Source organism: Nocardioides sp., assembly GCF_041393715.1.
Lineage (GTDB): Bacteria > Actinomycetota > Actinomycetes > Propionibacteriales > Nocardioidaceae > Nocardioides.
In genome coordinates this window covers 1-55583 of sequence record NZ_JAWKJQ010000009.1, presented here as the reverse complement: position 1 = coordinate 55583, position 55583 = coordinate 1, and the positions used below count along the sequence as shown (strand labels likewise).

The window sequence follows — 55583 nt, the reverse complement described above, 5'->3', positions numbered from 1 at the left end:
CCGACTCCGCCACCCGCCCATTCTCGTCCACGCTCGATTCGGGCTTTCGTCGGACACCGCCTTCGGTGTCGTGATCCCCTGTCCCGGTGGTGAGAGTGACGTCGGTCCGACTGGTCCTCGCGGCCCTGTGCGCGGGGCTGGTGACGGCCGGCTGCGCGGCGCCGCCCAAGGACGACGGCTCGCGGTGGGACCCCGTGCCCACCGGGGCCGCGGCGTCGACGAAGGAAGCCGGACCGCAGGCCACGGCGTCCTCCGGGCCGAGGGCTCCCCGGACCCGCGCCGCGGCGAACCGGCGCCGGCGGGGCGACGGCTCGTCGTCCATCGAGGTCACCGAGGGACGGCTGCCTCCCGGGTTCCCGGAGGGTATCCCCATCGTCGACGGCACGATCGTGCAGGGCATCCGGTGACGGGCCGGCTCTTCAGCGTCACGGTCGGCTTCGCCGGCTCGGCGGCCTCGGCCGAGGAGTCGGTCCGGCGCCTGCTCCTGGAGGCCGGGTTCGTCGAGGGAGCTCGATGGTGACGCCCTACGGCCAGCGCCTGGTCACCTTCACCGGTGCCGGGCTCCAGGTCTCCGCCACGATCTCCGGCGGCGACTCCTCCGCCACGGTCATCTACGGCGTCGAGGGCGGGGGCGACGGCGGCGTCCGGTGACCTGACCGGCCGCGCCGCCAGGCGTCGAGGGCGCGAGCCTGGCGCGCGGTGCGGCGTCGGCCTAGGTTGGCGACATGTACAACCTGTCGATCCTGCTCGAGGACTCCGCCCGCAAGTACCCCACCCGCGACGCCCTGGTGCTGGGCGAGACCAGGCTCAGCTATGCCCAGGTCGACGGCGCGGCCAACCAGGTGGCCAACTATCTGGTGTCCCTCGGGATCCAGCCCGGTGACAAGGTCGCGCTGACCTGTCCCAACCTGCCCTACTTCCCGATCGTCTACTACGGCATCCTCAAGGCCGGCGCGGTCGTGGTCCCGCTCAACGTGCTCAACAAGGGCCGCGAGGTCACCTACTACCTCGACGACTCGGGCGCCAAGGCCTACTTCTGCTTCCAGGGCACCCCCGAGCTGCCGATGGGCGAGGACGGGTACGCCGGCTTCCAGGCCGCCGCCGGCTGCGAGACCTTCGTCTACATCCCCGCCGACCCGACGGCCGCCTCGCCCTTCGACGACACGGTGACGCTGGGCGCCGCCACCGGTCAGCTGCCCCCGGTCTTCGAGGCGCGGGTGCGTCAGGAGACCGACACCGCGGTCATCCTCTACACCAGCGGCACCACCGGCCAGGCCAAGGGTGCGGAGCTGTCCCACAGCAACCTGATGATGAACGCGATGACCTGCAACCGGCTGTTCAACGCACAGCCCGCCAGCGACACCCACCTGCTGACGCTGCCGCTGTTCCACTCCTTCGGCTCGACCGTGCAGATGAACGCCGGGTTCTCGATGGCGGCGACGCTGGTGCTGCTGCCGCGCTTCGACGCGCAGGCGGCGGTCGACCTGATGCAGCGGGAGGACGTCACCTTCTTCGCCGGCGTGCCGACCATGTGGTGGGGGCTGCTGGGTGCCCTCGAGGGCGCCGACGTCGACAAGATCGCCGGCAACATGCGGGTCGCGGTCTCGGGCGGGGCCAGCCTCCCCGTCGAGATCATCAAGGAGGTGCAGGCCCGGCTGGGTGTGCAGATCCTGGAGGGCTACGGGCTGTCGGAGACCTCGCCGGTCGCGACCTTCTCCGACCCCGACCGTGAACCGCGGCCCGGGTCGATCGGCGTGCCCATCTGGGGTGTGGAGCTGAAGCTCATCGACAACGAGTGGAACACCGTCGAGGGCGCGGACGAGATCGGCGAGATCGCGATCCGCGGGCACAACATCATGACCGGCTACCTCAACCGGCCGGAGGCGACCGCCGAGGCCGTCCGCGACGGCTGGTTCCGCAGCGGCGACCTGGCCCGGCGCGACGAGGACGGGTTCTACTACATCGTCGACCGGTCCAAGGACATGATCATCCGCGGGGGCTTCAACGTCTATCCGCGGGAGATCGAGGAGGTCCTGATCAGCCATCCCGACGTGTCGTTGGCCGCCGTGGTCGGCGTACCCCACGACAGCCACGGCGAGGAGATCAAGGCGTTCGTGATCCGCAACCAGGGCGCCACGATCACCGAGGACGAGCTGGTCGCGTGGGCCAAGGAGCAGATGGCGGCCTACAAGTACCCCCGGATCGTCGCCTTCGTCGACTCGCTGCCGATGACGGCCACCGGCAAGATCCTCAAGCGCGAGCTGGTCTAGCCGGTCGGCTGAGGTCGGACCTCGGCCCGGGCTCTTCAGGCCTGGACCGGGACGGCGCTGAAGGCCGCGCGGATCGCCTCCACCTGCTTGCGCTCGAGGGAGCCGAGCAGCCGCAGCGAGAGGCCGTGGGGACCCTCGAGCAGCTCGGCGCTACCTCGGACCAGGAGCATCAGGACCCACCGACCAGCCCCAACAGCAGGAACACCATCGTCGGGATCACCTTGCGCACCAGTCGGTACGACGTCGGTGAGACTGCCGGGCAGTGCCTGGAGCACCTGGGCGACGAAGAGTGTCGCCCGGTCAGCGGAGACAGGGACGGGCAGGTCCTCGGCGACCTCCACCTCGTGGGAGCGCGCGATGCGCACCACGAGGAGGCCGACCAGCCCGGTGACGAGGATGAGCAGGCCGATGCCGACGGCGGTCTCCTGGTCGAAGGTCATGCCGCCACGCTAGGTGCGCTGGCCCGCCGGCGCAGGCGTTCGCGAGAAGTTCAGGCGAACGGGTTGGGCAACGCACCAGGCAGCCCGGCGAGGAGCTCACGGGCCCGGGTGGCGTGCTTGTGCTCCACCAGCACCTCGTACCTCGTGGCGACCACGGTGCTGACGGAGGAGAAGTCGCGCTGGCCTCGCGTGGCGGCGTACCCGGCGATCGCCCAGATCACACCGAACGCCGCGCCGAACGCTGCCGTGGCGGCGATGGTGGCGAACAGGGACCCCTCGGCGCTGAACATGGAGAGCACCAGGCCGACGAACAGGCCGAGCCACAGGCCCGAGACCAGGCCGCCGAGCGCGACCTTGCCGTAGGTGAGCCGGCCGGTGATCCGCTCGAGCTGCTTGAGGTCGGTGCCGACGATCAGGCAGTTCTCGACGGGGAACTCCTGATCGGACAGGAAGTCGACCGTGCGCTGCGCCTCCTGGTAGCTGTCATAGATCGCCAGCGACTGCGGGAACTCCAGCTGCAGTGCGCGCCGCGGTCCAGCACCGGGAGCCATGTTCGGGTTGGCCATGCCTCAACCCTAGACTCATCCCCATGGCACGCTTCGTGGTCGACGTCATGCCCAAGCGCGAGATCCTCGATCCCCAGGGCAAGGCCGTGCTCGGCGCGCTGCCGAGACTCGGGTTCGAGGGGGTGCACGACGTCCGTCAGGGCAAGCGGTTCGAGATCGAGGTGGACGGCGAGGTCACCGACGACCTGCTCGCGCAGGTCCGCAAGATGGCCGAGGTGCTGCTGTCCAACCCGGTGATCGAGGACTTCGAGGTCCACGTCGAGGAGCACACCGTCGCCGAGATCGCGCACGAGGAAGGTCGCTGAGGTGAAGATCGGAGTCGTGACCTTCCCCGGGTCGCTCGACGACGCCGACGCGGGGCGGGCGGTCACGACCGGCGGCCACGAGGCCGTCGCCCTCTGGCACGCCGACGCCGACCTGCGCGGGGTGGACGCCGTGGTGCTGCCCGGTGGCTTCTCCTACGGCGACTACCTGCGGTGCGGCGCGATCTCGCGCTTCGCGCCGGTGATGGGTGAGGTGATCGAGGCGGCCGGCCGGGGGCTTCCGGTGCTGGGCATCTGCAACGGCTTCCAGATCCTGTGCGAGTCGCACCTGCTGCCGGGCGCGCTGATCCGCAACGACCACCGCAAGTTCGTCTGCCGCGACCAGCGGCTGCGCATCGACAACAACCGCACCCCGTGGACCTCCGCCTACGCCGAGGGCCAGGAGATCGTCATCCCGCTGAAGAACGGCGAGGGCGGCTACGTCGCCGACCAGGCCACCCTCGACCGGCTCGAGGGCGAGGGCCGCGTGGTGGCGCGCTACCTCGAGGTCAACCCCAACGGGTCGCTGCGCGACATCGCGGGCGTCACCAACGAGCGGGGCAACGTGGTCGGCCTGATGCCGCATCCCGAGCATGCCGTCGATGCGCTCTGCGGCCCCGGCACCGACGGCCTGGGCTTCTTCACCAGCCTGGTCGAGCAGGCACTCGCCTGACGCTGCCCCCGCCTGGGTCAGCGTTTGCCGGCCTGGAGGGCCTGCCACTGCGTGGCGGTCACCACGCCGGAGGCCGTGAAGCCGCGCCGCTTCTGCCATGCGCGGACGGCCGCGTCGGTGTTCTTGTTGAAGACTCCGCGCACGTTGAGCTGTGCGTGGCCGGTGGCGTTGAGCGCCCGCTGCAGCCGGCGGACGGCGGCGCCCGCCGAGCCGAACTTCACCAGGTTGCGCGGGCCGGCGGCGACCAGCGACATCCAGTTGCGACGCGACCAGCCGTCCTTGACGAGCATCCCGTGGTCGGCCTGCCAGGCGCGTACGGCGGCGATCAGCTTGTCGTCGTACAGGCCGCTGATCTTGCCGGCGTAGACCTGCTTCTCCTTGAGCAGGCACTGCAGCGCCTTGACCTTCGGGGCCGGCGCGTTGTCGACCGAGAGCGGCTCGTAGATCCAGTAGTTGACCGGGATCCCGCCACAGTGGGTCTCAGCCGGGGCCATGGAGCCGGCGCCCAGGTCGAGCCAGTTGCGGTCGATGTTGATGGTGACGCCGCCCCAGGTCTCGTTGTGGCCGCCCTGGTACTGCTTCATCCGGTTGCCCGGCAGCCAGCCGTCGTCGCGGATGTACGACGTGGTGACGTTGGCCTTGCCGTCCCACCGGGCGATCCAGATGCGGTCCGGCAGGTTGAACTGGCCGGGCCGGTTGACCCGCGCGTCGTCGAGCATCTTGATGCCCGAGCCGGCGCTGGAGTAGAAGCCGGGGACGTAGTCGTGCGTGCGCAGCTGGTAGACCCACGCGCTGGTGAAGGCGAGCGCCGACTCGCGGCAGCGGGTGTTGGTCAGGTCGAAGCCCTCGAGGTCGTACCACAGCGTGCTGCCCGGGGCGAGGCCGAGTGCGGCCGCGTCGGCGGCGGTCTTGTCGGCCTCGGCCCAGCCCATCTTGCGGGCCTGGTAGTACTTCCCGTTCGCGCCGGGCTTGGGGTTGATCGTCGGGTCGTCGTCGTACCGCGGGAACCGCGGCTGGCACGACGCCTGGGGTCCGAGGGTGATGGGGAGCAGCCGCCAGCCCTTCTTGAGCTGGGTGGCGATCCACTCCTGGCTCAGGTTGGGCTGGTTGCGGCAGGCGCGTGAGTTGCCCGAGATGTAGATCCCGACCGCCCAGAACGGCGAGCTGGTGCGCCAGGTGTCCATGCTCTTCTGGGTCGGCGCCAGACACTGGTCGAAGCCGTATCCGGTGAAGTTGCCGGGCGTCACCCGGTTGTCGGCCGCCGCGGGCTGCGGCGTCGCCCACACCCCGCCGGCGACCACGGCGGCCAGGGTGCCCAGGGCCGCGAGCCGGGTCGAGCGCGCCCGCGCAGGGGGACGGGCGAACAGACGGGGAAGGCGGATCATCGGTGCTCCAGACGGCGCGGTCGGGGGAAGGGCGATCGGCACGAAGGCACCACGATAACCCCAAGGGTCACTTCCGTCACAGGCTTCGGGGGGTGGGGTTGGCGCCTCCGAGGAGCGAGATGGATGAAATCGGGGCATAAATCGACGAAGTCGCTCCTCGGAGGCGTGGTGCGCGCCCTGTCCACAGGACGCCGGATGCCGGGTTGCGAGGCGGCGTCGGCGGGAAAGACCTCGGTCATGGACGACAGCCTGAGCCCGCGACGCCCCTTCCCGACAGACGTGGTGCACCCGACTGCGGTCGATGCCGCCCAGCGATCCGGCCCTTCGGCCGGGAGGGCTCGGGGTCGCCGATGGCGCCGTTCGTCGTTCGGGCTGTACGTCCCCCGGAGCGTCCGCCTCAGTCCCGAGCAGCGGATCGTCGAGGTGGCTGCGGCCATGCCGCCCGGGGCGATGCTCACCGGATGGGCAGCGTTGCGCGTCTTCGGTGGCGGCTTCTTCGATGGGTCCGACGCCTGGTCGAAACCCGCTCCGGTGCCGGTCCTGGTCGAGGCCGACAAGCGGCTGAGCTCGTCGCGGGCGCGCCGGGTGCTCCGCGACCGCGCTCTGCCTCAGCCGGTTCTCTTCGAGGGGCTCTGGTGCGCTCCGCCGGAGCGCGCCGTCATCGACGCGATGCGGCTCGCGGACAGCGGGCGCGATGCCGTCGTAGCGCTCGACATGGCGCTGGCAGCGGGTCTCGTCTCGGTGGCCGCGGTACGGCGAGCCTGGTCCGGTGAGATCCGTCGGGTCGGGTCGGCGCTGGTCCGGTTCGGTCTCAGGTATGCGCACGACAGGAGCCGATCGCCGGCGGAGACGCGGTTGCGGCTGGTGTGGCTGCTCGACGCGCGTCTCCCATCCCCGCTGGTCAACCCTGAGGTGAGGGACCGCCGGGGACGGGTGATCGGAGCGCCCGACCTGCTCGATCCCCGATCCGGTCTCGTCGCGGAGTACGACGGGGCGTCACATCGCGGTCGGGATCGTCATCGCGTCGACAACACGCGGCGCGAGCGGTTCCTCCAGGCTGGGTTGGAACCCGTGACCGTGGTGGCCGGCGAGCCTGTAGCCGAGGTCGTGCGCCGACTGCATGCCGCTCGCCGGCGCGCCCTGCGTCGGTCGCCGACCGAGCATCAGTGGATGTATGCCTCCGAGGAGCGAGAACGCGAAATTTCGGCGTGAAATTTGCAATCTCGCTCCTCGGAGGCGCAAAGACCCGCCAGCCTCAGGCGGCCAGGTCGAGCTCGGGTCCGGGCTCGGGGGCGTCGACCCGGGCCGGCGCGTGGTCGCCACGGGGTGCGCGCAGCGCGAAGGCCGCGACCAGGAAAGCCGCCGCCGAGAACGCCGCCGAGGTGAGGAAGGCCGCTTGAGCGCCGGGGACGAACTCACCGGGCACCGCGCCGGCGGCGTACACCGACACGATCGCGGCCACCCCGACGGCGCTGCCCAGCTGCTGCGTGGTCTGCAGCAGGCCGGAGGCGGCGCCGGCGTACTCCGGCTCCACTCCGCCGAGCACGGTCGCGGTGATCGGCATGAACGCCAGCCCGGTGGCCAGCCCCGCAATCAGCACCGGTCCGAAGACGGAGGCGAGGTAGCTGCCGGTGGTGTCGACGAAGCTGAGCCAGGAGTACGCCGCGACCAGCGCCAGCGTCGCCGTCATGATCATCACGCGCGGGCCGACCCGAGCGATCAGCCACGGGGTGACGCGTGACATCGCGAAGACTCCGAGGCTGAAGGGCAGGAAGGCCACCCCGGCCTGCAGTGGCCCCAGGCCGAGGACCCGCTGGTCGTACTGCACGACCAGGAAGAACATCGACAGGTTGGCGCCGATGACGAGTGCCATGGCTGCGAGCGCGGCCACCCGACGTCGGTTGCGGACCAGGTGTGGCCGCACCAACGGGTGCGGGTGGCGCACCTCGGTGCGGGCGAGTACGGCGATCAGCAGGGCGCCGACCGCGAGCCCGCTGATCGTGCGCACCGACAGCCAGCCGTGCTCGGGCGTCCCGATCAGCGACCACACGATGGCGACCGCGCCGAGGGTGGCGGTGAGCGCGCCGACCAGGTCGAAGCTGCCGGGACGCTTCGGGGTCTCGGCGACGAAGCGGCGGGCGCTGGCCAGCACGGCGAGGCCGATCGGCACGTTGATGAACAGCGTCCAGCGCCATGATCCGACGTCGGTCAGGGCGCCGCCGAGGAGGAGGCCGATGGACGCGCCTCCGGACGAGACGGCGCCGAACAGCGCCAGCGCCCGGTTGCGGGCGGCCTCGTCGGGCGCACTCGTCGTGAGCAGCGCCAGGACGCTCGGCGCGGCCAGGGCGGCCCCGACGCCCTGGAGGGCCCGGGCGGTGACGAGCTGGCCGGGTGTCTGGGCGAGCCCGCCCAGCAGGGAGAAGACGGTGAAGATCGCGAGTCCGATCTCGAACAGCCGGAGCCGGCCGCGGATGTCGCCGAGGCGGCCGCCGAGCAGCAGCAGCCCACCGAAGGCGAGCGTGTAGGCGTTGAGCACCCACGACAGGCTCGCCGGGCCGAAGCCGAGGTCGCTGTCGATGCGGGGGAGGGCGACGTTCACGACGGTGGCGTCCAGCACCAGCATCAGCTGGGCCATCAGCACGATGAGGATGCCGGTGGCGGCGCGGCCCGCGTTGGCGGGCAGCTCGTCCGGCAGGTCGCCGTGGTGGCGGTCGGGACCCGTGGAGGTCCCGGGGATCTGGGAGGTCACAGGTGGTTCCTTGTCTGGCCTTCACGCGAAGGCCGAGGTACGGTTGGAGCGGAGGATCTCTCCGGTTCTCCACCACAATACGGAGACTGTCTCCGTTTGGCAAGGGGTGACGTGATGCGTGCCGATGCGCGACGCAACCGCGAGGCGCTGATAGAGGCCGCTCGCGAGGTGTTCCGCGAGCAGGGCTACGACGCCTCCCTCGACCTCGTCGCCAAGCGCGCGGGCGTCGGACCGGGCACGCTCTACCGGCACTTCCCCACCCGCGAGTCGCTGATGGACGCGATGCTGCAGAGTTGGGTCGACCGCGTCAACGACACCACCGACAAGGTGCTGCTCCACGAGGGCCCGCCGCGCGACCTGCTGCTCTCCTGGCTCCAGGAGTACGTCGGCCTGATCAGCGTCCACAAGGGCGGGCCGGCCAAGATCACCGGCTCCTTCGGTGTCGAGGGGTCGGCCATCTCCACCAAGTGTCAGGCCCTGGTCGACGCCACCGACCGGGTCATCGACCGGCTCGAGGACCAGGGTGCGCTCCGCGCCGACGTGGAGGCCGTGCAGATGTGCCGCCTGGTCGGAGGGGTCGCGGTCGTGGCGGACAACGGCGGCCTCGAGCCCGACGACGTACGCCCCATGCTCGAGGTCGTCGCCGACGGCTTCCTGGCCTGATCGGGCGGGTGCCCGCTGGGCGCGAGCCCGGTCGGACTGCCCCGAGGGCGCCTAGTCCGACTGCCCCGAGGGCGGCGGGTCGTACCTCGGCCCGGGAGCTGCGGGTGGCGGTGGTGCCGGCGGGGGCGGAGGCCCTGCCGGAGGCTGGGCCGGCGCCGGCGGTGGTGGCGGGCCAGCGGCCGGCGGCCGTGGCGCGGCGGGCTGGGACCAACCGCCTCCGCCGGCGGCGGGGTAGCTGGTCGTGCTGGGGGTGACGATGGGCCCCAGCGAGGTGCGCACCGGGGTCGGCATCGTCACGGCGTAGGTGGCCAGCACGGGCAGCGAGAACCACAGCGCCGCCTCCCAGCCGCTCAGCTGGGAGCCCCGGTTGTGCTCGACGGCGACCGTGATGATGCCGGCCAGCAGGATGCCGCCCAGCAGGACCAGCAGCATCGGCCGCTGCCGCGGCAGGGAGTTGAGGGTGGCGCGGGCCACCAGGGCGGCCACGGCCGAGCCGACCACCAGCACCAGGGAGACCACGCCGGTGGCGGTGAAGTCGCCGAGGGCCGCCATGCGGAGGATGTCCGCGGCCGCCCGGATGGCCTGTCCGATGGCGACGACGAGCAACGCGAGGTCGGCGGTGCGGATCCAGCTCGAGAACGGGTCCATCTGCTGGGCGACGAGCCGGCGCACCGGCCGGGTGACAGCAAGGGCGCCGGCCGGCGCGGCGAGCACGAGCGCGGCGACCGGGCTGTTCCAGCGCTCCCAGATCTGCTCGCCGAAGAGGCCGGTGCCGGAGTTGTTGAGGGCGAAGAGCGAGACGACCAGCCAGGTGCCGGCCACCACGACGAAGGTCCGCTGGCTGTCGGGCTTCATGTTCAGCAGCCCCACCGCCGGGATGCCGACAACGGCCAGGAACAGCAGCGGCCGGACCATCAGGATCACCAGGAGCATCGGCAGGTCGTCGAGGAGGCCGCCGTAGCCGGTGACCCCGTCGACGAAGTAGGCCACGAACGTCGCGAGTCCCAGGGCGACCGTGGCCACCACCGTGACCCGGGTGGCGGAGACCCAGATCCCGCCCGACCCCGGCTCCTCGTCGGCCTCTCGGGGTGAGACGGCGAGCACCGCCCCGGCCACCGCCATGGCGATGCCGGAGCCGAGGCCCCCACCGAAGTACGACGTCACGTTGACGAGCTCGTTGACCAGCGCCGCCGCCACGCTCGCGAGCAGGGGGACGGCCAGCGCCGCCTTCGTCACGCGGACATGACGGCGGCTCCAGCCGGGCAGCACACCCGCCTTGGCGACGTAGGGGACGACGAGCGCCGCCAGCGCGGCCAGCACCGAGATCACCACCCACCACCGGTCGTTGCTGTCGCTGGACAGGTCCCAGGGCATCGCGAGCGAGGTGAACAGCATCACGGCGGCCACGCCGTCGAGGACGTAGTCGGAGACCGGCCAGCCGAGGAACGGGTTGGCCCTCGGGGCCGACTGCCGGGGAGGGGCACGGCATAGCCCGGGGGTGGGTAGCCGGGCGCCGGGCCGGGTGCGGGTGCGCCGGGCTGCATCTGCGGCGGGGGTGGCGGCAGCACGCGAGGCGCCTCCTGCCCGCGGATCCGGGTCCGGTCGGCCTCGTCCGGGTCGGCACCCGACGGCGGTTCGGACCCGGCAGGGGCGGGGGCTGCCGGCGGTGGCGTTCCCTGGGGCGAGCCGGCGCCGGCGCCCGAGTCGCCCACCAGCGTGGCGCCGCACATGGCGCAGAAGGTCCCACCCTGAGCGGGCGCCCCACAGTTCCCGCAGAAGTTCGGCATCGCAGCTCCCGATCGACGAGGTCGCAGGCAACCTAGCACCGACCAGTCACCCCGGCGGGACATGTCCGTGCCGGCCGCGAGCCGGCGTTGACGTCGTCGCGCCCGCGCGTGATGTCGGTCCCCGCCGAGTCGCTCCGCCGTGCGGTGCGAGCGGTCTAGCATGTCTGCACCCCCGGGTCCGGTGGGCGTCGACGCGAGAGGGCATGGCCGGTGAGCTACTGCGGATCCTGTGGGAGTCCCCGCCCGGCCGAAGGCCGGTTCTGCACCCAGTGTGGGAGCCCGTTCGGCGGCCCGGCGCCGGCCCAGCCCGGACAGGTCCCACCGGCCGAGACCCGTCCGCTCGCCGCGGCCACGGCCCCCGTCGACCGCCTCGGCGAGGCACCGCCGTACGCCGTGGGGCCCATGCCCGCCGTCGAGGCCTCCGGCGGCCGACCCCGCTGGGTGCTGCCGGTGCTCGCCGGCGTGGTGGCGATGCTGCTCGTCGGGGGCGCCCTGGCCTGGACCCTGCGGGGCGGCTCGGGGTCCGGGTACACCAGCTCGGGCTATGACCGGACCCCGCTGGTCCGCGCGGTGACCTCGGAGCCCGAGGAGGCGTGGAGCTGGACCGGTGCCGGTGACGGCATCGGCGTGCGGGTCCATGGCGGTGACAGCTACGTGTCCGACTTCAACGGCGACAGCGCCGAGCTGGTGGCGTTGGACAAGAACGGCGAGGAGCGCTGGAGGGTCAGCGACTCGGTCGGCGGCTACGTGTCCGGCCTGTCCGACGACGGCGACATCCTGCTCCTCTCGGCCATCGACGAGAGCGGCGGGATCACCGCGATCGACACCAGCGACGGGTCCACGCTGTGGTCGGACGAGGTCGGCTACGTCGGCCAGGTGCGGGGCAAGATCTTCTGGTTCTTCGACGGCAGCACCCTCGGCATCGCCGACGTGGAGACCGGCGAGCAGCAGTGGTCGGAGCCCTCCGACAACTTCGCCCTCGACGGCGACACCATGTTCGTCCAGGACGGCCGGCGGCTGTCCGCGATGGACCTCGACAGCGGCGATGAGCTGTGGACCGCCGATCTGCCGGGAGTCGACGAGGACACCTACCCCACCGTGGTCGCGACCGACGGGCTCGTCGCCGTGTCCGTGCACGGCGACGTGACGGCCTACGACGCCCGCAAGGGCACCGAGCTCTGGCACCAGTCGATCGACGAGGACCGCGGTGACTCGCTGTCCTACGGCGGTCCCGGGCTGGTGATGCTCGAGGAGTACGCCGACAGCGACAGCTACACCGACGGCCGGGCCCGGTTCTTCGACCGGGACGGCAGTCGGGGCACGGTGAGCATCGATGTCGACGACTACTCGTTCAACGCCGTCGGCATCTCCTCCGGTGCGGGTGACTACATCGTCGACACCTCGTCCGGAACCGTCTACGACGACCAGCTGGAGCCGGTGTCCCGGGTGCCCGGCACGGTCTACCCCGTCGATGGTGGCCTCTACTCGGCCGACGGGGACGACGTCGGCTTCTACCGGTTCGACGAGTCCCGTCGCAGCTGGCACCTCTCCGTCGGCTCGGCGAGCGGCGACGAGGGCGACACCTACCTGATCCCGGTGGACGGTGCTTTGCTGACGGTCTCGGGCGGCACGCTGACCCGCTACGAGTGAAGCCGGCCCGCGCCGACCAGCGGCGGCGGGTCGCCGTCACCGGCCGTGCCGGTCCAGCGCCGGGGCACGCGTCGGGCGCCGGTCGGCTCGCCGGTAGATTGAGCCCCGTGGCCGAGACCCCCGCCGACACACCCACCGACGCCCCCGCCGAGACCTCCGTTGGGCACTCCGCGGAGCCGGACACCGCGACTCCTGCGACGACGACCGCCGAGCGACCGGCCGTGACCGTGGAGGGGGAGACTCCGGCGCCGCCGGCCCCACGCGGGCTCGACACGGTGTCCGTGGCGTCGAGCGACCCGGGTCGGGAGCAGCCGTGGGAGGCGCTGGGTCTCAAGGAGGACGAGTACGCCCGGATCCGCGAGATCCTCGGCCGCCGGCCCACCGCCAGCGAGCTGGCGATGTACTCCGTGATGTGGAGCGAGCACTGCTCCTACAAGTCGAGCAAGGTGCACCTCAAGCAGTTCTCGGAGATCCCGCAGGAGACCCCGGTCGGCAAGATGCTCGCCGGCATCGGTGAGAACGCCGGCGTGATCGACATCGGCCAGGGCTATGCCGTGACGTTCAAGGTCGAGAGCCACAACCACCCGTCGTACGTCGAGCCCTACCAGGGCGCCGCGACCGGCGTCGGCGGCATCGTCCGCGACATCCTGGCCATGGGAGCACGGCCGGTGGCGGTGATGGACCCGCTGCGGTTCGGCCCGCTCGAGGAGGCCGACACCCAGCGGGTGCTGCCCGGGATCGTGGCCGGCGTGGGCGGCTACGGCAACTGCCTGGGGCTGCCGAACATCGGCGGCGAGGCGGTGTTCGACCCGACCTACCTCGGCAACCCCTTGGTCAACGCGCTCTGCGTGGGCGTGCTGCGGCACGAGGACCTGCACCTCGCCAAGGCCTCGGGGGCCGGCAACAAGGTGATCCTGTACGGCGCCCGCACCGGTGGCGACGGCATCGGCGGCGTGAGCGTGCTGGCCAGCGAGACCTTCGACGAGGGCGGGCCGGCCAAGCGTCCGAGTGTGCAGGTCGGCGACCCGTTCATGGAGAAGCTGCTCATCGAGTGCACCCTCGAGCTGTTCGCGGCCGGGGTCGTTGCCGGCATCCAGGACCTCGGCGGCGCCGGGCTCTCGTGCGCGACCTCGGAGCTGGCGAGCGCCGGTGACGGCGGCATGCGTGTCGACCTCAGCCTGGTGCCGTTGCGCGACCCCACGCTGTCGCCCGAGGAGATCCTGATGAGCGAGAGCCAGGAGCGGATGATGGCGATCGTCGAGCCCGACGACGTCGACGCCTTCATGGCGATCTGCGCGAAGTGGGACGTCGAGGCGATCGTGCTCGGCGAGGTCACCGACACCGAGCGGCTGGAGATCGACTGGCAGGGCGAGCGGGTCGTCGACGTCCCGCCCCGGTCGGTGGCCCACGAGGGGCCGACGTACCACCGTCCGTTCGCGCGACCCGACTGGCAGGACCCGCTCCAGGCCGACGGCGCCGACGCGCTCCCGCGCCCGCAGAGCGGCGACGAGCTGCGCGAGACGGTGCTGCGCCTGGCCGCCTCGCCCAACCTCTGCGACAAGACCTGGATCACCGACCAGTACGACCGCTACGTCCGCGGCAACACCGTGCTCGCCCAGCCGTCGGACGCCGGCATGGTGCGGGTCGACGACGAGACCAACCTCGGTGTGGCGATCTCGACCGACTGCAACGGCCGCTTCGCCAAGCTCGACCCCTACGCCGGCGCGCAGCTGGCGCTGGCCGAGTCCTACCGCAACGTGGCCGCCGGCGGTGCGACGCCGCTCGCGATCTCCGACTGCCTCAACTTCGGCTCGCCCGAGGACCCCGACGTGATGTGGCAGTTCGCCGAGGCCTGCCGCGGCCTCAAGGACGCCTGCCAGACGCTGGGCATCCCGGTGACCGGGGGCAACGTCAGCCTCTACAACCAGACCGGTGACACGGCGATCCTGCCGACGCCGGTGGTCGCCGTGCTCGGCGTGATCGACGACGTGACCCGCCGGGTGCCGACCGGGTTCGCGAAGCGTGGCGAGGTGGTGCTGCTGCTCGGCGAGACCCGCGACGAGCTGTCCGGCTCCGAATGGGCCCATGTCGTGCACGGGCACCTCGGCGGCCTGCCGCCGGTGGTCGACCTGATGGCCGAGAAGAACCTCGCCCTGCTGCTCGCCGACGCCGGCCGCTCCCAGCTGGTCACGTCCGCCCACGACCTCTCCGACGGCGGCCTCTCTCAGGCGCTCGTCGAGTCCTGCCTGCGGCACGGGGTCGGCGTGACGGTCGCGGTCGGCGACGACCCGTTCGTGGCGCTCTTCAGCGAGTCGGCGGCCCGGGCCCTGGTCACGGTGCCGCTGGCGCAGCGGGCGTCGTTCGTCGCGATGGCCGAGGCGCTGGGGGTGCCGGTGGCCGAGCTCGGCCGCACCGGGGGCGACCGGCTGGTGGTCGAGGGTCAGCTCGAGATCGCCCTCGACGAGCTTCGTGACGCCTGGACCGCCACGCTGCCCGCGGCGCTGGGCTGACCCGCTGCGTCGCTACGCGGCGAGCTCCACCTCGGTCACCGTGGCCCACTCGGTGGGGCGGGGGACCGACCGGATCGACCTGCTCAGCGTGACCATCAGGGCGAGGCCGAGGAACGCGGCGGCGAGGGTCCCGATGGCGGCCTGACCGCCCCAGTGGGCGAGCAGGTAGCCGCCGGCCAACGGGGACAGCGACATCACCGACATCGCGACGAACGTCGAGGCCGCGGACACGCGACCCTGCAGGTCGGCCGGGGTGACCGCCATCCGGTAGGCGCCGATGCCGGCGTTGCCCGCCGGGTTGAGCAGCATCATCGCGAACAGGCAGCCGCCCACGGCCAGCGGTCCGCCCCACCAGATCAGGGGCAGCACGGGCAGGGCCTGTGCCCAGGCGATCAGCACCGTGAGTCGCCCGGTCGCCAGTCGGGCGATCAGGGCCGGCGCCACGGCCGCGCCCACCAGACCGCCCAGCGCGGCGCCGGTCTCGGCCAGGCCGATCTCGGCCGGATGGTGACCGGCCTCGACCATCCGCAGCAGCGCGGCGAAGAACAAGGCGTTGACGACCAGGTTGGCCAGCGCCGCCCAGGTGAGCAGCACCCGGAAGAACGGGCGGGCGACGACGAAGCGCAGGCCCTCGAGGAGGTCGTGGCGCACGGACCGGCCCGGTTGCCGGCGCCGGGCCGGTCCCAGCGGTGTCCGCAGCCGGGACAGGGTGAGGCAAGAGATGGCATAGGTGAACGCGTCGACGGCGAACGGCAGCCAGCGCGTGACGGCGTACAGCAGGCCGCCGAGAGGCGCGCCGACCAGGCCAGCCACGTGCTCGCGCGCCTGGTTCTGGGCGAGCGCCGTGGGCAGGTCGTCGGTCGGCACGACGCTGCGGATGGCCGAGGTCTGGGCCGGCCTGAAGATGCCGGCTCCGACGCCGGTGAGCAGGGAGACGACGACGAGGTGCGCGACGCTCAGCGAGCCGAGGACGCCGGCCACCGCGAGGGAGAGGTAGAGGAGGGCGCCGCTGCCGCTCACCAGGGTCATCAGCCGCCTGCGGTCGTGCCGGTCGACGGCGACGCCCGCGGGCAGCAGGGCGAGGGACATCCCCGCCAGGTGGGCGGCCTCGGCCAGCGCGGCCACCATGGCCGACCCCGAGATCGCGTAGCCGACCAGCGGGAAGGCGAACAGCGACATCCGGCTGCCGAGGGTGGAGACGGTCTCGCCGACCCAGAGGATCGTGAAGTCGTGGTTGCGGGCGAGGGAGCGGAAGCCGGGCATATCCGCAACCTATAGTGCGCAAGTTATCTTGCGCAAGAGGTCGTGCGAAAGTTGCTAGCATGTCCGGCGTGACAGCCGAGCAGTCGCCACCCGCGGCCGATGACCCGCGGATCCTTCGGGCGATCGCCCATCCGGTCCGCAACCGGATCCTCGCCGAGCTCGAGGCGGCCGGGTCGCTGCGGGCCGCCGACGTCGCCGCGACGGTCGGGATCCCGGCCAACCAGGCCAGCTTCCACCTGCGCCAGCTGGCCAAGTACGGCGTCGTCGAGCCGGCGCCGGAGCTGGCCCGCGACCGGCGCGACCGGGTGTGGCGGCTGGTCGGCGGCGAGCTCGTGGTCAACGTGTCGGACATCGAGAAGGCGCCCGGCGGCCGGGCCGCCGCCGCCGTGTGGCGACGCCAGGCCGTCGCTGCCGCCCACGAGGTGGTCGAGCGTGCCTACGCCGGAGACCCCGACCATCGCAGCACCATCCTGGAGGCCTCGGTCCGGCTGTCGCCAGAGGCGGTCACGGAGTTCACCCGCGAGCTCGGCGAGCTGGTCGACCGATGGAACGACCCGGGCCGCGACCGCGGTGCGGAGGCGGCGACCTACCACGTGCTCAACATCGTGCAGCGCTATCCGGCCGACACCACGGACGATCCGGGGGCCGGCGGGTGATCCGCTACGGCGACCACCCGTCGCAGTATGCCGAGCTCACGAGGCCGGACGGGCCTCCGCTCGGCCTGGTCGTCGTGATCCACGGCGGCTTCTGGAAGCAGGCGTACGGCGCCGAGCTGGGGCGGCCGCTGGCGGCCCGGCTGGCCGAGCTGGGCTGGGCCGCGTGGAACGTGGAGTACCGCCGGGTGGGCGACGGCGGTGGCTTCCCGGCGACCTTCGACGACGTGCATGCGGCGATCGAGGCGTCGGCCGGCCCGGTGCCCGGCCCCGCCCGGGTGGTGACGCTCGGCCACTCCGCCGGGGGGCACCTCGCGACCTGGGCGGCCGCGCGCGGTCGCTTCGACCGGTGGCCGGTCTCGGTCGGTGTCACCCACGTTGTGTCGCAGGCCGGCGTCGTCGACCTGACCGACGGGTTCGAGCGGGATCTGGGCGGCGGCGCCGTGGCGGCCCTGATGGGCGGCGGCCCCGAGCTGCCGGCGTACGACCTCGCCGACCCGCGGCGCCAGCTCCCGATCGGGGTGCCCGCCTGGTGTGTGCACGCGCGAGACGACGACATGGTGCCGTTCGCGATGTCGCAGGACTATGTCGCCGCGGCCCGGGCTGCCGGTGCCGACGCCACGCTGGTCGAGGTGCCCGGTGGGCACTTCGGCGTGATCGAGGTCGGCTCGCCGGCCTGGGCCCGGATCGAGGCCCTGCTCGCGGAGATCGGCGGCGGCTGACCTGTCGCGGTGCGGTCAGTCGGGCAGCAGCGAGATCTTCTGCCAGATCTTGCGCGACATCGAGGTGGTCAGCGTCTCGATGTCGGAGACCGTCTCGAGCACCAACGGGTCCCGTGACTCCTCCGCGCACAGCGCGGCCACCTTGCCCACCAGGCTGAGCAGCTCGGAGCAGTAGTCGAGGTAGTGCTCCATCTGGCTCCGGTCGAGCGCGGGCTCGACCGACTCGCTGGTCCGGACGAAGTCGGGACGCAGTCGTTCGGGGTCCTTGGTCAGCTGGTGCATGTCGATGACGTGCGCGACCGAGCGGAGTCGGTGCAGCAGCCCCAGCAGATGGCCGCGCTCGAGCCGGGCCGGCAGCGCGTGCAGGAAGAAGATCGCGATGGCGGCGAACACCAGGTCGTTGATCGTGCTCTCGATCAGGCCGACCCACTCCGCCGACCCGTTGCGCGTCACACTGCCGGGATCGTGGAAGGCGAACGCCAGGACGGCGGTCGTCCCGACCACGACCAGCACGGTCAGCGCCCGCTCGACGACCCGGACCAGCCGGAGCCGCCCGCGGATCGTGCCGGTCCCGTCGGCGACGTCGGCGGCCAGCACCGCGAGGTCGCCGGCCACCCGGCGCAGCCCGCGCTCCGGGAACCGCGCCGCCACCCGCTGCTCCAGCCGCTCCACCGTGGCCAGGACCGGCTCCGAGTCGAGCCTGTCGAACGACGACATGACCGCACCCTAGACCGGTCGGCTCGCGAGGCGGGGGAGGCGACGACTCCCTACGATGGGGCGGTGCGCGGCGTGGTGCTGGCGGTGGCGATCGGTCTGCTCGGGGTGGCCCCGACCGCTCCGCACCGGCCCCCTCCCGTCGTGGCCCAGGCGTCGGCGCAGGCACGGCCCCGGTCGCTTCCCCTCCCGCTGCACGGGCTCACCCTCGAGAGGGTCACCCCGCTGCCCGCGACTGTCCGTGCGGTGGCTGCTCACCGGGCGCACCCGACCGTGCGTCTGGTGTTCCAGCGCGGCACCGGTCCGGCGGCCTACGCCCGCGCCGTACGCCGGCTCCGGCCGCATGCCTCGCTGATGGGCGAGGTCGTGGACTCGACCGCCGTCCGGGCCCTGTCGGTGTCGGCCTACCGGAAGCGGACGCGCGCCTACGTCAACCGGTTCGGCGCTCGCATCGACCTCTGGGAGATCGGCAACGAGCTCAACGGCGAGTGGCTCGGTCGGCCGAGGCGGATCAACGCCAAGGTGCTCGCCGCCTACCGCGTCGTCGAGAAGGAGCACACCGGCCTCCGCTCGGCGATCACCCTGAACTACTGGCCCAGCCGCGACTGCTACGCGAAGCCCTGGGAGGCGACGCTGCGCTTCGCCCGTCGGATGCCGGGGGAGGTCAGGCACGGCGTCGACTACGTGTTCCTCAGCTTCTACGAGACCGCGTGCGAGCCGGTGGCGCGGCCGTCGGCGCGCAAGGTCGGCCGCACCTTCGCGGCGCTGAAGCGGATCTTCCCCCGCGCCCGCGTCGGCTTCGGCGAGATCGGCGCGCAGCGGCGCAGCGACGGCCTGCCGAGCAACCCGACCCTGGCGGAGAAGCAGCGGGTCGCGAAGCGCTACTACGGCATGCACCAGACGCTCCGCCACCGGCTGGGGAGACGCTACGTCGGCGGCTACTTCTGGTGGTACTACGCCGACGATGCCGTCCCACGACACCGGCCTCGGTCGCTCTGGCCCACCCTGGACCGCCTGTTCCGCAGCTACTGACGGCTCGGCGGGTCCACCGGTCGGCGTAGGCTCGCCGCCGTGCCCGCCAAGCTGACGCCCGCCGACCCGGCCGCCGTGGCGGAGGCACTGTCGCGCACGGACCGCAGCCGTGACGACGAGCGGCTGCTGACCAAGCACTTCCTGGCGCTGCTGGTGCGCCGCGCGCCCGGTCGCTCGGTGGAGGTGCGGGTGCCGCCGTACGCCGCGGCACAGGCCGTCGAGGGGGTGCGGCACACCCGCGGCACGCCCCCGGCGGTGGTCGAGCTGGACGCCGACACCTGGGTCGCGCTGGCCACCGGCGTCACCTCCTGGCGCGAGGCCGAGGCCGAGGGCCGGGTCCGCGCCAGCGGCGAGCGGGCCGACCTGTCGGCGTACCTCCCACTGGTCTGAACCAGTCGCGGGTGAGCTCCCGGTTCGGCGGACAGCGGCCGCGGGCCACGGCGAGCATGGACGGCATGCTGCTTCGCGTCGTGCCCGCCGTGGTCGTGCTGGGGTGTGCCCTGGCGGTGGCGCCGGCCGCGTCCGCCAAGACCGTCAACGGGGGCGGCGACAACGACGTCCTGACCGGCACCAAGAACGCCGACCTCATCCGCGGGTACACCGGGGGCGACAAGCTCTACGGCAAGGCCGGTCCCGACCGCCTGGAGGGCGGACGCGACAACGACACGCTCTACGGCGGCCGCGGCAACGACCTGCTGCTGCCCGGCAAGGGTGGCGACACGATCGACGCGGGCCCCGGCAACGACACCATCAAGCTGGTCCGGGACGGCATCCAGGACCTGGTCCTGTGCGGTCCCGGCAAGGACAAGCTCTACGTCAAGGGCCGCGACCCGGGCGACGTGTTCTTCGACTGCGAGACGATCGTCTACCAGTAGCTCCGGCTCGGGGTCAGCTCGCGCAGATCTCCCGGAACGCGGCGAGCAGCACGTCGAGGTCCTCCTCGGTGGCCACCAGCGGCGGAGCCAGCCGGACCGTCTGGCCGTGCGCCTCCTTGGCCAGGATGCCGTGGTCGAGCAGCTGCTCGCAGACGTGGCGGCCGGTGGTCAGGTCGGGGGAGACGTCGACGCCGGCCCACAGGCCGCGCACCCGCACCTCGTCGATGCCCTGGCCGACGAGCTCGCCGAGCCCGTCGGCGAGGTAGGAGCCCAACGTCGCGGCGCGCTTCTGGAACTCGCCCTCCGACAGCATCGCGACGACCTCGCGGCCGATCGCGGCGGCGAGCGGGTTGCCGCCGAACGTCGAGCCGTGGGTGCCCGGCGTGATCACCGACAGCACGTCACCGTCGGCGGCGATCGCGGAGACGGGGTAGAGGCCACCGCCCAGCGCCTTGCCCAGCACGTAGATGTCGGGCACGACGTCCTCGTGGTCGCACGCGAAGGTGCGGCCGGTGCGTGCCAGTCCCGACTGGATCTCGTCGGCGACCATCAGCACCTCGGTCCGGTTGCACAGCGCCCGCACCTGCTGGAGGTAGCCCTCCGGCGGGATGATCACACCGCCCTCGCCCTGGATCGGCTCGAGCAGCACGGCGACCGTGGTGTCGTCGATGGCGGCCTCGAGCGCCTCGACGTCGCCGTAGGGAACCAGCCGGAATCCGGGGGTGTACGGCGCATAGCCGGCGGTCGCGACCGTGTCGGTCGAGAAGCTCACGATCGTCGTGGTGCGGCCGTGGAAGTTGCCCTCCATCGCGACGATGGTGGCCTGGTTCTCCGGGACGCCCTTGACGAGGTAGCCCCACTTGCGGCTCACCTTGATGGCGGTCTCCACGGCCTCCGCGCCGGTGTTCATCGGCAGGATCATCTCCTTGCCGGTGAGCTCGGCCAGGTCGCGCGAGAAGGGCCCGAGCTGGTCGTTGTAGAACGCCCGGCTGGTCAGCGTCAGCCGGTCGAGCTGCTCGTGGGCGCGGGCCAGCAGCCGGGGATGGCCGTGCCCGAAGTTGAGTGCGGAGTAGCCCGCCAGGCAGTCGAGGTAGCGACGTCCCTCGACGTCGGTCACCCAGGCGCCCTCGCCGTGGGCGAGCACCACCCGGAGGGGGTGGTAGTTGTGCGCCGCGAAGTCCTCGGTGAGCTCGATGTGGGTGCGGGTCTCGCCGTCGGTGAAGCTGTCGAGGACCGTCTCGACGTGGGTGTCAGGAGCCATGCCGTGATGCTCTCACCCGGAGGGCGTGCCGGTCCAATTATTGTCGGACAATCCGACCGGCGTGTCGGGCGGTGGGTGGGGTGGGGTGACTCCTCCGAGGAGCGAAATCGCAGATTTCGGCCTCCATTTCGACGAATTGGCTCCTCGGAGGAGCCAACCCCCGCCCCCGGGCGCCACCGCACCCCGCCCTCACTAGGGTGGCGACCATGACCGACCTGCGTGCCCGCCTCGCCGACGTCCTCCCCGGCTGCCGCCGTGACCTGGAGGACCTGATCCGGATCCAGTCGGTCAGCGCCGACCCCGAGCGGGCGGGAGAGGTGCAGCGCAGCGCCGAGGCGGTGCGCGACCTGTTCGCCGCCGAGGGGTTCGACGTCGAGATCCTCTCCGTCGACGGCGGTGCGCCGGCCGTGGTCGGCCACAAGCAGGGGCCGGAGGGCGCTCCGACGGTGCTGCTCTATGCCCACCATGACGTGCAGCCCGAGGGCGACCACGCCACCTGGGACTCCCCGCCCTGGGAGCCGACCGAACGCGGTGAGCGGCTCTATGCCCGCGGTGCGGCCGACGACAAGGCCGGCATCGCCACCCACCTCGGGGCGCTGCGGATGCTGGGCGAGGACCTGCCGGTCAACGTCACCGTCTTCATCGAGGGCGAGGAGGAGGTCGGCTCCGAGAGCCTGCCCGCCTTCCTGAAGGCCCACCACGACAGGCTCGCGGCCGACGTGATCGTGATCGCCGACTCCGGCAACTGGGACATCGGCGTGCCGGCGCTGACCACCTCGCTGCGCGGGCTGGTCCGGGTCGACGTCGAGGTGCGCACGCTCACCCATGCCGTCCACTCCGGCATGTGGGGCGGGCTGGTCCCCGACGCGCTGATCACGCTCTCGCGGCTGATCGCCACCCTCCACGACGACGCCGGCAACGTCGCCGTCGCGGGTCTGGTCGGCGGTCCGGCCGCCGACGTCGACTACCCCGAGGAGCGGCTGCGCGCCGAGAGCGGCATCGCCCCCGGCGTCGAGTGGATCGGCGACGGCAGCGCGGTCGAGCGGCTCTGGACCAAGCCCGCGCTCTCCATCACCGGCCTGGACGCCCCCCAGGTCGCCGGCGCCTCCAACCCGCTGGTCCCCGCCGCCCGCGCCAAGATCTCGATGCGGGTCGCCCCGGGCGACACCTGCGAGAACGCACTCGCCCGGCTCCGCGACCACCTCGAGCAGCACGTCCCCTGGGGCGCCCAGCTCTCCGTCACTCCCGTCGACACCGGCGAGGCCACCGCCATCGACGCCACCGGACCGGCGTACGACGTGGCGCGCGGCGCCTTCGCCGAGGCCTGGGACGGCGTCGTCCCCGTCGACATGGGCGTCGGCGGCTCGATCCCGTTCATCGCGGAGTTCCTCGAGGCGTTCCCTCAGGCCTCGGTGCTGGTCACCGGCGTCGAGGACCCCGACACCCGCGCCCACGGCGCCAACGAGGGCCTGCACCTCGCCGAGTGGGAGCGGGTCGTCCTCGCCCACGCGCTGCTCCTGCAGCGACTGGGCGGGTAGCCCACCGAGCTAGCGGTCCGCGGCCGCCGTGTCCGTGGCGAGGTCGGCTCGCATCTGCGCCGCCATCGCCTGCTCGGACGACGACCCGCCGGCCAACCCGGCGATCACACCGAGCCGGTCGGCCTCGGAGCGGTTCTGGCTGCGTTTGGCCTTGCCCTCCACCCGCTCCACGACCAGCTCGACGCCGACGATCGCGCGGAGCTGCTGGTCCACGAACGCTTCCGGAGCGTCGGTGACGGCCCAGGGCTCGGGGCGGAGGCCCTCGTGCCGGTCGGTGAGCGCGGTCACCGCCTCGCGCAGCCACGCGGCGTCGCGGTGCACCGTGGCGCGCCCGATCAGGTGCACGGCGGAGTAGTTCCAGGTCGGGACCACCCGGCCGTGCTCGGCCTTGGCGGCGTACCAACCGGGAGACACGTAGGCCTCCGGCCCGGTGACGACCGCCAGTGCCGGCGACCCAGGCCGGATCGAGCGCCAGTGCGGGTTCGCGATCGCCAGGTGGCAGATCAGCCGGTCCCCCTGCCAGAGGACGGGCAGCCGGGTCGCCAGCGGGAACCCGTCGTCACCCACCGTCACCAGCTCCGCGCTCCCGGCCGACTCGACCAGCGCCCGTGCCTGGTCGTCGTCGATCGCGGTGAACCGGGGGATGTACATGTCGCCATCCTCCCGCACGCCGGGCTGCGAGCCGGGCGGCTTCTCAGCCGGCGGCGAGGAACGCCTTGGCGCTGCCGATCCGGCCGCGCGCGCTCGGCTTCGTGGGGATCTCGACACCGCGGCGCCCGAGTCGTCGAGGTACTCGACCTCGGGGTAGGCCACCTTCGCACCCGCCTGTGTCGTGAGGTCGGAGACCGTCGCCTCGACGTCCGCCACCCGACCGACCCCCCGGCCCCGGAACCGCAGGATGTCGAGCACGGCGCTGTGCGCCGGCACGAGCAGGGAGCCGCGGTCGCTGCCGAACGCCGTGGACACCTCGACGCCGTCGATGGGATTCCCGTCCGCATCGAGTGCCCTCGAGCCGGAGGCGACGCTGGCAGCCGAGGCGGGGGGCGTGGCGTTCCGGGTCGGGTTCGCCCGCTGGCTCGAGGGCCCCGCCGACGAGGGCCTCCCCGCGATGCTGCTCGACAGCCACCGACGACTGGCTGCCCTGGCCCCCTCCGGGGGCTCCGGGACGACCAGAGACGGGTCACCCCGCGCGCGCCGTCGTACGCCCGCCGGGTGACCCCGTAGACTCCCCCACGTGTGCGGCGTATTCGGCGTCTGGGCCCCCGGTGAGGACGTCGCGAAGCTCACCTACTTCGGCCTCTACGCGCTGCAGCACCGCGGCCAGGAGTCGGCGGGCATCGCGGTCAGCAACGGCCGGCAGATCCTGGTCTACAAGGACATGGGCCTGGTGTCCCAGGTCTTCGACGAGTCGACGCTCGAGTCGCTCAAGGGGCACGTCGCGATCGGCCACAGCCGCTACTCCACGACCGGCTCGTCGGTCTGGCACAACGCGCAGCCGACGTTCCACCCGACGGCCGACGGCTCGATCGCGCTGGCCCACAACGGCAACCTGATCAACACCGGCGACCTGGCCAAGATGGTCGAGGACCTCGGTGGCCTCGAGGGTGAGCTCGACCTGCACGTGAAGCTGCCGGGCGACTCCACCAACGACACCTCGGTCGTCACCTCCCTGCTCGCCCACCACGCGGGCCAGACCGTGGAGGACCGCGCGGTCGACCTGCTGCCGCGGGTGCACGGCGCCTACTCGTTCGTGTTCATGGACGAGAACACCCTCTACGCCGCCCGCGACCCCCAGGGCATCCGCCCGTTGGTGCTGGGCCGCCTCGACCGCGGCTGGGTGGTCGCGAGTGAGGACGCGGCGCTGGCCACGATCGGCGCCAGTGTGGTCCGCGAGCTCGAGCCGGGTGAGCTGATCATCATCAACGAGGACGGCCTGCGCTCGCGCCACTTCGCACCGCAGGTGCCGAAGAGCTGCGTGTTCGAGTACGTCTACCTCGCCCGCCCCGACGCCACCATGGGCGGCCGCAGCGTCCACGAGGCGCGCGTCGAGATGGGCCGGCGGCTGGCCCGGGAGTTCCCGGTCGACGCCGACATGGTGATGCCGGTGCCCGAGTCGGGCACGCCTGCCGCCACCGGCTACGCCGAGGAGTCGGGCATCCCGTTCGGCCAGGGCTTCGTCAAGAACTCCTACGTCGGTCGCACCTTCATCCAGCCCAGCCAGACGCTGCGCCAGCTCGGCATCCGGCTCAAGCTCAACGCCCTCGAGCACATGATCCGCGGCAAGCGGATCGTGGTGGTCGACGACTCGATCGTGCGCGGCAACACCCAGCGCGCCCAGGTGCGGATGCTGCGCGAGGCCGGCGCCACCGAGGTGCACGTGCGCATCTCCTCCCCGCCGGTGAAGTGGCCCTGCTTCTACGGCATCGACTTCGCGACCCGGGCCGAGCTGATCGCCAACGGCCTCGACATCGAGGAGATCCGCGCCAGCATCGGCGCCGACTCGCTCGGCTACATCACGCTGGAGGGGATGATCGAGTCCACCGGCCAGCCGGCGGCGAGCCTGTGCTCCGCCTGCTTCACCGGGGAGTACCCCATCCCGTTGCCCGACGAGTCCCAGCTCGGCAAGCACCTGCTCGAGACCTCGCTGCGCGCCGACACGCTGCCGGTCTTCAACAACCCCTGACCCGACGTACGCCGCCCCGAGGAGCCTCGTGACCGACCCCGCCGACCAGTCCGCCTACGCCCAGGCCGGGGTCTCCATCGAGGCGGGCGACAAGGCCGTGCAGCTGATGAAGACCTGGGTCGAGAAGGCCCGGCGGCCGGAGATGATCGGCGGCATCGGCGGCTTCGCCGGCCTGTTCGACGCGAGCGCGCTCAAGGCCTACACCCGTCCGCTGCTGGCCACCTCGGCCGACGGTGTCGGCACCAAGGTCGCCATCGCGCAGGCCCTCGACAAGCACGACACCATCGGCTTCGACCTGGTCGGGATGCTGGTCGACGACCTGGTCGTCTGCGGGGCGGAGCCGCTCTTCCTCACCGACTACATCGCCACCGGACGCGTCGAGCCCGAGCGGATCGCGGCGATCGTCAAGGGCATCGCGGAGGCCTGCATCGAGGCCGGCTGCGCGCTGATCGGCGGCGAGACCGCCGAGCACCCGGGGCTGCTCGACCCGGACGAGTACGACGTCGCGGGAGCCACGACCGGCGTCGTGGAGGCCGACGCGCTGCTCGGGCCGGGCAGGGTGCGGCCGGGTGACGTCGTCCTCGCCATGGAGTCCAGCGGGCTGCACTCCAACGGCTACTCCCTGGTGCGTCATGTGCTGCTCACCGGCGCCGGCTGGAGCCTCGACCGGCACGTCGACGAGCTGGGCCGCACCCTGGGCGAGGAGCTGCTGGAGCCGACCCGGATCTATGCCAAGGCGTGTCTCGCGCTCGCCGCGGCGACCGAGGTGCACGCGATGTCGCACATCACCGGGGGCGGCCTGGCCGGCAACCTCGAGCGGGTGCTGCCGGTCGAGCTGACCGCGACCGTCGACCGTTCCACCTGGCGCCCCGCGCCGGTGTTCGACCTGGTCCGGCGGGTCGGCGAGGTCCCGCAGCCCGATCTCGAGCAGACCCTCAACCTCGGGGTGGGCATGGTGGCGCTGCTGCCCCCCGACGCTGTCGACGCGGCCGTGGCGGTGCTCGCGGCGGCGGGGGTGCGGGCCTGGGCCGCCGGTGAGGTGGCCGCCGCGGAGCCCGACGAGGGGGGTCGGGTGCGGCTCGTGGGGCAGCATTCCGGCTGGTGACCGTCGCCGCGTGGCGGGCGCGCGGATTTTCGGGCCGACAACGTCACGGAAATTGGCTTGCCGGTGTGCGGGAACACCCATGGAGCAGGTAGCGTTGCCCCCACGAGAAACCGATCAGTAGACCGGGGTCAGGCAGCACCTGAGCCCCGGCCAAGTGCGAGGGGGTCGACCCTATGGGGCGCGGCCGAGCGAAGGCGAAGCAGACGAAGGTCGCACGCGACCTGAAGTACCGCACCCACGAGACGGACTTCGGGGCGCTGGCACGGGAGCTGCACGGCGAGTCCGACGCGGTCGAGGAGACCGACGACGACGCCGAGGACGAATGGTCGGAGTACGCCGACCCCCCACGCGGCTGACCAGGCTCTGACCGACCCTGCCGCCTCTCCGACCGCCCGGCCCGCCGCCGCGGTCGGTTGTTTTGCCATGTGGTCCAGTCCTTCCACGGCTGCCCGCGATTGCCTGGAAATCGCGGGTAAAAACGGTCAGAGTTCAGGCACCGATGGTGGGTGATCGGCGTTCTCGCCGATCGGGAGATGGCCAGGCCTTCTGCAGACGGACTCGGGACGTCCTCGGGTCCGGTGCGGTTTATGGGGGCCGCACCGGAGGCTGCCTCCCGAGGGCTCAGCGGAGCGCCGCCAGATAGCGCCCGGCCCGCCGGACGTCGCGCATCCGGGCCTCCCAGGTGACACCGACCGCGGTCAGCGTCGCGCCGGCCACGGCGATCACCAGCCACGGCGGCAGGTCGACGGCGTACGGTCCGACCTCGCGAACGACGAGCACCGCGCCGACCACCGCGCCGACGACGAGCGGCGCCGTCCACCGCAGGCGGACGCCGGCCAGCACCAGCCCCAGCGCGGCGAGCCCGAGGAGCAGCGCCCGCCACGACTCCGGCTCTTCCAGCGCCCAGAGGAGCGAGGGGACGGTCGCCAGCGTGAGACCGGGGCCGAGGACCCGGAGAGTCGCGGCGCTGGGGTGCCGGCGCAGGTGCCACACGCCCAGGGCGAGGAGGACCAGCGCGGAGGGCAGCGTGTAGGCCTCGGGGGCGGTGACCCCCAGGTCGTAGAGCCGCACCCAGGTGGCCATGGCCAGCAGCAGCCCGCCCGGCACCGCCAGCACCCGTCGGTGCGGGTGTGCCAACGACGAGGCGGTGACCAGCGCGCCGGCGACGGTGAGGTCCAGGGCCAGCACGACCAGGCCCTGAGACTCGCTGTGGCCGAAGGCGAAGCCCACCGACGCGGCCGACGTCACCAGCCCGGCGAGCGCCGCCGGCACCTCCACGGTCGGCCGCGGCCGCCAGAGCGCCAAGGCGCCGAGCAGGAGCAGCGCGGCGGTCGCCCGCCAGGCCTCTTGGAGGCCGCCCAGCTCACCGAGCGTCCACGCCAGCGCGCCGACGGTCAGCGGCACCGAGGCCAGGGCGACCATCCGAGACTCGGCCCGGACGGCGCGCACGGCCGCTGCGGCGCCCGCACCGAGGACGACGACAAGGCTGACCAGGGTCAGCACCACGCTCGGCAGGGAGGCGACCAGGCCGGCGGCCAGCGCGACCGCCGCGGCCAGGTGGCCGGCGCCGCCGCGCCCCGCCGGGATCGGGAGGAAGGCGGCGACCAGGCCGGTGCCGAGCGCCAGCAGGGCCCCGACCGGCAGCGCCAGCGGGACGGCGTACAGGCTCAGCGCGGCGACGGCGGCGAGGGCCACGGGGGTGGCGGCGACCACGACCAACGGCCAGCCGAGGCCGCGCACCAGACCTCGGACCGGCAGCCGGAGCTGGACCAGCACCGCGACGGCCGCGAGCAGCATCACGGCGGTCAGCGGCAACAGCAGTGGGTCGGCCGAGGGCGCCTGGTCGGGAAGCCGCACCGAGGCCGCGCGCGTCCATGCCGACCCCGTGCTGACGAGCGCCTCGGCCGCCTCCGAGGCGAGGGCCACGGCGACCAGCGTCGGCACGACCAGCGCGGCGAGCATCGGCAGCAGCACGCCGGGACGCCACTGTCCCGGGAGCAGGAATCCGGCGACCACGAACACTCCCGCGACCGCGAGGGTAGCGAGTGCCGCCTGGGTGGCGGAGTTGTCGAGGACCGGAGAGACCGCGGGGAGCATCGCCATGCCGGTGGCCACGCCGGCTCCGACGGCAGCGAACGGCTGCCGGTCGCGCAGCACCGCCGCCGCGGCCGCCAGCACCAGGGCGGCCGCCAACAGCGGCCAGGGGTGTCCACCCCGCCACAGGTCACCGGCGTCCTGGTGGTCGGCCAGCCGGACCAGGCCGGTCAGCACCAGGCCGCTCCACCAGAGGGCGGCGAGCGGTGCGAGCAGCCAGCCGACCACGCCGATCCGGGCGCGGAAGCAGATCCCGGCCAGGGCCGCGAGCGCGATCGTGGCGACCAGCAGGACGACGCTCTCGTGGTCGGTCAGGTCGAGCGCGCCGGCCGGCGCGACGGCCCACCCCAGAGCGCCGACGATCTGCGGCGCGACGAGCGGCGCGGTCCTCCGCGTGGCCGCGGTGGCCGCGATCCCGAGGGAGCCGAGGACGACGCCGATGAGCAGCACCAGGCCGCCGTCGGACGCGCCGATCCAGCCGGCGTCGGCGGCGCCGACCAGGTCCAGGGTCAGCAGCCCGGCCGTGACCACGCTGAGCGACTCGGCGGCGATCCGCAGCCCGCGCCGGAAGAGCCACGCCGTCAGCGCGCCCGCGGTGAGGGTGAAGCCGACCAGGACGGCGGTGCGACCGCCGACGCCCAGGATCTCCCACGCCACCGCGAGGAACGTCACCGCCGCCGCCAGCAGGCACAGCGCGCCCAGGGTGAGCAGGATGCGCGGCACGGAGGCGCCGCCCAGGCCGGGGCGCTCGGGGGCACCGGCCGGGATCGGCTGGGGACCCGACCCGGGCAGGTCGCCCGAGGCGACGGCAGGGGGGACGGCAGCGGGGACAGGACGGGCGGGTGGGGTCGGCGGCAGCGGGAGATCCGCGTCGGCAGGCTGGGCGCGCAGCTGGGCGAGCAGCCGGTCCGCCTGCTGGAAGGTGGCGAAGAGCGAGGCGGCCACCGGCCCGACCAGGCTCAGACCGCACGCGGGGCATCGCCTCGGGTCGTCGGGGAGGGGGTTGCCACAGTCGGGGCAGTGGCGCGCGTCGGCGTACGTCCTCATGAGGACAGTCTTTCGCTGCCACCGCCCCGACGGTGGTTGATCTCCTGCTCAACCTGGGTGAGTACGCCCACTCAGCCGTGGGACCGGGTCGGGGTCCGTGCCGCCGGCTCAGCCCAGCGACATCCTGGGTTCTCCCGACACCAGCCCGGTGCCCGCGATCCGGCAGGAGCCGCCGCGCGGCGCCCCGCCGTTCCAGGCCTGCCGCAGGCAGGAGCGCAGCGCCATCTGGCCCCAGTAGTTCGGGTGCAGGGACTCCTGGATGTAGTAGCTGGTGGTCGCGGTCGAGACGGTGCGGATCTGGTTGATCCACTCGGTCTGGTCGACGGCGCCGGCCTGGGTCCACGAGGTCAGGCCCTTCTCCTCGAGGAGACCGACGGTGTTCTCGCACAGCCGCCGCCCGTTCATGGCGGCGCTCAGGTCGAGGGTGCGGGCGTTGCCGATGCCGCTGTCGGCCAGACCGCCGAAGACCGCGCCGTTGATCGTCGGCAGTGCGGTGGCGTTGGCCCAGTCGGCGTCCTTGTTCCAGAACCCGCAGCCGCCGACGCTCTGCCGGGTGTAGCCGCTCTGGGAGTAGCGCAGACCCGAGCCGCCGGGCAGCGGCGAGGGGTAGTTCTGCACGACCATCGTCCACTGCGTGTCGGCGTAGCCGGCATTGCGCATCGCCGTACGGACGTTGAGCAGGGCGGTCTTGATCTTGGCCCGCTGCGTGGCGATGTTGGTCGAGGTGAAGTTCTTCTTCACCGAGGAGTCGTCGTAGCAGTAGTCCTTGAGCCAGGAGGGAGAGAGCAGGAAGTCCTGGACGCACGACTGCACGATGCCGGCGAAGTTGAAGTCGTTGCCGCCGATCGAGACCACGACGAGCTGGACGTTGTGGCCGGCGGCGAAGGACTGCAGCATCGCGGCCTGCCCCTGCTTCCCGCCGCTGCTGTAGAAGTCGAGGCCGGGCTTGAAGTAGCCCGACGAGTCGGTGTACGTCGAGGTCTTGGCGCCCGAGCAGGCGAGGTTGTAGCCGTTGAGCGAGCCGACGTAGGCCTCGGCCGACTTGCTGCGGTGGCAGCGGTAGATCGTCTCGGCGGTGTTGCTGGCGTTGTCGTAGTACGCCGTGCTGCCGAGCGCGTCGATCCTCGAGGACGACTTGTTGGTGTTGCCGGCCCACCGACCCGCCTCGCCGGAGATGTAGGAGTCACCGACGGTGACCACCCAGCCGGGGCCGGTGCCCGGCCCGTCTGCCTGGGCGGGCTGTGGCGCCGTGACCACGAACAGCGAACCGAGGACGACCAGGGCACCCGAGAGCAGGATGCGAAGACGCGATGACCTCACGAAACCTCCGATGGAAGCGAGCCCCCCACTCGGCCCCGCGCGGGGCGGCTGCCGGAGCAGTATGACCCGGATGTGACCTGCGTCATAGCCCCCAGGGCCGAGGGATCTCGGGCGTCAGGAGTGGGGCCCGTCTGCGACGCGTCAGCGCGCCGTCTGCGACGCCTCGGCGGCGACGTGCTCGAGGTAGCGGCGCAGCATGGTCGTGGCCTCGGCGAGCGTGTCGGGGTCGCCGTCGGGGTCGAGTCGGAAGGCCAGGTGGAGCAGCGCGTCGGCGGCCTGGACGGCGACCCGACAGCCGGTGAGGACGGCGACCGACGGGTCGGACCCGGTCTCGGTCGCCACCAGCTCGGCGAGCATCGCGGCCAGCACCTCGACGTCGTCGTCGTCGCGCTGCTGCTCCTCGACGGGGAGGGCCCGAGCGACCCAGATCGCGACGTACGCCGGACTGGCGCGCAGCCGGGCGCACTGCCGGTCGAAGAGCTCCTCGACCAGGTCGAGGAACGGGCGGGTGCCGCTCAGTGGCGCCATGTCCTCCAGGAGCCGCCGCTGGCCCAGCCCGTGCTGCGCCACGAGGTGGCCGATCACCGCCTCGCGGTCGGCGAAGAACTGGTAGACCGACCCGATGGGGACGCCGGCCTGGGTCGCCAGCCGCCGCATGGTGAGGGCGTCGACGCCCTCGGCCACGACCAGCCGCTCGGCGGCCGCCACGATGGCAGCCACCCGGGCCCGGCTGCGTCCCTGCACGGGTTCGCGGCGTAGGGCGGAGGAGGTCACCGCACGACTTGACCACATCGGGGGGGTTGCGATCAAGACTGAACATGAACGATATTCATGTTATGGACTACCCGTACGCCGACCGCTTCCCCGTCCACCGGACCCTTCCCGAGACGGGTCGCCCGCGCGAGGAGCTGCTGGCCGAGCTGGCCGCGATGGCGGCGGAGGAGGACGCGTTCTGGGAGACCGGCAAGATCTCCGGCACGATGTACTGCGGCGACCACGACCACTACCGGTTCCTGGCCGAGGCGTTCTCGGGGTTCGCGCACGTCAACGCCCTGCAGCGAGACATGTGTCCGTCGGCGACCAGGTTCGAGGGCGAGATCATCGCGATGGTGCTCGACCTGATGCACGCCGATGCGGTCGAGGGGAGCGAGCCGGCCGGGCTGGTCACCAGCGGCGGCACCGGCAGCATCCTGCATGCGCTGCTGGCCTATCGCGACCACGCCCGGGCCACCCGCGGGGTCACCTCGCCCAACGTGGTCAAGCCGGAGACCGCGCACCCGGCGTTCGACAAGGGCTGCCACCTGTTCGGCATCGAGTGCCGCACGGTGCCGGTCGACCCGGAGACCACGACCGTCCGGCCCGCCGACATCGAGGCCGCGATCGACGACAACACCGTGGCGATCATCGGGTCGGCCGGCAACTACCCCTACGGCACCATCGACCCGATCGCGGAGCTGGGCGCCCTGGCGCTGGAGCACGGCGTGGGGCTGCACGTCGACGGCTGCCTGGGCGGCTTCATCCTGCCGTTCGGCGAGGAGCTGGGCTACGACGTGCCGCCGTTCGACTTCCGGGTGCCCGGGGTCACCACGATCTCCGCCGACACCCACAAGTACGGCTACGCCTTCAAGGGCACCTCGACGCTGGTCTTCCGCGACAAGGCGCTGCGCAACGCGCAGTACTTCCACGTCACCGGCTGGTCGGGCGGCAAGTACATGTCGCCCGGCATGGACGGCTCGCGCTCCGGCGGGCTGCTCGCTGCCACCTGGGCCTCGATGGTGCACCTGGGCCGGGCCGGCTACCGGTCCTATGCCGCCGACATCTTCCGGACCGCCGCGGCCATGATGGACACCGTCCGCTCGCACCCGGAGCTGCGGGTGATGGGCAGCCCGACGTTCTGCTTCTCCTTCACCTCCGACGCCTTCGACATCTACCACGTCGCCGACTTCATGCGGCCGCGCGGCTGGCGGTTCAACGGCCAGCAGTACCCCAACGCGATCCACATGGCGGTGACCCGGCCGCAGACCCAGCCCGGCGTGGCCGAGGCGTTCGCCTCCGACCTGGCCGAGGCGGTGGCCTACGCGAAGGAGCGCCAGGGCGCCGGGGCCGAGGCCGAGCTGGGCGCGATCTACGGCGGCGTGGCCGGAGGGCTGACGTCGGAGATCGAGGATGTCATCGTGATGTTCATGGACGCGATGCTCGACACCCAGCAGGGGGTGCCCCCGCTGGCCGACCCGGCACCCGCGGAGCAGGGGTGAGCCGCACCGGCCGTGACCGGCTGGTGCTGGCGGTCGACCTCGGCAGCGGCGGTCCGAAGGTCGGCTATGTGACGCTGGCCGGTGAGCCGGTGTGGACGTGGTACGAGCGGGGTGACGCGGTCGGCGGCGCGGAGACGCAGGACGCCGGGGCGTGGTGGCGGACGATCGTCTCGGCAGCCCGGCTCGGGACCGCCGAGGGACACGTGGACGGCGCCGACGTCGTCGGCGTCGCGGTGACCGGGCAGTGGGCCTCCACGGTGCCGGTGGATGCCGCTGGCGTGCCGGTCGCGGAGTGCCTGATGTGGAGCGACACCCGTGGGGCGGCGTACTCCCGGGAACGGTTCGGGGGGCCGGTCTCCGGCTATGCCCCGACGGTGCTGGCGACCTGGCTGCGCCGGTCGGGCGGCGTCCCCAGTCCCGGCGGCGCCGACCCGGTGGCCCACCTGCTGCACCTCCAGCACGACCGGCCCGAGGTGCTCGAGCAGGCCCGCTGGTGTCTGGAGCCGGTGGACTATCTCACGATGCGCTTCACCGGGCGGGCCACCGCGACCGCGATGTCGATGACGGCCGCCTGGCTCACCGACAACCGCGACCTCGACACGCTCGCCTACGACCCGGTGCTGCTCCGGATCGCCGGTGTCGACCCCGCGCGGCTGCCCCCACTCGTGCGCGGCGGCTCCGTGGTCGGCACGGTGCTGCCCGACGTGGCCGCCGAGATCGGGATCTCCGCCGACGCGCAGGTCGTCACCGGAGCGCCCGACCTGCACAACGCGGTGATCGCGTCCGGGTGCGTCGACCTGCACCAGACGCACCTGTCGCTGGGCACGTCGGCGTGGATCAGCTGCCCGGTGCCGAGCAAGAAGACCGACGTCTTCCGGCAGCTGGCCGCGGTGCCCGGCATCGGCGACGGCCACTACGTGCTGGCCGACAACCAGGACAACGCCGGCCGCTGCCTGGAGTGGTTCCGTGCGAGCTTCGCCCCCGACCTGGAGTACGACGACCTCGCGGCGCTGGCCGCGTCGGCGCCCCCCGGCGCCGGCGGGGTGTTCTTCACGCCGTGGCTGTCGGGGGAGCGGAGCCCCGTGGACGCGCGCTGGGCCCGCGGCGGCTTCCACAACCTGTCGCTGGCCGCCGACCGGGCTGCGCTGGCGCGGGCGGTGATGGAGGGCGTCGCGCTCAACCTGCGCTGGCTCCTGGAGGCCGCCGAGCACTTCACCGGCCGGCGGATGGACCCGATCCGGCTGGTCGGGGGCGGCGCGACCATGGACGTCTGGTGCCAGATCCTCGCCGACACGCTCGACCGCACGCTGGAGCGGGTCGAGCAGCCGTGGATGGGTGGGCTGCGCGGCGGCGGCCTGACCGTCGGCCTGGCCCTCGGTGAGATCGCCCGTGACGAGGTGCACGGGCTGGTGCCCGTGGAGCGGGTGTTCACGCCCGACCCGGGCCTGCGGTCGACCTACGACGCGATGTCCGTGGAGTTCCGGAAGCTCTTCAAGGGCCAACGCGGGATGTTCCGTCGGCTCAACACCGACGAGACCGCGCCGTGACACCTCGATGACAGTGCCGTGACCGCCGGGGTGGCCGTGGCGACGGTGACCTACCCTGGAGGCCGCATCGCCGTGCACCAGTGAGGGGGAGGGACGGCTGTGACGACGCATCGCGCGACCGGCGCTCTCCTGTGGCTGCGCGCCTGCCTGCTCGGGGCGATCGCCCTGCTCACCGGCATCGTCTCGCACGCCTCCGCCGACGGGCTGCTGCCGTCGGCCTGGGCGCTGGTCGCGCTCGGGGCGGGCGCCACGCTGTCGGCGGCCTGGGTGCTGCGCCGGCGGGTGTCGGCGCTCGGGTTGCTCGGGCTGGCCCTCCTCGGCCAGACGGTGACCCACCTGGCGCTGACCGTGCTGGCCGGTCACCGGGGAGACCCGGTGGCGGCACCCGCGCCCACGGTCGCCGGGGGCAGCTGGGAGGACGCGATGATGGGCGGCTACGCCGATCCGCCGGCCGCCCCGTCGTTGGGCTGGACCACCCACCTGGTCGACCACCTGACGCAGATCGGGCCCGGCATGGTGCTGGCCCACCTTCGGAGCGCTGGTCCTGGCCGGGTGGCTGGCCATCGGTGAGGCGGCGCTGTGGGCGCTGCTGCTCCTGGTCGGTGCCGAGATGCTCGCGTGGCTGGTGGCCTGGTCTCGCCGCCCGTCCCGCTCGCGCCCGCGTCGGCGCGCACCGTCGTACCTCTCGCCGCGCCGCGGCGCTGGCTCCTGTGCCGCGGCAACCTCAGCCGCCGCGGTCCTCCGCTGCCCGTCTGCTGAACCCATCGCCGCCGCCCGCCGGGCCGCGGCTGCGGCCGCCTTCCCGCGCGCCGCGTTCACCAGACCTCTGAGGAGACCACATGATGTTCCGCCCTGCCCGGCTGCTGCTGGGCCTGACCCTCGCGCTCGCCGTCGGCCTGACCGGCTGCGGCAGCGAGACCGCCGACGACACCGGCGCCGCCAGCGGCACCAGTGACCCGATCACCGTGAGCGACGCGTGGGTGCGCGCCACCACGGGCACCGACGACCCCTCGATGACGGCCGCCTTCATGGTCATCGCCAACAACACCGACGCCGACGTCCGCCTGGTCAAGGCGACCTCGCCGGTCACCGGCATGGTCCAGGTCCACGAGATGGTCGACGGCGACGACGGCCACATGGTGATGCAGGAGGCAGCCGACGGCGTCACCATCCGCGCCGGCAAGCAGCAGATGCTGATGCCCGGCGGCTACCACGTGATGCTGATGGGCCTCGCCGAGGACCTCGCGCCCGGCGACGAGGTCGACCTGACCCTGGAGTTCTCCGACGGCACCACGCTCGACGTCACCGCGCCGGTCAAGGAGTTCACCGAGGAGGAGGACCACTACCACACCCACAGCGCCAGCCCGAGCGACGGCATGTCCGACGACATGTCCGGGATGGACATGGAGGACTCGGACGGCTGAGAACGCTCAGCCAGCCCCCCACGAAGCGCACCGGCCCGTCACCTCGACGGTGACGGGCCGGTGCCGTGGGTGGCCAGGGGCGGGGTCGAACCGCCGACCTTCCGATTTTCAGTCGGACGCTCGTACCAACTGAGCTACCTGGCCGTCGCCGGGTGGGCCCGGCGCGCACACGATACCCGAGTCGGGAGCGGCTCCCGCAATCGGGATCGGGTCCCCGATCCGCCGGCCTCGAGCCATTTGGGTCGGCCCGCCGACTGGGTCCTATGCTGGTGCGGCCGCGGCTCCGGCGTACGCCGCCCGCGGCAGGCCCCCATCGTCTAGCGGCCTAGGACCCCGCCCTTTCACGGCGGTAGCACGGGTTCGAATCCCGTTGGGGGTGCGGCAGGCTCGGCCGATCCGCGGCCTGCGCCGCCGAGGGGTTCAGCGCGGACGACGCAGCGGAAGCCGGTGTGCGTGGTGGCGGAGTCCTCCGACTGCGGTGACCGGGCGGCGGGGCGGTAGCGCAGGCAGTACTCCGGGGCGCACAGGTGGGAGCCGCCCTTGAGGACGCGCCGGGGTGCCGCTCCCCGGGAGCCGCGCTGGCCCGCGCCAGGGACGCCTCGTCGAGCCTGCCGACGTCGGCGCGCGCCGGGGCGCAGCAGGACCCGGTCCCGGCGGTGGCGACCGCCACGTCCTCGCCGCGGGCCAGCGCATCGGCGGCGTCCCGGTCGGCGCCCAGGGCGTAGAGCGTCGTGGTCCACTCCCAGACGTTGCCGATCATGTCGACCAGCCCGTAGCCGTTGGCCGGGAAGGAGCCCACGGGGGAGGTGCCGGACCAGCCCGCCGCCCCGGTGTTGAGGTAGGGGAAGCGGCCCTGCCAGGTGTTGGCCATCAGCCGACCCTCGGGGCGCGCCTCGTCGCCCCAGGCGTACGTCGTCGCGGGGAGGCCGCCGCGGGCGGCGTACTCGTGCTCGGCCTCGGTGGGGAGCTCGCGCCCGGCCCAGGCGGCGTAGGCCTGCGCGTCGGCGTAGGCCACCTGCACCACCGGATGGTCGTCGCGGCCGTCCAGGTCGCTGCCCGGGCCGGCCGGCGCGCGCCAGCAGGCACCCGGCTGCCACCGCCACCACCGCGACCAGTCATGCAGCGGCACCGGTCCGTCGGTGGGGGTGAAGACCAGGCCGCCCGGCACCACGTCGGCCGGGTCGGCGCCGGGGAAGTCGGCCGGGTCGGGCTGCTGCTCGGCGAGCGTGACGTAGCCGGTCTCGCGCACGAAGGCCGCGAACTGCCGGTTGGTCACCGGATGCCGCTCGAGGCGGAAGGCCCGCACGTCGACCTCGCGCCGCGGTGCCTCGTCGGCGTAGAACTCGGTGGCGCCCATGGTGAAGGTGCCCGCGGGGACCTCGACCAGGTCCGTCAGCACGCCGACCACCAGGCCAGGGTAGTGGCGACGACCAGGCGGCGACCGGTGACCGGTGACCGGTCATGATGGGGGCATGGGACTGCTGCGGCTGCTGCTCAACGTGATCTGGCTGGTCTTCGGCGGCTTCTGGCTGGCGCTGGGCTATGCCGTGGCCGGTCTGATCTGCTTCGTGCTGATCATCACGATCCCGTGGGGGATCGCGTCGTTCCGGATCGCCGGGTTCGTGCTGTGGCCGTTCGGCCGCACCATCGTCAGCAAGCCGACGGCCGGCGTCGGGTCACTGCTCGGCAACATCATCTGGATCCTGGTCGCCGGCATCTGGCTGGTGATCGCCCACGTCACGACGGCGGTCGCCCAGGCGCTGACGATCGTCGGCATCCCGCTGGCGATCGCCAACCTCAAGGTCATCCCGGTCACGCTGGCGCCCCTCGGCAAGGAGATCGTGCCCAGCGACCGCCCCTTCGTGTCGGCGTACGGCGCCTACGAGGGCTGACCCTCGCCCCACGGCTCACCCGGCGGGCCGGTACTCGCAGGTGTTGGCCACCTTGACGCTGTCGCCCGGGTCCTGGACCGAGGGGTCCTCGACCGAGGGGTCCTCGGACGACGTGCCCGCGGACCGCCCGCCCGAGCCGGACCTCCGGGGAGCCATCGACCGGTCGATCGCCCGGTCGACCACCGACTGCATCCACGCGACGTCGGGAGCGGCCGGGGCGAAGTCGGCCGACGGGGTGAACGCGACCGACCGCAGCTGGTGCTCCTTCATCCGGAGGCCGAGGTCGACGAACGCGGGCATCAGCTCGCGGGGGATGTCGGTGTAGACGACCTCTTTGCCGGCCGCGGCCAGCGCCTGGTAGTGCTGCAGCAGGTTGACCGGCTTGGCCCGGTCGACCAGGGCCTGCACCATGCAGCGCTGCCGCAGCATGCGCTGGTAGTCGTCGGAGCCCCACCGGCCGCGGGTGAACCACAGTGCCTGGAAGCCGTCGAGGTGCTGGTCCGGGCCCGGCTGCAGGTAGTCGTCGGGTGGGATGCCGCGGTCGGTGTCGCCGCCGATCGCCACGGGGGTGTTGATGTTGACCGTGACCCCGCCCATGGCGTCGACGATCTCCTTGAAGCCGGCCAGGTTGACCAGGACGTAGTAGTCGACGCGGGTGCCGAGGGTGGCCCGGACGGCCTGCTTGATCGCGTCGGCGCCCTCGTTGTTGGACTCGCCGAGGATGCCGGGGTGCAGCAGCGGCACCTCGCGATAGACGGCGTTGAGCAGCCAGTTGCCGACGTCGCCGGACCCGCCGAAGCCGTCGGGATAGAGCGCGTGCAGGGGGCTGGCCTCGGGGAAGCGCGCGTGCTGGAGGTTGCGGGGCAGGCTGAACATCACCGCCTGGCCCGAGTGGGTGTCGACGCTGAGCAGGATCACCGTGTCGGTGCGCACCCCGGTGCGCCCCTCGCCGCCGTCGCCGCCGAGCACGAGGATGCCGAGGCGGTCCCGGCCGCCCCAGGGGTCCTCCCTGGACACGTCCCGCGGTGCGGTGGCGGTCTGCTCGGTGCCGCCGAACACGGTGCTGACCAGGTCGGCCTGGGCGGTGGCGGAGCGGGTGCCCTGCACGATCGGCACCGCGGTGGCCAGCACGACCGCGATCACGCAGGCGAGGCCGGCCGCCCTGGCCGGCGTACGCCGGACCGGACGGACCATCAGATAGGTGGTCACCACGACGAACGCCCAGAGGACGAAGCCGAGGCCGATCAGCGCGGCGGCCCAGCGCAGTCGCGTGGGGTCGAAGGCGAACTCCAGCAGTGCCTGGGTGTCCCGCAGTCGCAGCGCCAGGAGCGCCGCGGCGGTCAGGCTCACCGCGAGGATGACCAACCCGGCCCGTCGCCGGCTCCAGAGGGAGCCGGCTCCGGGGAGCAGCGCGCCGAGCAGGGTGACCGCGAGCGCGCCGGGCACGCTCCGAGCCCGGCGGAACAGCCGCCGTCGTCCGCGGCGGCGATGCGGCCCGGCGGGGTGTGGAGACGATCGACCGCGACGGTGGGCGGCCCCGTTCGTGGGCGCGGCGGACCGGTGTGAGTGGTCCTGACCGCTCTCCACCGCGCCTCCGGCCGTGCCCGTCCGTGACCTTCGCCGAGCGCCGACCCGCCGGGCGGGCGAGGCGGTCGCCGTCCACAGAATAGGGGTCGGCGTGGCCGGGTGTGCCGCATCCGCGCTGGTCGCGGCCTCGATTGGGTTGGGCGCCACCGGATGGGATAGAGTCACGCTGCCTCGTTGATGAGGCCGCCAGGCCCCGTAGCGCAGTTGGTTAGCGCGCCGCCCTGTCACGGCGGAGGCCGCGGGTTCGAGTCCCGTCGGGGTCGCCAGCAAGGAACAGCCTCTGGCCTGCGGAAACGCAGCGCCAGGGGCTGTTTGCTTTCACCGAACGGCGGGAATTGACGCAGATCCGAAACCAGGGCCCCGATAGCAGCGCGAGCAGTTGTCTGGGGCACGAGCGCGCGTTGCTGCGACTTCGGTTGAGACAGGTCGGGGGAATGGCATGAACTCTGAGCACTGAGAGAACCCCGCGCCGAATTGGGATCCCCATCTGGGTTGAGGGCTACAGATCCAGGAGCAGGGCGATCGTTTCGCGGACCTCCCCGAGCACGACTAGGCCTACGTTGCCAGTGCACTCCTGCACGCGTGTCGTGGCGACGGAGCGCAGGTGCTGGCACTGCGCGGACGAGGATGCCGCGAGACGGTTTTCCTCGTCCGGGTCGATGATGACTTCGGTGGCACTCCGCCGCATGGTTCGAGTGAGTGGCACGACTTGAACGACGTTCGGTCTCCCACGAAGAACCCGCCCCGCTGTGACCACGATGGCGGGCCGACGGAGTCCGGCTTCGCTCCCTACTGGCATCCCGAGATCGAGCTCGACGATGTCACCCGGTTTCAGCATCCAGCCAAGCCGTCTCTTCGTCGTTGAGATCCGCCGCAAGGTCGCGCGCCATGGCATCTTGACGAAGTGCCCGGATCGCACTGCTGACGGTCTCATCGATCGTCTCGTGGCGTTCGGCCGCCAATCGCGTCACTCGCGTGTGGGTGTCTCTGCTAATGCGAATCGTCGTGGTCTCGGCCATGCGCCCAGCCTACCCTTTGTAGACAGACTCATCTACAGCCGCATCCCGTGCGCGCCCACAAGCCGATCGGCTTGTGACACCCCGGTCGCCGGCCCGGACAACTCGGCTGGTCGACCGAATCACCCCGGCATCGACTGCCCGGATCTGCCGATGAGCGTGCGAGCCACTGGCCTCATTGCGTGGGCCGGAACTCCGGCGGCAGGTCCTCCGGATCTACGAGTCCAGCGGTCAGTTCCTGAACATCCCGAACAGCCCAGTCGGGTGCCTGCACCCCGCGTTGTGAAGAGCCCACCCGAGGTAGCAGACCCCCTCAGCGGGTTCACCGTGCTCGATCAATGAGTCGGCCTGGGCGAACGCTCCCGAGGGCAACAGGTCTGCCAGCGCGATGCGGAGCCCGTGGACTCTGCCGAGGTAAGCCTCCATTGCGGAGTGGTCTGTCACGCGCACATCATGGCGTGAAGTGCACGCTCATGCCGCAGATCGGATGTTTCAGTCGGGACGACGACGGAGGCCGTCGTCTGGGTAGCGTCGCGAGGCATGGCGGGAAAGTCGGAGCGCGTGGAGGCCGTTGAGCGGATCGGTGCCTATCACGAGAGCAGCTAAGCTCATGGTGATCCGTGCCGGTGAGGCGATCAGGAGGTTCCGCCGGCGAGTTGGATGCCTTCGATGCCGACGCGGGAGCTGTTCCAGTACGGGTGGGCGGCGAAGAAGCTGTGGACGTTCTGCAACGCCAGCGAGGTCATCTCGACCGCAGCTCTGATCGCTGAAGGGCCCGTGATCGACTGGTGGGAGCGGGAGCCTTCCGCCGCCGCTGACTTCCGACGGTCGCGTTGTCTGGCCCATCAGGTGCTGGCTGCCATGAAGGCGGCGATGTAGTTGGCGTGCCGGTCGAGGTTGTTGGTGGCTCGGTCGTAGCGCATCGTGGTGCGCGGATCGGCGTGCCGGGTCGCGATCTGGACGTCGCGCAGGTCCACCCGGCGTCGAGCATGGTGGTGACGTAGGTGTGGCGGAGCATGTGGGGGAACGCATCCGGACCCGGTCACGCCGGCGGTTCTCGCGAGGGCTTGTAGTCGTCGGGTGGCGCAGTGCCGGTCCACATCCGTTGCCGGTGCGGGTACGGGAGGATCGGGCCTCCGGTGCGGCCGGCGACGGCTCGGTCGATGGCACGTCCGAAGGCGGTGGGGAGGGGGACGTCGACGATCTTGTCGCCCTTGCCGTGGACGTGCAGGACGCGGTGGCCGTGCGGATCTCGGTCAGGTCGGTGATGTTGGCCCCGGTGGCCTCGAAGACCCGCAGTCCGAGCAGACCGAGCATCGCGACCAGGCGTAGTCGTGGGGATTGGTCGGAGTCGCGGGCCGCGGCAGCAGGGCCTCGAACTGCAGGTGGGTCAGTCCCAGGGTGGGTGACTCGGCCGGGACCCGTGGTCGGCGGACGTGCTCGACTGGCGAGGTGGGGATGACGGCGTCGATGACGCAGGTGCGGTAGAACCCCGATCACCGAGAGTCGTCGCGACACGGTGGAGGGCTTGAGGCAGCGGCGGACCTCCTGGCATCCACCGCAAGAACAGCTCCACATGCACCCGCTCGACAGCCAGCGGGTCGAGGCGCCGGTCGTGGCACCAGGCCAGGTAGCCGCGGAGGTCGGACTCGACATGGATGCGGGCTCTGGCCTCTTGTAGCGGGCCAGGAACGCGCGACCGCCCGCCACAGGCGGCTGGGTCATGGACATGCTCGATCTCGTCGGAGGTGATGGCCATTCACTCATCCCTCGAGTCCGCCACCGGGTCGCCTTCGCCGTCAACGACATCGTCACCTCGTTGCATCCCGGAACGGGATGCAACGGGAGTAGAATGCGGGCATGAGCACCCAGATCGCGGTCCGTCTCCGACGAGATGGTCGCCTACCTCGACCGGGTCGTGGCCACGGGCAAAGCTCCGAGCCGGGCCGCGCTGGTCGCCACCGCGGTCGAGCGGGGAGATGCGTCGCCGAGCCGCCGAGCAGGACGCCCAACTGCTGGGCGAGCACGGCGCCGCCGACGACCTCGACGAGCTCGTGCAGTGGAGCAGCAGCCACCTCGACGTCGAGGACTGAGCCCGGGTGCGGGAGATCTGTCTGGTCCGGCTCGACAAGACCCGACCTGGTCCTGACCCGCGAGGTCGCGCGGGCGGCGATGACCAAGGTCACCGTGGCCCCCATCACCACCACCATCGGGCCTGTCCAGCGAGCTGCGCGTGGGGCCCGACAACGGCCTGGATCACGACTGCGTGGTGGCCCTCGACAACGTCATCAACCGTGCCCGCTGAGCTACTCGACGCACCGTCGGCTACCTCCACGCCGACCAAGAGCTCGAACTCGCCCGGGCGGTAGTGCTGGTCTACGACCTCGAGATCCCACCGACTCAGACGGTCCATCTGCGGCAGATCCGAGTGCGAAGACCGGCCCTCGGCAAGTCAGTGGTCGTCGCCGTCCATGTGGCGACGAAGCGCGGCCTCGGTCTCTGGGCTGACCGCTGGCTCGGCCCCAGAGAGCCTCGTGGCAATTATCTTGGCGTCGCCCAGAGGCAGGTCGGTAGTGGTCGCCATGATGTAGCAGGACTCGACGATCGTGTGCCAGCTCCAAGGAGCATTGCCATGCCGACTTCAGGCTCCAAAGTGGCGCAGATACGGGGCCAGCATCCGTGTGCTCGCCGGTCGAGCCTCTTCGATCGTCTGCCTCACAACCCCAGCGTCGCATCGATCCGCCCTGCCCGCGCCACTGCGGCAGAGTTGGGCGACCGTAGCCGCCTCGCCCGTCGGGTACCGCGTGTGCCGGGTCCGGACGCCCCTCACCCATGCCCTGATCTGCAGCCGCTGTTCGGACGCCTTGCACCTACGCGGGCTGGGGTCGGTTCAACACATGCTCGGCCCACTCGCGCTGGGTCGGCTCCCAAACGGACCGTCTATAGGCAAGCACGTCGGCCGCGCTCACAGGTTCCCGGTGCACCGCTGCGAGGCCATCACACGCGTCGGCAAGCAGCCGGATCCATTCAACATAGTCACCCTCGAAGTCGTCAGGTGCGTCGACGGGCCTCCTCAGGAATGCGGAGGTGCGAATGGTCATCAGAGCCCTTGCGCACAGGGTGGCGCAGGCGTCCATAGCCGCACGGTCCTGGGGTGACGGCCGCCGGGTGAACATGCCCGCAATGCTCCCATGCGTTGCGCCCGGATCTGATCCGGGCAGTCGATGCCGGGGGTGATTCGGTCGACCAGCCGAGTTGTCGAAGCCGGCGATCGGGTGTCCACAAAGGGATGGTCACGCGAGATCGCTCGGCATCGTCGGCTGGCCGGCGAGAGAGAGACGACAGAGTGGATCGTGTAAGAGTTGCCCGGATCGGCGAGGTCGACCTCTTCGTCCGAGAGCTTGGTCATGAGAACGCCGGTGATCCTCCGCTGGTCGTGATTCACGGCGGCCCGGACTGGGATCACTCCTACCTGCTGCCGGCACTCAAGCAGGTCGCGCAGCGTCGCCATGTGGTGGCGTTCGACCTTCGTGGCTGCGGGCGCAGCTCACGTGGCCTCTCGCCGGAGCGCTACCAACCAGAGCTGGCCGTGGAGGACGTCTCGCGGTTGATCACTTGGCTCAACCACGAGCAGGTAGACGTTCTCGGCTTTTCCACCGGCGGCCAGATCGCCCAACTCCTCGTCGACGCCCATCCGTCGCAGGTGCGTCGTGTGGTGCTCGCCTCCACGACTGCCTATGGGGACTTCGAGCAGCACCTGCGTGGGTGGGCCGAACGAGACCGCAGGCTGGCGATGCCGACCCGCTGGCCATCGTGGGCCAGGTTCGCCCAGGACTCACCACGAACTGATCGCGAGCAAACCATTGACTGGGCGGTCTCGGGTGCCTCCACCAGCATCTGGACTCTGGACCGCCTCGACGAATACCTCGAGCTCCTCGCAGACGTTCGCTTCAGCGGAGACTGGATCGGACCCTTCCGAACTGGGCGACTACACCCCTGGCGTCCACCGGACCCAGCCGAGACCCTGCGCCGATTCGATGCGCCGATCCTCGTGCTCCACGGTGCCCAGGACATGTCCTTCCCCGTCGAGGTCGCCCACCGCCTGCATAGCGACGTGCCCGAGACACAGTTGGTGGTGGTGGAGGATGCCGGCCACATGGCGCACTTCGACCAGACCCACCAGTGGGCGACCGCGGTCACCACGTTTCTGAGCTCGTGACGCCACCCCGGTCACACGGAGTTCCCGGTGCGCGACCATCCCGCACCGGCACGCTCCGCGTGACCATCGGCTTGTGGGGCGCTCCGTGTCGCGTGGTGGGTCAGATGGAGGTTCTCGCGTGCCGTGGGGCTCGACGTGGTTGTTCGAATTCCGAGCGCGTCGGAAGATCACTGCAAACCGCGTCCCGTCACAGCGCCACCAGCGGTCGATGGCGGCTGCCAAAGTCCAACACCGCCACAACCCCTCTGATCTGCGGTGTGGGCGTTCTTCTTCGCGAGGGGCCGTGGCGCCACGGCCTAGGCTCGGGTCATGCCCGTGGAGCTCGACCGCGCCGCCTTCGAGGCGCTGGTCGACCGCGCCCTCGACGAGATCCCCGACGAGATCGCCGCGCTCGTGCACAACGTGGTGGTGCTCGTGGAGGACGAGCCGCCGCCCGACGATCCCGACCTGCTGGGGCTCTACGACGGGGTCGCGCTCACCGAGCGCGAGGGGTGGATGGCAGGTGAGCTGCCCGACCGGATCCTGATCTTCCGCGGGCCGTTGCTCGACCTGTGCGACTCGCTGGAGGAGCTCGAGGAGGAGGTGCGGATCACCGTCGTGCACGAGGTGGCGCACCACTTCGGGATCGACGACGAGCGCCTGCACGGCCTCGGCTACGGGTGAGCGTCAGCTGGTGAGCGCGAAGCCGAGGGCGCAGCCGGCCAGTGACAGCAGGACGGTGAGCGCGGCGTAGAGGCTGCCCCGCGCCCAGCCCTTCTCGTGGGTGCGCACGGCGAACGCGGAGTAGGTCGTCAGCCCTCCGCAGAAGCCGACGCCGAGCAGGGCGAGGTCGTGTCCGGTCATCCCCCACCCGGCGAACGCGCCGAGCAGCGTCGAGCCGACGATGTTGACCAGGAGGGTGCCGAACGCGAACCGGTGGTGGTCGAGCAGATGACCCACCAGGAACCGGGTCGGCGCACCCACGGCGGCGCCGAGGGCGACCAGCAGTGCGGTCACTCGTCGCCCTCCTCTTCCTCGAACTCCGCCTGGGCCTGCGCCGACGACCAGCTGCCCGCGAGATGGACCGCGGTGACGCAGACCGCGAGGGTGCCCAGCAGGTAGACCCAGGCCTCCGTGCGGTGCCCGTCGGACAGCAGCACCCGCCCTGCTCGGCGTACGCCGACAGGGTGGTGAAGCCGCCGAGCAGTCCCGGGCCGAGGCCGACGGCCAGCAGCGGCCGGTGCCGCACCGCCGCCGCGGCGGGGAGTGCCGCGAGGAGCAGGGAGCCCACGACGTTGATCGTGAAGGTCGTCCAGGGGAAGCCGTCGCCGTCGGGCACCAGCGCGGAGATCCCCCACCGGGCCAAGGCTCCGAGCGCGCCTCCGAGGGCCACGGCCCCGAGCAGCCGCGCGGTCAGCTCGGGCCGGGTCACGACACGATCTTGGCGGACCGCTGGTGATCGTCGGCGGCGGGGGTGGGGATCATCGACGGTCCCATCCACGGCTGGGCGTCCTCGCCGCGAGCCTGGCGGACGAACTCGCCGAGGAACCAGCGCTGGAACTCGGCCTGGTCGGGGGTGCGGGCCAGTGCCAGCAGCCGCTCGCCGTGACAGAACTCGTCGGCGAGGTCGAGCAGGGTGATCATCTGCTCGAAGGTCGCCACGCGGGTCGGGTCGAGGGCGATCTCGAGGTCGACGGTGGTCCGCTCCTCGGCGACCGCGGTGGCCACCTGGTGGGTGACCGCCGGCGGGTAGGCGCGGTCGAACGCGGAGAAGACGTCGGTGAGCGTCTTGGCGAGCGGGTATTCGTCCTCGTGGGCCAGCGACAGGAGCCGCACCTCGCGGCGCAGCTCCTGGTAGTGCTGACGCAGCAGCAACAGCGGCGCGATCGGCACGCTGTGCAGCGACACTCCGGCCACGTGGTCGGACTCGGTGTCGCTCCCGACCAGCAGGTCGGACAGGTCGAACACCGAGCCCTCGGGACCGGACTCCTGGTGCGGGCTGGTGGTCGGCTCGAACCAGACCACCTTGCCGTCGGGCTCGATCGCGGCCCCCCAGCTCTCCGAGCAGCGCGCCACGATCTGCAGGCCGCGGCCGAAGGTGAACATCAGCTCGTCCTCGTCGTCGGCGTCGGCCGTGAGCACGGGAGGCTCGTGGGAGCCGTCGGCCACCTCGATGCGGGGGTGCTCACGCGTGCCGCGCACCCGGACCTGGATCGGGGCTCCGGCGTGCAGCAGCGCGTTGGTGACCAGCTCGGAGACGCCCAGCTCGGCGCACTCGACGAGGTCTGCCCGCCCGAGGTCCTCGCACGCCGAGGTGACCCAGCGGCGCGCCTCGGCGGCGGCCCGCGGGTCGGCGCCGAGCGTCAGCTCGGGGCGGCTCAGCGGCATGGTGGTCCTCGGGTCACGGGTGTCGAGGTGGTTCTACCCGCGCTGCTTCCCAGCCAAACACAGAAGTTGAAGTTTTTCGCAGTTTCTCCCCGTGGGTCTCCTTGGGGACACTGGAGGCATGGGTAGGACCACAGCGCCGACCGACCAGCACCGGGTGGTCGTGGTCGGCTCCGGCTTCGGCGGTCTCTTCGGCACCCAGGCGCTGCGCCGGTCGCCGGTGCGGGTGACGATGGTGGCCGCCACCACCCACCACCTCTTCCAGCCGCTGCTCTACCAGGTCGCGACGGGCATCCTGTCGCAGGGCGAGATCGCCCCGCCGACCCGAGAGATCCTCAGCCGCCAGCGCAACGCGACCGTGCTGCTCGGCGAGGTCACCGCGCTGGACCTGGCGGCTCGCACCGTCACCTCGCAGGTGCTCGGCCGGCCCACGGTCACGGCGTACGACTCGCTGGTCGTGGCCGCCGGGGCGACTCAGTCCTACTTCGGCCACGACGAGTTCGCCGAGCACGCGCCGGGGATGAAGAGCATCGACGACGCGCTCGAGCTCAGGGGCCGGATCTTCGGGGCCTTCGAGCTCGCCGAGATCGGGGCCAGCCGCGGCGACGACGTCGACCACCTGCTCACCTTCGTCGTGGTGGGCGCCGGGGCGACCGGGGTCGAGATGGCCGGCCAGATCGCCGAGCTGGCCCACCGGACGCTGAAGCGTGACTTCCGGGCCATCAACACCCGCCAGGCGCGGGTGATCCTGGTCGACGCCGCCGACCAGGTGCTGCCGCCGTTCGGTGCGAAGCTCGGTGTCCGCGCCCGGCGCACGCTGGAGGCGCTCGGTGTCGAGGTGCGACTCGGCACCATGGTGACCCAGGTCGACGAGCGCGGCCTCACGCTCACCACGGCGGACGGCGGCCACGAGCGGATCGCCGCCGTGACCAAGGTGTGGGCGGCCGGCGTCCAGGCCTCTCCGCTGGCGCGGTCCCTGTCGGAGCAGACGGGGGCTCCGTTGGATCGTGCGGGCCGGATCGCCGTGGCGCCCGACCTCACGCTGCCCGGCCACCCGGAGGTCTACGTGGTCGGCGACATGATCGACCTGGACGGGCTGCCGGGAGTGGCGCAGGTGGCCATCCAGACGGCGAGGTACGCCGCCCGGTCGATCGACCGCCGGGTGCGCGGCAAGCAGCCGCCACCGCCGTTCCGCTACGTCGACAAGGGCTCGATGGCGATCATCTCCCGCTTCCGGGCGGTGGCGATGATCGGTCGCTTCCGGTTCAGTGGGTTCTTCGCGTGGCTGTTGTGGCTGTTCATCCACCTGCTCTACATCGCCGCGTTCAAGAGCCGGGTCACGGCACTCCTGCACTGGATCGTGTCGTTCCTGGGCAAGGGGCGCTCGGAGCGGACCACCACCGAGCAGCAGATCTTCGGCCGTGCGGCCCTGGCCCGGATCGACGGCGGCGCGGCGTCGCTGGTGTCGCCGCCGGGCGAGTACGACGCTGCCCAGGGAGCCCGGGACCGGCCGCCGGAGGAGTAGGCCTCAGACCTCGTTGGGAGCGGTGATCATCGCCGCCATCAGGAAGACCGTCAGCGCGGCCAGCGACGCGGTCGGCCGCAGCGCCCACTCGTCGCCCCGGTAGAGGAAGTAGCCCATCACGCCCGCGCCGGCGAGCGCGGTCAGCATGACGGCGGTGAGCGCCTGGCGGATCCGGCTGAGGATCTTGTTGCTGCGCTGCTTGCGGGCCCGCTCGCGCACCATCGCACCGGCGTCCGGCGCGGCCTGCTCGGCGCGGGCCTTGCGGCCGCGGCGACCGCGCTTCTTCGCGGGCTCCGGCTCTGCCACCTCGACCGGCTCGGGCTCGGCCACGGCGACCGCGACCGGGTCGGCGTACATCGAGGCGTAGGGGTTGTCGGGCTCGGGCTCGGGCTCGGTGATCTCGGGGAGCTGGAAGGTGTGGCCGGCGGCGCGGGCGGCGACGACGGGGTCCTCCTCGGCCGGCATCTGGAAGCGATGCGGGTGGGGCGCCGGCGCGGCAGGTGCCTGGGCGGCGTGTGACTGGGTCGCGGGGGCCTCCACGACGGCCTCGACGGCCTCGACGGCCACGGCCTCGACGGCGGGAGCCTCCACGGCCGGGGGCGGCGTCACCACGGGCTCGCTCACCGGAGCCGACAGGGCCGTCGCCGGCGCCTCGACCGGGTGCGGCGGGAGCACGGGTGCAGGACTGGGGGCCTCGGCCACCGGCGGCTGTACGTCGGCCGGCTCGTGCGGCATGGTGACCGGCTCGGGCGCGAGGACCGGCGGCGCGGCCACGGGGTAGGCCGGCGGGGGCGTGGGCATCGCCTCCCGGGCGACCACGCCCGGGTCGGGCTCGACGGCGGCGAGGGCGGCCGGGTCGATGGCGGGGATCTGGGGCACGTAGTCGGTGGGGACCGCCGCGCGTCGCTTCCCAGCCGAAGGGGCAGCGGCCGTGGCCAGCTCGGCCTCGGCGAACGCGGCCGGGTCGATCGCGGGGATCTGGGGCACGTAGTCGGTGGGGACCGCCGCGCGGCGCTTCCCGGCGACCGGGGCCGGCGCGGCCGCCGGCTCGGGCTCGGCGTAGGCCACCGGCTCCGGGGTGGAGATGGCGACGGGCTCCGGGTGAGCGACCGGCTCGGTGTCGGTGACCGGCTGGGCGTAGGCGACCGGCTCGGGGGCGGTGTATGCGGCCGGGGCCGGCTCGGGCTCGGCGTACGCAGCCGGCTCGGGCTCGGCCACGGTCAGGTGGGGCGGCTCCTCGCCCCGCTGAGCGGCTTCGAGCAGGCGACGGGCGGCCTCACGGCTCGCCTTCGTGTCGGAGATGACCACCTCGCCGGGGGCAGCACCGGGGTCCGGGGTGGCGCCCATGGGCTCCCGGTTGGACATCCACCGGTCGAACAGGTCGAACGCAGAGTTCGGCTGCTCGCCCGTCGGTTGGCTGCTCATGGTCTAGAAGTTAGGTGAGCGCCGAGGGTTCTCGCAGGAGATTGGGAGAACTCGCCCCGCGGCGCTCAGTGGCCACCCACGAGCTTCTGCGAGGCGGGAGCCCGGTCGCCGAGGAGGTGGACGACCAGCATGGCGACCGCCGCGCCGACCGTCAGTGCGGCCAACGCGTCGCCCGGGAAGTAGAACAACAGCAACAGCACCGACGCCAGCGGACGCCGCAGGATCGCCGCGGTGGCGGCCGCTGCCCCCGCGGCGGCGACGGCGCCGACGGGTGCCGTCGCCGCGACGGCGGTCAGGACCAGGGCCATCGTCGAGCCGGCGAAGATGGCCGGGAAGATCTGACCGCCGAACCACCCGGTCGACAGACATGCGAGCGTGGCCACGAGCTTGAGGGCGACCAGGAGCAGCAGCCCGACGGCGGTGTAGTCGGCGAGGTCGTCGATCAGCTGCTGCTCCTGGTGCTGGCCGGAGAAGAGGGTCAGGGGCGCCGCCGCGCCGCACAGGCCGAGCACCAGGCCGCCGGCGGCGGCCCGGAGCACCGGGGACCGCAGCCAGCGCTCGGCCAGCCGGCGGACGGGACCCGCGGCGGCCATCAGCGCGAGCCCGGCCAGGGCGGCCGGCAGCGCCGCCAACGTCGCCCACAGCAGCTGCACGAGGAGCTCGCGCTCCTGGGGCACCACCTCGGTTGCCAGGTGGTAGCGGTGGCCGCCCTCACCGGGCAATGCCAGGAGCAGCGCGAACAGCCCGGAGACCGAGGCGATCAGGCCGAAGGGGAGCATCGAGAGCTTGCGTGCGCTGGCGCGGCCCCCCTCGATCGGCAGCACCACCGAGCCGAGCGGCCCGCCGAACAGACCGGAGAGGGCGCCGGCGGCCGAGATGTACGCCGCCTCCTGCCGCGTCGCATGCAGGATCCGCGCCAGCCGCTGCCCCAGGCCCACCGTGACGACCAGCAGCGGCGCCTCCGGGCCGAGCGAGGCGCCGAACCCCAGTGAGACCACGCCCAGCAGCGCGGAGCGTGCGATGTGGTTGACGCTGGGTGGCGGCGTGCGCTCGTCGTCGTCCACGGCCTCGTCGAGCTCGTGCAGCGCGTCGTCGATGTCGTGCGGGAGCTCGTGGTCGTGGCGGACCCTGATCGCGCCGACCAGCACCCCGCCCGCGACACACAGGAGCACGGTCGCCAGCGGTCCCCCGCCGAGCAGCCGGGGCGACGTACCGTCCCACAGCAGATGCTCGAGCCCGTGGACGGCCAGCAGGTAGACCGCGGCGAACAGACCCACGGCGGCGCCCAGCACCACCGCCAGGACGACGGTTCTCACGCCCGTGCGCATCGCCTCACCCGCTCTCGCCGGGTCGCAGGCTAGCAGCGGCCCGGTGCCCGTGGAGGGGCCCGCGTCCCCTATCCTCGGGCCATGCTCCTGCTCGGCATCATCCTCTTCGGCATGGTCATCGGCGCCGGCGCGCAGCTGCTCCTCGGTGGCTCGACGCGCTCGATCGACTGGCCGATGGCCTTCGGCTCCGGCCTCGCCGGGTCCTTCGTCGGCGGCCTGCTGGTCAGCCTGCTGGCGGGGGACGGGCTGGCCTTCAAGCCGAGCGGCATCATCGGCTCGCTCGTCGGCGCCGTGATCGTCACCCTGGTCTGGCAGTGGTGGCGCAAGCGCTCCGCCGCCTGATCAACACCGGCCCCAGGGTGCAGCCCGAGGGTCACGTCCAGGCTGGGCCAGGGTGTGGGCCGGAGTGGGCCCCGTGGGACTCGAACCCACAACCAACGGATTAAAAGTCCGCAGCTCTGCCCATTGAGCTAGAGGCCCCGCGCCCGGGACGTCGCTTCCGGGACAGGAGCGCTCAGTATGTCGCTGTCCGCCGGGGCGCGGGAACACCGGCTGACCAGATGGCGAACATCCGCGGTCGTCACTTGGCGCGCTCTTCGGAGTTGGTAGTGTCGGGATCAGCAACAGGTGCAAGTTCCAGCAGGTGTGACGCCCGCGGAGTTTGTGATCCAACGGCGGTTCTTCTTGCGACGGGACAACCACTCACGCAAGTCGGAGCGACGGTGTCACCGCATCTGATGCGGGCCGTCGAGGTGGCGGCTCACGCCCCGACGAAGGAGTAACGAGCAACATGGCTCAGGGCACCGTGAAGTGGTTCAGCGCCGAGAAGGGCTTCGGCTTCATCTCCCAGGCGGACGACAGCGCCGACGTGTTCGTGCACTGGTCGGCCATCCAGAGCCAGGGCTACAAGACCCTGGAGGAGAACCAGCAGGTCGAGTTCGACGTGACGCAGGGCCCCAAGGGTCCGCAGGCGGAGAACGTCCGGCCGCTGTGACCGCGTCCTGACGGCGGTGTCGCGACGCCTCGTCAAGACCTTCGACGGAGCCCTACCACACGGGTGGGGCTCCGTTGCCTTTTGTGATCCGTGTTGCGAAAGTGGCAGCAGAAATGGCCCCAACGTGCCAGCATGACTAGTCCAGGAATGCCCCGAGTGGACCAGTTGGTTCCGAGGCTGTTTGATGGATAATGAAGTCCATGGGGGGCGCTGCTGGAAGAAGGGTGTCCAGAGATGACCGACGAGGAGGTGGATGACTTGTACGACCAGTTCGACATCACGCTGGAAGACAGTGACCTCCTGGGTGAGGTGGAGCTCACCACCAACCTCATCATCGCGGCCACCGAGTCCGACGACCGGCTGTCGCTCGAGGAGATCGACCGGATCCTGGGGGTCGTCCCCCACCCGCGTCGCGGCGACTGAGGCTCGCAGCCCAGCTCGCCCCACGGCGCCCGCATGCGCCGTACCCACCCGCCGTCGGCCCTGGTGCGCGCGACTATCGTGGACGTATGGCCACCAGCACCTGGACCGTCACCGGCATGACCTGTGGACACTGTGTCGCCTCGGTCACCGAGGAGATCTCCGAGATCCCGGGGGTGGAGTCGGTCGACGTCGTCCTCGACTCGGGCATCGTCACCGTGACCAGTGCCAGCGACCTCGAGCGCGCGCAGGTGGAAGAAGCCGTGACGGAGGCTGGTTACACACTGGTATGAGCGAGGTCGAGCGGGCGCTGTACTTCCTCGCCGCGCTGGTGGCCGCCTTCGTCGTCGCCTTCCTGGTCGGCAAGGCTGTCGCCCCGGCATGGGAGCAGTCCCCGGCCCCGGAGCACCCCCACGACGCCTCACTCCCCGTGGACCACCGATGAGCCAGGTCGAGCTCGACATCACCGGCATGACCTGTGCCTCCTGCGCCAACCGGATCGAGCGCAAGCTCAACAAGATGGACGGCGTGGTCGCGTCGGTCAACTACGCCACCGAGAAGGCGGCGGTGACCGTGCCGGCCGGCGTCTCCACCGAGGATCTGCTCGCCACCGTCGAGCAGGCCGGGTACGCCGCCACGGTGCGCCCCGACCACCCCGACCCCGGAGCCGGGGACGCGGCCGAGCGTGAGCTGGTCGCGCTGCGTCGCCGCCTCGTGGTCGCCGCGGTGCTGACCGTGCCTGTGATCGTGATGGCGATGGTGCCGGCCTGGCAGATCACCGGCTGGCAGTGGCTGTCGCTCGCGCTGGCCACGCCGGTGGTCGTGTGGTCCGCCTGGCCGTTCCACCGCGCGGCCTGGACCAACCTGCGGCATGCCGCCACGACGATGGACACGCTGGTCTCGATGGGCGTGACCGCGGCCTATGTCTGGTCGGTGGTCGCGCTGACCGCCGGCAGCGCGGGCGAGCTCGGCATGGTCCATCCGTTCGAGCTCACCGTGCAGCGCAGCGACGGCCTGGGCAACGTCTACTTCGAGGCCGCCACCGGCGTCACCACCTTCCTGCTCGCCGGTCGCTACTTCGAGAAGCGCTCCAAGCGTCGGGCCGGTGCCGCCCTGCGGGCGCTGCTGGAGCTGGGCGCCAAGGAGGTGTCGGTCCTCCGCGACGGCGTGGAGACCTCCGTCCCCGCCGACGAGCTGGTCGCCGGCGACCTCTTCGTGGTGCGACCCGGGGAGAAGGTCGCCACCGACGGCGTGGTCGAGAGCGGCACCTCCGCTGTCGACGCGTCGATGCTCACGGGTGAGCCGGTGCCGGTCGAGGTGGGCCCCGGTGCGGCCGTCACCGGTGCGACGGTCAACGCCGGCGGCCGCCTGGTGGTCCGCGCCACCCGGGTCGGCGCCGATACCCAGCTGGCCCAGATGGCCCGGCTGGTCGAGGAGGCGCAGCAGGGCAAGGCCGACGTGCAGCGGCTGGCCGACCGGGTCTCGGGCGTCTTCGTGCCGCTGGTGATCGGGCTCTCCGCGGCCACTCTCGGCTTCTGGCTCGGCGCCGGGTCGGGCGCGACGATGGCCTTTTCCGCGGCGGTGGCGGTGCTGATCGTCGCCTGCCCGTGCGCCCTCGGCCTGGCGACACCCACCGCGCTGATGGTGGGCACCGGCCGCGGCGCGCAGCTCGGCATCCTGATCCGCGGCCCCGAGGTGCTCGAGTCCACTCGCCGGGTCGACACCGTGGTGCTCGACAAGACCGGGACGGTCACCGAGGGCCGGATGACCCTCGTCGACGTGGTGGCCGCCGACGGCGTCCCCGCCGACGACGTACGACGGCTGGCCGCTGCGCTCGAGTCGGCCTCCGAGCACCCCATCGCCCGGGCCGTGGTGGCGGGCTGGGAGGGCGACCTCCCCGAGGTCGAGGGGTTCGCCAACGTCGAGGGGCTGGGCGTGCAGGGGGTCGTCGACGGGCATGCCGTGGTCGTGGGCCGGCCGCGGCTGCTGGCCGAGTGGTCCCAGCACCTGCCCGAGCGACTCGAGCAGGCGGCCGACGCCGCCGAGGCCACCGGCCGGACCGCCGTCGCCATCGGCTGGGACGGCGAGGCACGAGGGCTGTTGGTGGTCGCGGACACGGTCAAGGCCAGCTCGGCCGACGCGGTCCGCGAGCTGCGTGGGCTCGGGCTGACCCCGTTGCTGCTCACCGGCGACAACCAACGGGCCGCACGAGCGGTGGCGGCGGAGGTCGGCATCGAGGACGTGGTCGCCGAGGTGCTGCCGGCCGACAAGGTCGACGTCGTCCG

The 55583-nt window shown here is 72.1% G+C and carries 55 protein-coding genes, 4 tRNA genes and 2 pseudogenes; 35 read left to right on the top strand and 26 right to left on the bottom strand.

Features of this window, described 5'->3' with window-relative positions; genetic code table 11:
* Positions 1-86 precede the first annotated feature (86 nt).
* The 3 genes from R2740_RS14805 to R2740_RS14795 all read left to right on the top strand — a co-directional run bounded on the left by R2740_RS14805 (position 87) and on the right by R2740_RS14795 (position 2270).
* Positions 87-407: a hypothetical protein gene (locus R2740_RS14805; RefSeq protein WP_371303458.1), complete on the top strand. Its 321-nt coding sequence runs from the start codon at positions 87-89 to the stop codon at positions 405-407.
* A 106-nt stretch (positions 408-513) separates the two neighbouring features.
* The gene (locus R2740_RS14800; protein ID WP_371303457.1) at positions 514-651 is read left to right on the top strand and encodes a hypothetical protein; all 138 of its coding nucleotides are present in this window, start codon (positions 514-516) and stop codon (positions 649-651) included.
* Between the two features lie 74 nt (positions 652-725).
* On the top strand, positions 726-2270 hold the full coding sequence (locus R2740_RS14795) for a long-chain fatty acid--CoA ligase (RefSeq protein WP_371303456.1): 1545 nt from the start codon (positions 726-728) through the stop codon (positions 2268-2270).
* Positions 2271-2305: 35 nt separating this feature from the next.
* Here the strand turns inward: R2740_RS14795 and R2740_RS14790 are convergent, their stop codons facing one another.
* Both R2740_RS14790 and R2740_RS14785 read right to left on the bottom strand, forming a co-directional pair.
* A complete protein-coding gene (locus R2740_RS14790) occupies positions 2306-2710 on the bottom strand; it encodes a hypothetical protein (protein ID WP_371303455.1) in 405 nt (134 codons plus the stop codon).
* 50 nt (positions 2711-2760) lie between these two features.
* Positions 2761-3276 (bottom strand): general stress protein, encoded by a 516-nt coding sequence (locus R2740_RS14785; RefSeq protein WP_371303454.1) that lies wholly within the window; start codon positions 3274-3276, stop codon positions 2761-2763.
* Between the two features lie 23 nt (positions 3277-3299).
* Here R2740_RS14785 and purS point away from each other — a divergent pair, with 23 nt between their 5' ends.
* Together purS and purQ are read left to right on the top strand one after the other, a co-directional pair.
* A complete protein-coding gene (gene purS, locus R2740_RS14780) occupies positions 3300-3581 on the top strand; it encodes a phosphoribosylformylglycinamidine synthase subunit PurS (protein WP_371303453.1) in 282 nt (93 codons plus the stop codon).
* A gap of 1 nt (position 3582) precedes the next feature.
* Complete coding sequence (purQ, locus tag R2740_RS14775) at positions 3583-4251, top strand: phosphoribosylformylglycinamidine synthase subunit PurQ (RefSeq protein WP_371303452.1); 669 nt, start codon at positions 3583-3585, stop codon at positions 4249-4251.
* A 17-nt stretch (positions 4252-4268) separates the two neighbouring features.
* Here the strand turns inward: purQ and R2740_RS14770 are convergent, their stop codons facing one another.
* Positions 4269-5636 carry a glycoside hydrolase domain-containing protein gene (locus R2740_RS14770; protein ID WP_371303451.1) on the bottom strand — a complete coding sequence of 456 codons (1368 nt, stop codon included), beginning with the start codon at positions 5634-5636 and terminating at the stop codon, positions 4269-4271.
* Between the two features lie 123 nt (positions 5637-5759).
* Here R2740_RS14770 and R2740_RS14765 point away from each other — a divergent pair, with 123 nt between their 5' ends.
* Entirely contained in the window at positions 5760-6848 is a 1089-nt protein-coding gene (locus R2740_RS14765; RefSeq protein ID WP_371303450.1) for a hypothetical protein, read from the top strand.
* Positions 6849-6891: 43 nt separating this feature from the next.
* Here R2740_RS14765 and R2740_RS14760 read toward each other — a convergent pair whose 3' ends face one another.
* A complete protein-coding gene (locus R2740_RS14760) occupies positions 6892-8385 on the bottom strand; it encodes an MFS transporter (protein WP_371303449.1) in 1494 nt (497 codons plus the stop codon).
* 114 nt (positions 8386-8499) lie between these two features.
* Here R2740_RS14760 and R2740_RS14755 point away from each other — a divergent pair, with 114 nt between their 5' ends.
* A complete protein-coding gene (locus tag R2740_RS14755; RefSeq protein ID WP_371303448.1) occupies positions 8500-9048 on the top strand; it encodes a TetR/AcrR family transcriptional regulator in 549 nt (182 codons plus the stop codon).
* 51 nt (positions 9049-9099) lie between these two features.
* Here R2740_RS14755 and R2740_RS14750 read toward each other — a convergent pair whose 3' ends face one another.
* The gene (locus R2740_RS14750) at positions 9100-10455 is read right to left on the bottom strand and encodes a hypothetical protein (RefSeq protein ID WP_371303447.1); all 1356 of its coding nucleotides are present in this window, start codon (positions 10453-10455) and stop codon (positions 9100-9102) included.
* Between the two features lie 782 nt (positions 10456-11237).
* Here R2740_RS14750 and R2740_RS14745 point away from each other — a divergent pair.
* Positions 11238-12485 carry a PQQ-binding-like beta-propeller repeat protein gene (locus R2740_RS14745; protein WP_371303446.1) on the top strand — a complete coding sequence of 416 codons (1248 nt, stop codon included), beginning with the start codon at positions 11238-11240 and terminating at the stop codon, positions 12483-12485.
* A gap of 227 nt (positions 12486-12712) precedes the next feature.
* On the top strand, positions 12713-14995 hold the full coding sequence (purL, locus tag R2740_RS14740) for a phosphoribosylformylglycinamidine synthase subunit PurL (protein WP_371303541.1): 2283 nt from the start codon (positions 12713-12715) through the stop codon (positions 14993-14995).
* A gap of 12 nt (positions 14996-15007) precedes the next feature.
* Here purL and R2740_RS14735 read toward each other — a convergent pair whose 3' ends face one another.
* A complete protein-coding gene (locus R2740_RS14735) occupies positions 15008-16258 on the bottom strand; it encodes an MFS transporter (RefSeq protein ID WP_371303445.1) in 1251 nt (416 codons plus the stop codon).
* Positions 16259-16326: 68 nt separating this feature from the next.
* Between R2740_RS14735 and R2740_RS14730 the strand changes: the two genes are divergently transcribed.
* Both R2740_RS14730 and R2740_RS14725 read left to right on the top strand, forming a co-directional pair.
* Positions 16327-16914, top strand: coding sequence for a helix-turn-helix domain-containing protein (locus tag R2740_RS14730; RefSeq protein WP_371303444.1), 588 nt, complete (start codon positions 16327-16329; stop codon positions 16912-16914).
* Positions 16911-17633, top strand: a complete 723-nt coding sequence (locus R2740_RS14725; RefSeq protein ID WP_371303443.1) for an alpha/beta hydrolase — start codon at positions 16911-16913, stop codon at positions 17631-17633. The genes R2740_RS14730 and R2740_RS14725 overlap by 4 nt, the downstream gene beginning before the upstream one ends.
* A 15-nt stretch (positions 17634-17648) precedes the next feature.
* Here R2740_RS14725 and R2740_RS14720 read toward each other — a convergent pair whose 3' ends face one another.
* On the bottom strand, positions 17649-18350 hold the full coding sequence (locus tag R2740_RS14720; RefSeq protein WP_371303442.1) for a hypothetical protein: 702 nt from the start codon (positions 18348-18350) through the stop codon (positions 17649-17651).
* Between the two features lie 63 nt (positions 18351-18413).
* Here R2740_RS14720 and R2740_RS14715 point away from each other — a divergent pair, with 63 nt between their 5' ends.
* The 3 genes from R2740_RS14715 (at position 18414) to R2740_RS14705 (ending at position 20254) form a co-directional block, all read left to right on the top strand.
* A complete protein-coding gene (locus R2740_RS14715; RefSeq protein WP_371303441.1) occupies positions 18414-19379 on the top strand; it encodes a Tat pathway signal sequence in 966 nt (321 codons plus the stop codon).
* Positions 19380-19418: 39 nt separating this feature from the next.
* Positions 19419-19769: a sterol carrier family protein gene (locus R2740_RS14710; RefSeq protein ID WP_371303440.1), complete on the top strand. Its 351-nt coding sequence runs from the start codon at positions 19419-19421 to the stop codon at positions 19767-19769.
* A gap of 65 nt (positions 19770-19834) precedes the next feature.
* On the top strand, positions 19835-20254 hold the full coding sequence (locus tag R2740_RS14705; protein ID WP_371303439.1) for a calcium-binding protein: 420 nt from the start codon (positions 19835-19837) through the stop codon (positions 20252-20254).
* Positions 20255-20267: 13 nt separating this feature from the next.
* Here the strand turns inward: R2740_RS14705 and rocD are convergent, their stop codons facing one another.
* Complete coding sequence (rocD, locus tag R2740_RS14700) at positions 20268-21515, bottom strand: ornithine--oxo-acid transaminase (RefSeq protein ID WP_371303438.1); 1248 nt, start codon at positions 21513-21515, stop codon at positions 20268-20270.
* A 206-nt stretch (positions 21516-21721) separates the two neighbouring features.
* Here rocD and R2740_RS14695 point away from each other — a divergent pair, with 206 nt between their 5' ends.
* Positions 21722-23053, top strand: a complete 1332-nt coding sequence (locus R2740_RS14695) for a dipeptidase (protein WP_371303437.1) — start codon at positions 21722-21724, stop codon at positions 23051-23053.
* A 9-nt stretch (positions 23054-23062) separates the two neighbouring features.
* Here R2740_RS14695 and R2740_RS14690 read toward each other — a convergent pair whose 3' ends face one another.
* Positions 23063-24019, bottom strand: a complete 957-nt coding sequence (locus R2740_RS14690; protein WP_371303436.1) for an FMN-binding negative transcriptional regulator — start codon at positions 24017-24019, stop codon at positions 23063-23065.
* A 13-nt stretch (positions 24020-24032) separates the two neighbouring features.
* Between R2740_RS14690 and R2740_RS14685 the strand changes: the two genes are divergently transcribed.
* From R2740_RS14685 to R2740_RS14670, 4 genes are all read left to right on the top strand, one after another.
* The gene (locus tag R2740_RS14685) at positions 24033-24269 is read left to right on the top strand and encodes a hypothetical protein (RefSeq protein ID WP_371303435.1); all 237 of its coding nucleotides are present in this window, start codon (positions 24033-24035) and stop codon (positions 24267-24269) included.
* Between the two features lie 18 nt (positions 24270-24287).
* Positions 24288-25736, top strand: a complete 1449-nt coding sequence (gene purF / locus R2740_RS14680; RefSeq protein ID WP_371303434.1) for an amidophosphoribosyltransferase — start codon at positions 24288-24290, stop codon at positions 25734-25736.
* Positions 25737-25764: 28 nt separating this feature from the next.
* Entirely contained in the window at positions 25765-26841 is a 1077-nt protein-coding gene (gene purM, locus R2740_RS14675; RefSeq protein WP_371303433.1) for a phosphoribosylformylglycinamidine cyclo-ligase, read from the top strand.
* Positions 26842-27014: 173 nt separating this feature from the next.
* Positions 27015-27197, top strand: a complete 183-nt coding sequence (locus R2740_RS14670) for a DUF3073 domain-containing protein (RefSeq protein ID WP_371303432.1) — start codon at positions 27015-27017, stop codon at positions 27195-27197.
* Positions 27198-27462: 265 nt separating this feature from the next.
* Here R2740_RS14670 and R2740_RS14665 read toward each other — a convergent pair whose 3' ends face one another.
* The 3 genes from R2740_RS14665 to R2740_RS14655 all read right to left on the bottom strand — a co-directional run bounded on the left by R2740_RS14665 (position 27463) and on the right by R2740_RS14655 (position 32076).
* Positions 27463-29982 (bottom strand): SCO7613 C-terminal domain-containing membrane protein, encoded by a 2520-nt coding sequence (locus R2740_RS14665; protein WP_371303431.1) that lies wholly within the window; start codon positions 29980-29982, stop codon positions 27463-27465.
* A 108-nt stretch (positions 29983-30090) separates the two neighbouring features.
* Positions 30091-31302: a hypothetical protein gene (locus R2740_RS14660; RefSeq protein ID WP_371303430.1), complete on the bottom strand. Its 1212-nt coding sequence runs from the start codon at positions 31300-31302 to the stop codon at positions 30091-30093.
* A 141-nt stretch (positions 31303-31443) separates the two neighbouring features.
* Entirely contained in the window at positions 31444-32076 is a 633-nt protein-coding gene (locus tag R2740_RS14655) for a TetR family transcriptional regulator (RefSeq protein ID WP_371303429.1), read from the bottom strand.
* Between the two features lie 62 nt (positions 32077-32138).
* Here R2740_RS14655 and R2740_RS14650 point away from each other — a divergent pair, with 62 nt between their 5' ends.
* The 4 genes from R2740_RS14650 (at position 32139) to R2740_RS14635 (ending at position 36528) form a co-directional block, all read left to right on the top strand.
* Complete coding sequence (locus R2740_RS14650; RefSeq protein WP_371303428.1) at positions 32139-33557, top strand: aspartate aminotransferase family protein; 1419 nt, start codon at positions 32139-32141, stop codon at positions 33555-33557.
* Complete coding sequence (locus R2740_RS14645) at positions 33554-35104, top strand: FGGY-family carbohydrate kinase (RefSeq protein WP_371303427.1); 1551 nt, start codon at positions 33554-33556, stop codon at positions 35102-35104. The genes R2740_RS14650 and R2740_RS14645 overlap by 4 nt, the downstream gene beginning before the upstream one ends.
* A 99-nt stretch (positions 35105-35203) precedes the next feature.
* The gene (locus R2740_RS14640) at positions 35204-35674 is read left to right on the top strand and encodes a hypothetical protein (RefSeq protein WP_371303426.1); all 471 of its coding nucleotides are present in this window, start codon (positions 35204-35206) and stop codon (positions 35672-35674) included.
* 269 nt (positions 35675-35943) lie between these two features.
* Positions 35944-36528, top strand: coding sequence for a copper chaperone PCu(A)C (locus tag R2740_RS14635; protein WP_371303425.1), 585 nt, complete (start codon positions 35944-35946; stop codon positions 36526-36528).
* 70 nt (positions 36529-36598) lie between these two features.
* On the opposite strand, the gene R2740_RS14630 is transcribed toward R2740_RS14635, so the two are convergent.
* Positions 36599-36672 (bottom strand) — tRNA-Phe (locus R2740_RS14630).
* A gap of 162 nt (positions 36673-36834) precedes the next feature.
* Here R2740_RS14630 and R2740_RS14625 point away from each other — a divergent pair.
* Positions 36835-36907 (top strand) — tRNA-Glu (locus R2740_RS14625).
* Here the strand turns inward: R2740_RS14625 and R2740_RS14620 are convergent.
* Both R2740_RS14620 and R2740_RS14615 read right to left on the bottom strand, forming a co-directional pair.
* Positions 36870-37268: an SUMF1/EgtB/PvdO family nonheme iron enzyme gene (locus R2740_RS14620; protein ID WP_371303539.1), complete on the bottom strand. Its 399-nt coding sequence runs from the start codon at positions 37266-37268 to the stop codon at positions 36870-36872. The two genes, R2740_RS14625 and R2740_RS14620, sit on opposite strands and share 38 nt — an antisense overlap.
* A pseudogene (locus tag R2740_RS14615) lies at positions 37268-37885 on the bottom strand (SUMF1/EgtB/PvdO family nonheme iron enzyme); the annotation flags it as partial. The pseudogene R2740_RS14615 and the gene R2740_RS14620, both read right to left, overlap by 1 nt.
* Before the next feature lie 115 nt (positions 37886-38000).
* Between R2740_RS14615 and R2740_RS14610 the strand changes: the two are divergent.
* Positions 38001-38420: a YccF domain-containing protein gene (locus tag R2740_RS14610; protein WP_371303424.1), complete on the top strand. Its 420-nt coding sequence runs from the start codon at positions 38001-38003 to the stop codon at positions 38418-38420.
* 15 nt (positions 38421-38435) lie between these two features.
* On the opposite strand, the gene R2740_RS14605 is transcribed toward R2740_RS14610, so the two are convergent.
* Positions 38436-39866 carry an LCP family protein gene (locus tag R2740_RS14605; RefSeq protein ID WP_371303423.1) on the bottom strand — a complete coding sequence of 477 codons (1431 nt, stop codon included), beginning with the start codon at positions 39864-39866 and terminating at the stop codon, positions 38436-38438.
* A 330-nt stretch (positions 39867-40196) separates the two neighbouring features.
* Here R2740_RS14605 and R2740_RS14600 point away from each other — a divergent pair.
* A tRNA-Asp gene (locus tag R2740_RS14600) sits at positions 40197-40273 on the top strand.
* Between the two features lie 233 nt (positions 40274-40506).
* Here the strand turns inward: R2740_RS14600 and R2740_RS14595 are convergent.
* The 3 genes from R2740_RS14595 to R2740_RS14585 form a co-directional block, all read right to left on the bottom strand.
* Positions 40507-40806 (bottom strand): type II toxin-antitoxin system PemK/MazF family toxin, encoded by a 300-nt coding sequence (locus R2740_RS14595; protein WP_371303538.1) that lies wholly within the window; start codon positions 40804-40806, stop codon positions 40507-40509.
* A gap of 22 nt (positions 40807-40828) precedes the next feature.
* Entirely contained in the window at positions 40829-41026 is a 198-nt protein-coding gene (locus R2740_RS14590) for a hypothetical protein (protein ID WP_371303422.1), read from the bottom strand.
* Between the two features lie 842 nt (positions 41027-41868).
* A complete protein-coding gene (locus R2740_RS14585) occupies positions 41869-42000 on the bottom strand; it encodes a hypothetical protein (protein ID WP_371303421.1) in 132 nt (43 codons plus the stop codon).
* A gap of 2369 nt (positions 42001-44369) precedes the next feature.
* Between R2740_RS14585 and R2740_RS14580 the strand changes: the two genes are divergently transcribed.
* Both R2740_RS14580 and R2740_RS14575 read left to right on the top strand, forming a co-directional pair.
* The gene (locus tag R2740_RS14580) at positions 44370-45242 is read left to right on the top strand and encodes an alpha/beta fold hydrolase (RefSeq protein ID WP_371303420.1); all 873 of its coding nucleotides are present in this window, start codon (positions 44370-44372) and stop codon (positions 45240-45242) included.
* A gap of 309 nt (positions 45243-45551) precedes the next feature.
* A complete protein-coding gene (locus tag R2740_RS14575; RefSeq protein WP_371303419.1) occupies positions 45552-45905 on the top strand; it encodes a metallopeptidase family protein in 354 nt (117 codons plus the stop codon).
* A gap of 3 nt (positions 45906-45908) precedes the next feature.
* Here the strand turns inward: R2740_RS14575 and R2740_RS14570 are convergent, their stop codons facing one another.
* The 4 genes and pseudogenes from R2740_RS14570 to R2740_RS14555 form a co-directional block, all read right to left on the bottom strand.
* Positions 45909-46238, bottom strand: a complete 330-nt coding sequence (locus tag R2740_RS14570) for a CrcB family protein (RefSeq protein ID WP_371303418.1) — start codon at positions 46236-46238, stop codon at positions 45909-45911.
* Complete coding sequence (locus R2740_RS14565) at positions 46235-46381, bottom strand: hypothetical protein (RefSeq protein ID WP_371303417.1); 147 nt, start codon at positions 46379-46381, stop codon at positions 46235-46237. Before R2740_RS14565 ends, R2740_RS14570 begins: the two co-directional genes overlap by 4 nt.
* Positions 46382-46404: 23 nt before the next feature.
* Positions 46405-46614: pseudogene (locus R2740_RS14560) on the bottom strand (CrcB family protein); the annotation flags it as partial.
* A 35-nt stretch (positions 46615-46649) separates the two neighbouring features.
* The gene (locus R2740_RS14555; RefSeq protein WP_371303416.1) at positions 46650-47609 is read right to left on the bottom strand and encodes an ATP-binding protein; all 960 of its coding nucleotides are present in this window, start codon (positions 47607-47609) and stop codon (positions 46650-46652) included.
* Positions 47610-47727: 118 nt separating this feature from the next.
* Between R2740_RS14555 and R2740_RS14550 the strand changes: the two genes are divergently transcribed.
* Positions 47728-49131, top strand: a complete 1404-nt coding sequence (locus tag R2740_RS14550; RefSeq protein WP_371303415.1) for an NAD(P)/FAD-dependent oxidoreductase — start codon at positions 47728-47730, stop codon at positions 49129-49131.
* A 3-nt stretch (positions 49132-49134) separates the two neighbouring features.
* Here R2740_RS14550 and R2740_RS14545 read toward each other — a convergent pair whose 3' ends face one another.
* Both R2740_RS14545 and R2740_RS14540 read right to left on the bottom strand, forming a co-directional pair.
* Complete coding sequence (locus R2740_RS14545) at positions 49135-50556, bottom strand: hypothetical protein (protein ID WP_371303414.1); 1422 nt, start codon at positions 50554-50556, stop codon at positions 49135-49137.
* A gap of 65 nt (positions 50557-50621) precedes the next feature.
* Complete coding sequence (locus tag R2740_RS14540; protein WP_371303413.1) at positions 50622-51872, bottom strand: chloride channel protein; 1251 nt, start codon at positions 51870-51872, stop codon at positions 50622-50624.
* Positions 51873-51965: 93 nt separating this feature from the next.
* Here R2740_RS14540 and R2740_RS14535 point away from each other — a divergent pair, with 93 nt between their 5' ends.
* Positions 51966-52226 (top strand): GlsB/YeaQ/YmgE family stress response membrane protein, encoded by a 261-nt coding sequence (locus R2740_RS14535; protein ID WP_371303412.1) that lies wholly within the window; start codon positions 51966-51968, stop codon positions 52224-52226.
* 65 nt (positions 52227-52291) lie between these two features.
* Here the strand turns inward: R2740_RS14535 and R2740_RS14530 are convergent.
* A tRNA-Lys gene (locus tag R2740_RS14530) sits at positions 52292-52364 on the bottom strand.
* A 310-nt stretch (positions 52365-52674) separates the two neighbouring features.
* Here R2740_RS14530 and R2740_RS14525 point away from each other — a divergent pair.
* The 5 genes from R2740_RS14525 to R2740_RS14505 form a co-directional block, all read left to right on the top strand.
* Positions 52675-52878, top strand: a complete 204-nt coding sequence (locus R2740_RS14525; RefSeq protein WP_371303411.1) for a cold-shock protein — start codon at positions 52675-52677, stop codon at positions 52876-52878.
* Positions 52879-53112: 234 nt separating this feature from the next.
* Complete coding sequence (locus tag R2740_RS14520) at positions 53113-53301, top strand: hypothetical protein (RefSeq protein WP_371303410.1); 189 nt, start codon at positions 53113-53115, stop codon at positions 53299-53301.
* An 86-nt stretch (positions 53302-53387) separates the two neighbouring features.
* A complete protein-coding gene (locus tag R2740_RS14515) occupies positions 53388-53591 on the top strand; it encodes a heavy-metal-associated domain-containing protein (protein WP_371303409.1) in 204 nt (67 codons plus the stop codon).
* Complete coding sequence (locus tag R2740_RS14510) at positions 53588-53743, top strand: hypothetical protein (protein WP_371303408.1); 156 nt, start codon at positions 53588-53590, stop codon at positions 53741-53743. The genes R2740_RS14515 and R2740_RS14510 overlap by 4 nt, the downstream gene beginning before the upstream one ends.
* Positions 53740-55583: heavy metal translocating P-type ATPase (locus R2740_RS14505; protein WP_371303407.1), on the top strand; the 1844-nt coding region annotated here is incomplete at its 3' end. The genes R2740_RS14510 and R2740_RS14505, both read left to right, overlap by 4 nt.

Bases quoted from the DNA above. Each gene is read 5' to 3' on its own strand.
- R2740_RS14745 (WP_371303446.1), top strand. From the start codon at position 11,238: ATGCCCGCCGTCGAGGCCTCCGGCGGCCGACCCCGCTGGGTGCTGCCG.
- R2740_RS14525 (WP_371303411.1), top strand. From the start codon at position 52,675: ATGGCTCAGGGCACCGTGAAGTGGTTCAGCGCCGAGAAGGGCTTCGGC.
- R2740_RS14770 (WP_371303451.1), bottom strand. From the start codon at position 5,636: ATGATCCGCCTTCCCCGTCTGTTCGCCCGTCCCCCTGCGCGGGCGCGC.
- R2740_RS14575 (WP_371303419.1), top strand. From the start codon at position 45,552: ATGCCCGTGGAGCTCGACCGCGCCGCCTTCGAGGCGCTGGTCGACCGC.
- R2740_RS14720 (WP_371303442.1), bottom strand. From the start codon at position 18,350: ATGTCGTCGTTCGACAGGCTCGACTCGGAGCCGGTCCTGGCCACGGTG.
- R2740_RS14650 (WP_371303428.1), top strand. From the start codon at position 32,139: ATGGACTACCCGTACGCCGACCGCTTCCCCGTCCACCGGACCCTTCCC.
- R2740_RS14555 (WP_371303416.1), bottom strand. From the start codon at position 47,609: ATGCCGCTGAGCCGCCCCGAGCTGACGCTCGGCGCCGACCCGCGGGCC.
- purS (WP_371303453.1), top strand. From the start codon at position 3,300: ATGGCACGCTTCGTGGTCGACGTCATGCCCAAGCGCGAGATCCTCGAT.
- R2740_RS14755 (WP_371303448.1), top strand. From the start codon at position 8,500: ATGCGTGCCGATGCGCGACGCAACCGCGAGGCGCTGATAGAGGCCGCT.
- R2740_RS14510 (WP_371303408.1), top strand. From the start codon at position 53,588: ATGAGCGAGGTCGAGCGGGCGCTGTACTTCCTCGCCGCGCTGGTGGCC.
- R2740_RS14595 (WP_371303538.1), bottom strand. From the start codon at position 40,806: ATGCCAGTAGGGAGCGAAGCCGGACTCCGTCGGCCCGCCATCGTGGTC.
- R2740_RS14610 (WP_371303424.1), top strand. From the start codon at position 38,001: ATGGGACTGCTGCGGCTGCTGCTCAACGTGATCTGGCTGGTCTTCGGC.
- R2740_RS14545 (WP_371303414.1), bottom strand. From the start codon at position 50,556: ATGAGCAGCCAACCGACGGGCGAGCAGCCGAACTCTGCGTTCGACCTG.
- R2740_RS14695 (WP_371303437.1), top strand. From the start codon at position 21,722: ATGACCGACCTGCGTGCCCGCCTCGCCGACGTCCTCCCCGGCTGCCGC.
- R2740_RS14635 (WP_371303425.1), top strand. From the start codon at position 35,944: ATGATGTTCCGCCCTGCCCGGCTGCTGCTGGGCCTGACCCTCGCGCTC.
- R2740_RS14735 (WP_371303445.1), bottom strand. From the start codon at position 16,258: ATGCCCGGCTTCCGCTCCCTCGCCCGCAACCACGACTTCACGATCCTC.
- R2740_RS14670 (WP_371303432.1), top strand. From the start codon at position 27,015: ATGGGGCGCGGCCGAGCGAAGGCGAAGCAGACGAAGGTCGCACGCGAC.
- R2740_RS14795 (WP_371303456.1), top strand. From the start codon at position 726: ATGTACAACCTGTCGATCCTGCTCGAGGACTCCGCCCGCAAGTACCCC.
- R2740_RS14535 (WP_371303412.1), top strand. From the start codon at position 51,966: ATGCTCCTGCTCGGCATCATCCTCTTCGGCATGGTCATCGGCGCCGGC.
- R2740_RS14785 (WP_371303454.1), bottom strand. From the start codon at position 3,276: ATGGCCAACCCGAACATGGCTCCCGGTGCTGGACCGCGGCGCGCACTG.
- R2740_RS14520 (WP_371303410.1), top strand. From the start codon at position 53,113: ATGACCGACGAGGAGGTGGATGACTTGTACGACCAGTTCGACATCACG.
- R2740_RS14800 (WP_371303457.1), top strand. From the start codon at position 514: ATGGTGACGCCCTACGGCCAGCGCCTGGTCACCTTCACCGGTGCCGGG.
- R2740_RS14685 (WP_371303435.1), top strand. From the start codon at position 24,033: ATGGGATTCCCGTCCGCATCGAGTGCCCTCGAGCCGGAGGCGACGCTG.
- R2740_RS14705 (WP_371303439.1), top strand. From the start codon at position 19,835: ATGCTGCTTCGCGTCGTGCCCGCCGTGGTCGTGCTGGGGTGTGCCCTG.
- R2740_RS14790 (WP_371303455.1), bottom strand. From the start codon at position 2,710: ATGACCTTCGACCAGGAGACCGCCGTCGGCATCGGCCTGCTCATCCTC.
- rocD (WP_371303438.1), bottom strand. From the start codon at position 21,515: ATGGCTCCTGACACCCACGTCGAGACGGTCCTCGACAGCTTCACCGAC.
- R2740_RS14590 (WP_371303422.1), bottom strand. From the start codon at position 41,026: ATGGCCGAGACCACGACGATTCGCATTAGCAGAGACACCCACACGCGA.
- R2740_RS14765 (WP_371303450.1), top strand. From the start codon at position 5,760: ATGAAATCGGGGCATAAATCGACGAAGTCGCTCCTCGGAGGCGTGGTG.
- R2740_RS14515 (WP_371303409.1), top strand. From the start codon at position 53,388: ATGGCCACCAGCACCTGGACCGTCACCGGCATGACCTGTGGACACTGT.
- R2740_RS14550 (WP_371303415.1), top strand. From the start codon at position 47,728: ATGGGTAGGACCACAGCGCCGACCGACCAGCACCGGGTGGTCGTGGTC.
- R2740_RS14665 (WP_371303431.1), bottom strand. From the start codon at position 29,982: ATGAGGACGTACGCCGACGCGCGCCACTGCCCCGACTGTGGCAACCCC.